Origin of the sequence: Microbacterium helvum, assembly GCF_014779795.1 — a bacterium.
GTDB classification, from domain to species: domain Bacteria; phylum Actinomycetota; class Actinomycetes; order Actinomycetales; family Microbacteriaceae; genus Microbacterium; species Microbacterium helvum.
Genome location: NZ_JACXZS010000017.1, coordinates 1 through 52,150, shown reverse-complemented (window position 1 = coordinate 52,150; position 52,150 = coordinate 1). Strand labels below are relative to the sequence as shown.

General features: G+C 70.5%; 53 protein-coding genes, 1 tRNA gene and 1 rRNA gene. 39 read left to right on the top strand and 16 right to left on the bottom strand.

All coding sequences use genetic code 11. The features are described 5' to 3' along the window. From rrf to der, 17 genes are all read left to right on the top strand, one after another. A 5S ribosomal RNA gene (rrf, locus tag IF188_RS19480) occupies window positions 1-77 on the top strand; the annotation flags it as partial. A gap of 93 nt (window positions 78-170) precedes the next feature. Beyond that, window positions 171-1,925 carry a primosomal protein gene (locus IF188_RS19475; protein ID WP_191173465.1) on the top strand — a complete coding sequence of 585 codons (1,755 nt, stop codon included), beginning with the start codon at window positions 171-173 and terminating at the stop codon, window positions 1,923-1,925. Then, a complete protein-coding gene (locus IF188_RS19470; RefSeq protein WP_191173464.1) occupies window positions 1,925-2,968 on the top strand; it encodes an HAD-IIA family hydrolase in 1,044 nt (347 codons plus the stop codon). The genes IF188_RS19475 and IF188_RS19470 overlap by 1 nt, the downstream gene beginning before the upstream one ends. 25 nt (window positions 2,969-2,993) lie before the next feature. Beyond that, a complete protein-coding gene (locus IF188_RS19465) occupies window positions 2,994-3,164 on the top strand; it encodes a hypothetical protein (RefSeq protein ID WP_191173463.1) in 171 nt (56 codons plus the stop codon). Further along, the gene (locus tag IF188_RS19460; RefSeq protein ID WP_191173462.1) at window positions 3,161-3,952 is read left to right on the top strand and encodes a TlyA family RNA methyltransferase; all 792 of its coding nucleotides are present in this window, start codon (window positions 3,161-3,163) and stop codon (window positions 3,950-3,952) included. Before IF188_RS19465 ends, IF188_RS19460 begins: the two co-directional genes overlap by 4 nt. A 128-nt stretch (window positions 3,953-4,080) precedes the next feature. Continuing rightward, window positions 4,081-5,043 carry an NAD kinase gene (locus tag IF188_RS19455; RefSeq protein WP_191173461.1) on the top strand — a complete coding sequence of 321 codons (963 nt, stop codon included), beginning with the start codon at window positions 4,081-4,083 and terminating at the stop codon, window positions 5,041-5,043. Further along, window positions 5,040-6,731 carry a DNA repair protein RecN gene (gene recN, locus IF188_RS19450; protein ID WP_191173460.1) on the top strand — a complete coding sequence of 564 codons (1,692 nt, stop codon included), beginning with the start codon at window positions 5,040-5,042 and terminating at the stop codon, window positions 6,729-6,731. Before IF188_RS19455 ends, recN begins: the two co-directional genes overlap by 4 nt. 17 nt (window positions 6,732-6,748) lie before the next feature. Beyond that, entirely contained in the window at window positions 6,749-8,449 is a 1,701-nt protein-coding gene (locus IF188_RS19445) for a CTP synthase (RefSeq protein WP_191173473.1), read from the top strand. Continuing rightward, window positions 8,449-9,021, top strand: a complete 573-nt coding sequence (locus IF188_RS19440; protein WP_191173459.1) for an NUDIX domain-containing protein — start codon at window positions 8,449-8,451, stop codon at window positions 9,019-9,021. Before IF188_RS19445 ends, IF188_RS19440 begins: the two co-directional genes overlap by 1 nt. A 12-nt stretch (window positions 9,022-9,033) precedes the next feature. Beyond that, on the top strand, window positions 9,034-9,939 hold the full coding sequence (xerD, locus tag IF188_RS19435) for a site-specific tyrosine recombinase XerD (protein WP_191173458.1): 906 nt from the start codon (window positions 9,034-9,036) through the stop codon (window positions 9,937-9,939). 54 nt (window positions 9,940-9,993) lie between these two features. Next, on the top strand, window positions 9,994-10,884 hold the full coding sequence (locus IF188_RS19430) for a ParA family protein (protein ID WP_191173457.1): 891 nt from the start codon (window positions 9,994-9,996) through the stop codon (window positions 10,882-10,884). Next, window positions 10,868-11,671, top strand: a complete 804-nt coding sequence (locus IF188_RS19425) for a segregation and condensation protein A (protein ID WP_318152959.1) — start codon at window positions 10,868-10,870, stop codon at window positions 11,669-11,671. The genes IF188_RS19430 and IF188_RS19425 overlap by 17 nt, the downstream gene beginning before the upstream one ends. Further along, entirely contained in the window at window positions 11,661-12,299 is a 639-nt protein-coding gene (scpB, locus tag IF188_RS19420; protein WP_224752173.1) for an SMC-Scp complex subunit ScpB, read from the top strand. The genes IF188_RS19425 and scpB overlap by 11 nt, the downstream gene beginning before the upstream one ends. Beyond that, complete coding sequence (locus IF188_RS19415; protein ID WP_318152958.1) at window positions 12,296-13,102, top strand: pseudouridine synthase; 807 nt, start codon at window positions 12,296-12,298, stop codon at window positions 13,100-13,102. The genes scpB and IF188_RS19415 overlap by 4 nt, the downstream gene beginning before the upstream one ends. Continuing rightward, window positions 13,095-14,204: a prephenate dehydrogenase gene (locus IF188_RS19410; protein ID WP_191173456.1), complete on the top strand. Its 1,110-nt coding sequence runs from the start codon at window positions 13,095-13,097 to the stop codon at window positions 14,202-14,204. The genes IF188_RS19415 and IF188_RS19410 overlap by 8 nt, the downstream gene beginning before the upstream one ends. Further along, window positions 14,197-14,937 carry a (d)CMP kinase gene (gene cmk, locus IF188_RS19405; protein ID WP_191173455.1) on the top strand — a complete coding sequence of 247 codons (741 nt, stop codon included), beginning with the start codon at window positions 14,197-14,199 and terminating at the stop codon, window positions 14,935-14,937. Before IF188_RS19410 ends, cmk begins: the two co-directional genes overlap by 8 nt. A 1-nt stretch (window position 14,938) precedes the next feature. Then, window positions 14,939-16,477, top strand: a complete 1,539-nt coding sequence (gene der / locus IF188_RS19400; protein ID WP_191173454.1) for a ribosome biogenesis GTPase Der — start codon at window positions 14,939-14,941, stop codon at window positions 16,475-16,477. A gap of 13 nt (window positions 16,478-16,490) precedes the next feature. Here the strand turns inward: der and IF188_RS19395 are convergent, their stop codons facing one another. Beyond that, window positions 16,491-16,937 (bottom strand): GNAT family N-acetyltransferase, encoded by a 447-nt coding sequence (locus IF188_RS19395; RefSeq protein WP_191173453.1) that lies wholly within the window; start codon window positions 16,935-16,937, stop codon window positions 16,491-16,493. Window positions 16,938-17,020: 83 nt separating this feature from the next. On the opposite strand from IF188_RS19395, the gene IF188_RS19390 reads away from it, so the two are divergent. Then, a complete protein-coding gene (locus tag IF188_RS19390; RefSeq protein WP_191173452.1) occupies window positions 17,021-17,938 on the top strand; it encodes an NUDIX domain-containing protein in 918 nt (305 codons plus the stop codon). On the opposite strand, the gene IF188_RS19385 is transcribed toward IF188_RS19390, so the two are convergent. After that, window positions 17,908-18,303 (bottom strand): RNA-binding S4 domain-containing protein, encoded by a 396-nt coding sequence (locus IF188_RS19385; protein ID WP_191173451.1) that lies wholly within the window; start codon window positions 18,301-18,303, stop codon window positions 17,908-17,910. The two genes, IF188_RS19390 and IF188_RS19385, sit on opposite strands and share 31 nt — an antisense overlap. Continuing rightward, on the bottom strand, window positions 18,300-18,980 hold the full coding sequence (locus tag IF188_RS19380; RefSeq protein ID WP_191173450.1) for a lysoplasmalogenase: 681 nt from the start codon (window positions 18,978-18,980) through the stop codon (window positions 18,300-18,302). Before IF188_RS19380 ends, IF188_RS19385 begins: the two co-directional genes overlap by 4 nt. A 37-nt stretch (window positions 18,981-19,017) precedes the next feature. On the opposite strand from IF188_RS19380, the gene IF188_RS19375 reads away from it, so the two are divergent. Next, window positions 19,018-20,211, top strand: a complete 1,194-nt coding sequence (locus IF188_RS19375) for a low temperature requirement protein A (protein ID WP_191173449.1) — start codon at window positions 19,018-19,020, stop codon at window positions 20,209-20,211. Here the strand turns inward: IF188_RS19375 and IF188_RS19370 are convergent. After that, entirely contained in the window at window positions 20,201-20,785 is a 585-nt protein-coding gene (locus IF188_RS19370) for a GNAT family N-acetyltransferase (RefSeq protein ID WP_191173448.1), read from the bottom strand. The genes IF188_RS19375 and IF188_RS19370 overlap by 11 nt on opposite strands. Window positions 20,786-20,927: 142 nt before the next feature. On the opposite strand from IF188_RS19370, the gene IF188_RS19365 reads away from it, so the two are divergent. The 3 genes from IF188_RS19365 to IF188_RS19355 all read left to right on the top strand — a co-directional run bounded on the left by IF188_RS19365 (window position 20,928) and on the right by IF188_RS19355 (window position 24,595). Beyond that, window positions 20,928-21,001: transfer RNA gene (locus IF188_RS19365), tRNA-Pro, on the top strand. 200 nt (window positions 21,002-21,201) lie between these two features. Next, on the top strand, window positions 21,202-23,406 hold the full coding sequence (locus tag IF188_RS19360) for an alpha/beta hydrolase-fold protein (protein WP_191173447.1): 2,205 nt from the start codon (window positions 21,202-21,204) through the stop codon (window positions 23,404-23,406). A gap of 142 nt (window positions 23,407-23,548) precedes the next feature. Next, window positions 23,549-24,595: a LacI family DNA-binding transcriptional regulator gene (locus tag IF188_RS19355; RefSeq protein ID WP_318152957.1), complete on the top strand. Its 1,047-nt coding sequence runs from the start codon at window positions 23,549-23,551 to the stop codon at window positions 24,593-24,595. A 6-nt stretch (window positions 24,596-24,601) separates the two neighbouring features. Here the strand turns inward: IF188_RS19355 and IF188_RS19350 are convergent, their stop codons facing one another. Together IF188_RS19350 and IF188_RS19345 are read right to left on the bottom strand one after the other, a co-directional pair. Further along, window positions 24,602-25,336, bottom strand: a complete 735-nt coding sequence (locus IF188_RS19350) for a GH25 family lysozyme (protein WP_191173446.1) — start codon at window positions 25,334-25,336, stop codon at window positions 24,602-24,604. A 99-nt stretch (window positions 25,337-25,435) separates the two neighbouring features. Next, a complete protein-coding gene (locus IF188_RS19345) occupies window positions 25,436-26,035 on the bottom strand; it encodes a TetR/AcrR family transcriptional regulator (RefSeq protein ID WP_191173445.1) in 600 nt (199 codons plus the stop codon). 72 nt (window positions 26,036-26,107) lie between these two features. On the opposite strand from IF188_RS19345, the gene IF188_RS19340 reads away from it, so the two are divergent. The 12 genes from IF188_RS19340 (at window position 26,108) to IF188_RS19285 (ending at window position 37,721) form a co-directional block, all read left to right on the top strand. Then, window positions 26,108-26,584, top strand: a complete 477-nt coding sequence (locus tag IF188_RS19340; protein WP_191173444.1) for a hypothetical protein — start codon at window positions 26,108-26,110, stop codon at window positions 26,582-26,584. 61 nt (window positions 26,585-26,645) lie between these two features. Beyond that, window positions 26,646-28,118, top strand: coding sequence for a DUF3375 domain-containing protein (locus tag IF188_RS19335; protein ID WP_191173443.1), 1,473 nt, complete (start codon window positions 26,646-26,648; stop codon window positions 28,116-28,118). After that, window positions 28,111-28,854 carry a DUF4194 domain-containing protein gene (locus IF188_RS19330; protein ID WP_224752172.1) on the top strand — a complete coding sequence of 248 codons (744 nt, stop codon included), beginning with the start codon at window positions 28,111-28,113 and terminating at the stop codon, window positions 28,852-28,854. Before IF188_RS19335 ends, IF188_RS19330 begins: the two co-directional genes overlap by 8 nt. After that, the gene (locus IF188_RS19325) at window positions 28,851-32,210 is read left to right on the top strand and encodes an ATP-binding protein (protein ID WP_191173442.1); all 3,360 of its coding nucleotides are present in this window, start codon (window positions 28,851-28,853) and stop codon (window positions 32,208-32,210) included. The genes IF188_RS19330 and IF188_RS19325 overlap by 4 nt, the downstream gene beginning before the upstream one ends. Next, window positions 32,207-32,929 carry a DUF3322 domain-containing protein gene (locus IF188_RS19320; RefSeq protein ID WP_191173441.1) on the top strand — a complete coding sequence of 241 codons (723 nt, stop codon included), beginning with the start codon at window positions 32,207-32,209 and terminating at the stop codon, window positions 32,927-32,929. The genes IF188_RS19325 and IF188_RS19320 overlap by 4 nt, the downstream gene beginning before the upstream one ends. Continuing rightward, on the top strand, window positions 32,929-33,165 hold the full coding sequence (locus tag IF188_RS19315; protein WP_191173440.1) for a Wadjet anti-phage system protein JetD domain-containing protein: 237 nt from the start codon (window positions 32,929-32,931) through the stop codon (window positions 33,163-33,165). The genes IF188_RS19320 and IF188_RS19315 overlap by 1 nt, the downstream gene beginning before the upstream one ends. A gap of 87 nt (window positions 33,166-33,252) precedes the next feature. Beyond that, a complete protein-coding gene (locus tag IF188_RS19310; RefSeq protein ID WP_191173439.1) occupies window positions 33,253-33,732 on the top strand; it encodes a hypothetical protein in 480 nt (159 codons plus the stop codon). 52 nt (window positions 33,733-33,784) lie between these two features. Then, window positions 33,785-35,248, top strand: a complete 1,464-nt coding sequence (locus tag IF188_RS19305) for a multicopper oxidase family protein (RefSeq protein WP_191173438.1) — start codon at window positions 33,785-33,787, stop codon at window positions 35,246-35,248. Window positions 35,249-35,347: 99 nt separating this feature from the next. Continuing rightward, complete coding sequence (locus tag IF188_RS19300; RefSeq protein ID WP_191173437.1) at window positions 35,348-35,638, top strand: hypothetical protein; 291 nt, start codon at window positions 35,348-35,350, stop codon at window positions 35,636-35,638. Between the two features lie 27 nt (window positions 35,639-35,665). Further along, a complete protein-coding gene (locus tag IF188_RS19295; protein WP_224752171.1) occupies window positions 35,666-36,076 on the top strand; it encodes a DUF2809 domain-containing protein in 411 nt (136 codons plus the stop codon). Between the two features lie 245 nt (window positions 36,077-36,321). Continuing rightward, the gene (locus IF188_RS19290) at window positions 36,322-36,606 is read left to right on the top strand and encodes a GIY-YIG nuclease family protein (protein ID WP_191173436.1); all 285 of its coding nucleotides are present in this window, start codon (window positions 36,322-36,324) and stop codon (window positions 36,604-36,606) included. A 221-nt stretch (window positions 36,607-36,827) separates the two neighbouring features. Then, window positions 36,828-37,721, top strand: a complete 894-nt coding sequence (locus tag IF188_RS19285; protein WP_224752170.1) for a L,D-transpeptidase — start codon at window positions 36,828-36,830, stop codon at window positions 37,719-37,721. On the opposite strand, the gene IF188_RS19280 is transcribed toward IF188_RS19285, so the two are convergent. Together IF188_RS19280 and IF188_RS19275 are read right to left on the bottom strand one after the other, a co-directional pair. After that, on the bottom strand, window positions 37,718-38,443 hold the full coding sequence (locus tag IF188_RS19280; protein ID WP_318152955.1) for an NADPH-dependent F420 reductase: 726 nt from the start codon (window positions 38,441-38,443) through the stop codon (window positions 37,718-37,720). The genes IF188_RS19285 and IF188_RS19280 overlap by 4 nt on opposite strands. 17 nt (window positions 38,444-38,460) lie before the next feature. Next, entirely contained in the window at window positions 38,461-39,510 is a 1,050-nt protein-coding gene (locus IF188_RS19275; RefSeq protein ID WP_191173434.1) for an LLM class flavin-dependent oxidoreductase, read from the bottom strand. Window positions 39,511-39,578: 68 nt separating this feature from the next. Here IF188_RS19275 and IF188_RS19270 point away from each other — a divergent pair, with 68 nt between their 5' ends. Then, window positions 39,579-40,583 (top strand): aldo/keto reductase, encoded by a 1,005-nt coding sequence (locus tag IF188_RS19270; RefSeq protein WP_191173433.1) that lies wholly within the window; start codon window positions 39,579-39,581, stop codon window positions 40,581-40,583. A 125-nt stretch (window positions 40,584-40,708) separates the two neighbouring features. Here IF188_RS19270 and IF188_RS19265 read toward each other — a convergent pair whose 3' ends face one another. Both IF188_RS19265 and IF188_RS19260 read right to left on the bottom strand, forming a co-directional pair. Beyond that, the gene (locus IF188_RS19265) at window positions 40,709-42,595 is read right to left on the bottom strand and encodes a pectate lyase family protein (RefSeq protein WP_191173432.1); all 1,887 of its coding nucleotides are present in this window, start codon (window positions 42,593-42,595) and stop codon (window positions 40,709-40,711) included. A gap of 122 nt (window positions 42,596-42,717) precedes the next feature. Beyond that, a complete protein-coding gene (locus tag IF188_RS19260) occupies window positions 42,718-43,305 on the bottom strand; it encodes a GNAT family N-acetyltransferase (protein WP_191173431.1) in 588 nt (195 codons plus the stop codon). Window positions 43,306-43,354: 49 nt separating this feature from the next. On the opposite strand from IF188_RS19260, the gene IF188_RS19255 reads away from it, so the two are divergent. From IF188_RS19255 to IF188_RS19245, 3 genes are all read left to right on the top strand, one after another. Then, window positions 43,355-44,149, top strand: coding sequence for a glycosyltransferase family 2 protein (locus IF188_RS19255; RefSeq protein WP_318152954.1), 795 nt, complete (start codon window positions 43,355-43,357; stop codon window positions 44,147-44,149). A 366-nt stretch (window positions 44,150-44,515) separates the two neighbouring features. Further along, window positions 44,516-44,947: an SRPBCC family protein gene (locus IF188_RS19250; protein ID WP_191173430.1), complete on the top strand. Its 432-nt coding sequence runs from the start codon at window positions 44,516-44,518 to the stop codon at window positions 44,945-44,947. Further along, entirely contained in the window at window positions 44,944-45,240 is a 297-nt protein-coding gene (locus tag IF188_RS19245) for a DUF1905 domain-containing protein (RefSeq protein WP_191173429.1), read from the top strand. The genes IF188_RS19250 and IF188_RS19245 overlap by 4 nt, the downstream gene beginning before the upstream one ends. Window positions 45,241-45,247: 7 nt before the next feature. Here the strand turns inward: IF188_RS19245 and IF188_RS19240 are convergent, their stop codons facing one another. Continuing rightward, a complete protein-coding gene (locus tag IF188_RS19240; protein ID WP_318152953.1) occupies window positions 45,248-46,348 on the bottom strand; it encodes a Fic family protein in 1,101 nt (366 codons plus the stop codon). A 232-nt stretch (window positions 46,349-46,580) separates the two neighbouring features. Between IF188_RS19240 and IF188_RS19235 the strand changes: the two genes are divergently transcribed. Beyond that, window positions 46,581-47,132 (top strand): hypothetical protein, encoded by a 552-nt coding sequence (locus IF188_RS19235; RefSeq protein WP_224752169.1) that lies wholly within the window; start codon window positions 46,581-46,583, stop codon window positions 47,130-47,132. A gap of 27 nt (window positions 47,133-47,159) precedes the next feature. Here the strand turns inward: IF188_RS19235 and IF188_RS19230 are convergent, their stop codons facing one another. The 5 genes from IF188_RS19230 to IF188_RS19210 form a co-directional block, all read right to left on the bottom strand. Then, window positions 47,160-48,434 (bottom strand): Fic family protein, encoded by a 1,275-nt coding sequence (locus IF188_RS19230; RefSeq protein ID WP_191173426.1) that lies wholly within the window; start codon window positions 48,432-48,434, stop codon window positions 47,160-47,162. A gap of 104 nt (window positions 48,435-48,538) precedes the next feature. Next, window positions 48,539-50,110: an HNH endonuclease signature motif containing protein gene (locus IF188_RS19225; RefSeq protein WP_191173425.1), complete on the bottom strand. Its 1,572-nt coding sequence runs from the start codon at window positions 50,108-50,110 to the stop codon at window positions 48,539-48,541. 179 nt (window positions 50,111-50,289) lie between these two features. Continuing rightward, window positions 50,290-50,691, bottom strand: coding sequence for a DUF2510 domain-containing protein (locus IF188_RS19220; protein ID WP_191173424.1), 402 nt, complete (start codon window positions 50,689-50,691; stop codon window positions 50,290-50,292). A gap of 386 nt (window positions 50,692-51,077) precedes the next feature. Then, window positions 51,078-51,419 carry a hypothetical protein gene (locus tag IF188_RS19215; protein ID WP_318152952.1) on the bottom strand — a complete coding sequence of 114 codons (342 nt, stop codon included), beginning with the start codon at window positions 51,417-51,419 and terminating at the stop codon, window positions 51,078-51,080. A gap of 134 nt (window positions 51,420-51,553) precedes the next feature. Further along, window positions 51,554-51,916, bottom strand: a complete 363-nt coding sequence (locus IF188_RS19210; RefSeq protein WP_191173423.1) for a hypothetical protein — start codon at window positions 51,914-51,916, stop codon at window positions 51,554-51,556. Window positions 51,917-52,150 lie beyond the last annotated feature (234 nt).

Here is a 52,150-nt window from a genome sequence, read left to right as displayed (position 1 = left end):
CGAACCCGGAAGCTAAGCCTCTCAGCGCCGATGGTACTGCAGGGGGGACCCTGTGGGAGAGTAGGACACCGCCGGACACCCATTCACGGAATGGCCACCCAACACTGGGTGGCCATTCCGCGTTAACACGGGTGATTGCCGAGGCCGCCCGCATCCAGGAGGATCGAACAATGGCAGATCAGCAGCCGCGCGATGACGACCGCGCGCCGCGTCAGCGATCCGGGGGCAAGCCGACCTCTGGCAGCAGCAAGCCGTACGCGAAGCGTGATGGCGACAAGAAGCCTTATGGCGACCGCAAGCCTTACGAGCGTCGTGACGGTGACCGCCCGTACGTGAAGCGTGACGGCGACAAGAAGCCGTACGGCGACAAGAAGCCGTACGGCGACAAGAAGCCCTACGGCGACAAGAAGCCCTACGAGCGTCGCGACGGTGACCGCCCGTACGCGAAGCGTGATGGCGACCGTAAGCCGTATGGCGACAAGAAGCCGTACGAGCGTCGCGATGGCGACCGGCCGTACGCGAAGCCGTACGAGCGTCGCGATGGCGACCGGCCGTACGCGAAGCGTGACGGGGACAAGAAGCCGTACGGCGACAAGAAGCCGTACGAGCGTCGCGACGGTGACCGTCCCTACGCGAAGCGTGACGGTGACAAGAAGCCGTACGAGCGCCGCGATGGCGACCGCCCGTACGTGAAGCGTGACGGTGACAAGAAGCCGTACGGGGACAAGAAGCCCTACGGAGACAGGAAGCCGTACGAGCGTCGTGACAGCGATCGCCCCTACGAGAAGCGTGACGGCCACAGCAAGCCGTACGGCGACAAGAAGCCGTACGAGCGTCGCGATGGCGACCGTCCGTACGCGAAGCGTGACGGCGACAAGAAGCCCTACGGCGACCGCAAGCCGTACGAGCGTCGTGACGGCGATCGCCCCTACGAGAAGCGTGACGGCCACAGCAAGCCCTACGGCGACAAGAAGCCCTACGGCGACAGCAAGCCCTACGAGCGCAAGGCGCGCCCGACCCGCGGGGGAGCGGATCGCCCCGATCGCGCAGTGCGCGAAGGCGAGATCCGTCCGGTCCGTGCGCGTCACGACGACCCGGTCATCCCTGACGAGGTCACCGCGCGCGATCTGCCGCCGGGGGCGCGCAACGAGCTGAAGACCCTCAGCAAAGAGAACGCCGACCAGGTGGCACGCCACCTGGCCATGGCATCGCAGCTGATCGATGACGACCCCGAGCTGGCGCACCAGCACGCGCTGTCGGCGTCGCGTCGGGCCGGCCGGATCGCCGTGGTGCGCGAGACGCTCGCGATCACCGCGTACGCGACGGGCGATTACGCGCTGGCGCTGCGTGAGCTGCGCACCTACCGCCGCATCTCGGGCAACGACGACCAGATCGCGCTGATGGTCGACAGCGAGCGCGGTGTCGGGCGTCCTGACCGTGCGCTGGAGGTCGGGCGATCGGTGGACCGCGCGTCGCTCGAGACCTCCGAGCGCGTGCACTTGGCGATCGCGATGTCGGGTGCGCGTCTGGACCTCGGCGAGCCCGAACGGGCGCTGCAGGAGCTCGACATCCCCGAGCTCGACCCGGACCGGGCGTTCGAGTGGAGTCCCGCACTGTTCGCGGCTCGCGGGGCCGTGCTCGAGGAGCTCGGCCGTGCGGACGAGGCCGCCCAATGGCAGCAGCGCGCGGTGGTCGCCGCTGAGGCGCTGTATGCGGCATCCGGTATCGCCGATCTGGAGACGATCGTCGTCGAAGAGATCCTCGAGGAGGATGACGAGGACGACGACGTCGACGATGTCGATGACGGGGCGGAGGACGGCACCACGGCCGGCGCCGAGCCGTCCGTGGCCGACGAGGTCGCCGAGATCCTGGTCGAGGCCGGTGTCGATGAGCCTGAGGCGCCGGGGGACGGGGCCCAGGCCTGATGGCGCTGTTCGGGCGCCGCACGCAGACTGAACGACCCGCGCCGCTGGACGGCGTGGACGTGGTGCTGGCGGACCTCGACGGCGTCGTGTACGCCGGTGCCGGCGCGTTGCCGCATGCGGTCGACAGCCTCAACCGGGCGCGAGCCGATCGGGCGATCGGGTACATCACGAACAACGCCGCGCGCACCGATGCGTCGGTGGCGGCGCATCTCACCGACCTCGGGCTCGAGACCTCTGCCCGAGATGTCGTGACCAGCCCCCAGGCTGCGATGCGCCTGCTCGCGGAGCGGATCGCGCCGGGGTCGGCGGTGCTCGTGGTGGGCGGCGACGGACTGGTGACCGAGGTCGAGAAGGCCGGCTTCGTGGTGACACGCAGTGCCGACGACGCCCCCGCAGCCGTCGTGCAGGGATTCGCCCCCGAGGTCGGCTGGACGCAGCTCGCCGAGGCCGCGTTCGCGCTCAAGACGCCCGAAGAAGAGGGCGGCATCCCGTGGGTTGCGACGAACACGGACTGGACGATCCCGCAGTCGCGCGGCATCGCGCCGGGCAACGGCACCCTGGTATCCGCGGTGCACACCGCCGTCGGCCGTCTCGCAACCGTCGCCGGCAAGCCCGAGGTGCCGATCTTCCAGGAGGCCGTGGCGCGGTTCGGCGCGCGGCGCCCGCTGTTCCTCGGCGACCGACTCGACACCGACATCCTCGGCGCGAACCGAGCGGGCATCGCGTCAGCCCTCGTGCTCACCGGCGTCGACCGCCCGAAGCACGTGCTGGCGGCGCCCGAGGGCTCGCGACCCACGTTCATCCTCGGCGATCTGCGTGAGCTGCACGAGCCGTACCCGGACGTCGTCGTGGCCGACGGCGTCGCGTCGGTGCGGGACGCGCGCGTCGCGATCGAGGGGCCCGACATCCGCATCCTCTCAGCCGGCGCCAGGCCCATCGACCTCGTGCGCGCCGGTGCGGCGGCGATCTGGGACTCCGGGCGCGCGATCTTCGGATTCCGCGTGCCCGAGGAGCTGTACGCCGATCCGTTCCACCGTCCCTGAACCGCCTCGCCGTATCCTTGGGGGCATGGACGAGCCGCACGAGCGCACCGAGCACACGCAGGACGATGCCGGCGATCTGCTGTCGACGCTCGAAGTGATCGAGGCGCAGCCGCTCGCCACGCGTGCCGAGGCGTACGACGCGCTCCACGACACGCTGGCGCGTCGCCTCGAGGCGACGCCGGGCACCTCGGCATGACCCAGCGACTCGATGCCGCGCTGGCCGCGCGGGGGCTCGCGCGATCCCGCTCGCATGCCGCCACGCTCATCGCAGAAGGACTGGTGACGGTCGACGGCCGGCCGGTCGTCAAGGCGTCTGCGCCCGTGGACGACGACACGGCGATCGCCGTCGCCGGCGCCGACCACTACGTCAGCAGGGCGGCGCACAAGCTCATCGCGGGACTCGACGCGTTCGGCGTCGACGTCCGAGGGCGATCCGCCCTCGACATGGGCGCCTCGACCGGCGGATTCACCCAGGTGCTGCGCGAGCGCGGCGCCGAGCCCGTGATCGCCGTGGACGTCGGACATGGGCAGCTGGCGGCATCCGTCTCTCTCGATCGGGGCGTGATCTCGATCGAGGGGTTCAACGTCCGCTACATGACGCCCGAGACGCTGGCGGCGGCCAGCGGAGTCGCCCAGGCGCCCGGGGTGATCACCGGGGACCTCTCGTTCATCTCGCTCTCGCACGTGCTGCCGGCTGCGCGCGCCGTGGCGGCTCCGGACGCGGACCTCGTGCTGCTGATCAAGCCGCAGTTCGAGGTCGGCCGCACGGCCGTCAAGGGCGGTCTCGTGACCAACCCGGTGCTGCGCGCGGACGCGGTCGCCGGCGTGCTGTGGGCGGCGTGGGACGTCGGTCTCGGCACGAACGGGCTCATCGCGTCGCCGATCGCCGGCACCCATGGCAACCGCGAGTACGTGGTCCATCTGTCGGCCGGCGGCACGATCCCCGAGCGGTGGCGCGACGAGGTCGACCGGCTGACGGCCTGACGCCCTCTCCTCCCCAGCGCCCACGGCCGACGACCCCCGACGAGGTCGTCCCCACACCGGGTCGCATCGCCACGGGTGTCGGACGATCCGACAGAATGGGGAGACATGTACCGACTGGCGGGGAGCCGATGAACACTGTCCACGCGGAGCGCAGCATCCTGGTGGTCGCACACGCGCATCGCGACGACACCGTCGTGGCCGCCGAACGGGTCGTCGAGGCGCTGCGCGCCGCGGGTGCACAGCCGGTGTTCGCCCCCGACGACCGTGAAGAGCTCGCCGCGGCGGGCTCGCCGCTGGACGTCGCGATCCTCGGCGTCGACGTGGCGGTGTCCGATATCGAGCTCGCCATCGTGCTGGGCGGCGACGGGACCATCCTGCGCGCCGCCGAGCTGGTGCGCGACGGCACCGCGCCGGTGCTCGGCATCAACATGGGCCATGTCGGCTTCCTCGCCGAGATCGAACGCGACGACATGGACGAGGCCGTCCGTCGCGTCATCGAGCGCGACTACGAGGTCGAGGAGCGCATGGCGCTGCAGGTGCGAGTCAAAGACACCGGCGACTCGGTCATCTATGAGACCTGGGCGCTCAACGAGGCCACGGTCGAGAAGGCGAGCCGGGAGCGCATGCTCGAGGTCGTCATCGAGATCGACGGGCGCCCGCTCTCGACGTTCGGCTGCGACGGCATGGTCGTCTCGACGCCGACCGGCTCGACGGCGTACAACTTCTCGGCGGGCGGTCCGGTGATCTGGCCGACGGTCGAGGCGATCGCGGTCGTGCCGCTGTCGGCGCACGCGCTGTTCGCCAAGCCCCTGGTCGTCGGCCCCGAGCACTCCGTCGCGATCGAGGTGCTGGAGCGCACCAACGGCACCGGCATCCTGTGGTGCGACGGCCGCCGCTCCCACGACCTGCCGCCGGGCGCGCGCGTCGTCGTGCGGCGGTCCGACCGGCCGGTGCGCCTCGCGCGCCTGCATCCCGCGCAGTTCACCGATCGGCTCGTCCGTAAGTTCCGTCTGCCCGTCGAGGGCTGGCGCGGACCGGCCGCGATCACCGGAGTCATGCCGGTGCGGCGAACCGAGGAGGACGCGCTGTGATCGAAGAGATGCGCCTGCGCGACCTCGGCGTCATCGCCGAGGCGACGCTGCCGATGGGCCCGGGCTTCACCGCGATCACGGGCGAGACCGGCGCGGGCAAGACGATGGTGGTCACCGGGCTGGGCCTGCTGCTCGGTCAGCGCGCGGACTCCGGAGCCGTGCGCGCCGGAGCGTCGCAGGCGACCGTCGACGGCGTCTGGATCGTTCCCGAGGACGGCGCCGTAGCCGAACGGGTGCGTGAGGCCGGCGGCGACGTCGAGCCGATCGGCGGCGGCCGCGCCGAGCTGTACGTCGGCCGCTCGATCTCGAGCGAGGGCCGCGGACGCGCGTCGGTCGGCGGTCGCTCTGCGCCCGCCGGTGTGCTGGCCGACCTCGCCGACGACCTCGTGGTGGTGCACGGCCAGTCCGATCAGCTGCGGCTGAAGTCCGCGGCAGCGCAGCGCGACGCGCTCGACCGCTTCGGCGGTGAGCCCGTGCAGACCGCGCGGGACGTCTACCGTCAGGCGTACGAGCATTGGCGCGGCATCGACCGAGAGCTCTCGCGCCTGACCGACGATCGCGACGCCCGTGCCCGCGAGGCGGAAGAGCTGCGGGCGCAGCTGGCCGAGATCGAGCAGGCGGCGCCCGTGGCGGGCGAGGACCTGGATCTCGCCACACGTGCCGAGCGCCTCGCGAACGCCGAAGAGCTGCGCCTGGCCGCTGCGACCGCGCATGACGCGCTGTCGGGCGAGGCGGACGGTCCCGATGCGGGATCGCTGCTGTCCGACGCCCGCCGGGCCCTGGAGCGCGTCAGCGACCCGGTGCTCGAAGAGCTCGCGGGCCAGGTGGCCGAACTCGGCTATCGGGCGGCCGACGTGGCCGCCGCCCTCGCGGGCTACCTCGCCGACCTCGACGAGTCCGGGCCGCACGAGCTCGCCGCCGTGGAGGAGCGCCGCGCGGTGCTCGCGAGCCTCGTCCGCGCCCATGGCACGCTCGACGCCGCGATCGAGCTGCTCGACACCGGTTCGGCGCGCCTGGCGGAGCTCGACGACGACTCCGACCGCATCGACCGGCTGACGGCGGAGCGGGATGCCGCGGCATCCACTCTCGACGAAGCCGCAGCCGCGCTCACCGCCGCCCGAATCGAGGCGGCGGGCCGGCTCGGCGCGGCCGTCACGACCGAGCTGCGCGCCCTCGCGATGCCCGATGCGCGACTGGAGGTCGCCGTCACCGCCGGCACCGAATCCGCATCCGGCCGCGACGATGTCGCGATCCTGCTGGCGCCGCACCCCGGCGCTGAGCCCCGCGCGGTCTCGCGCGGTGCGAGCGGGGGCGAGCTCAGCCGCGTCATGCTCGCGATCGAGGTCGTGATCGCGGGCGTCGATCCGGTGCCGACGTTCGTCTTCGACGAGGTGGATGCCGGAATCGGCGGTGCCGCCGCGATCGAGGTGGGCCGGCGCCTGGCCCGGCTCGCGCAGTCGTCGCAGGTGATCGCGGTGACCCACCTGGCCCAGGTCGCGGCGTTCGCGGCCAACCACCTGACCGTCGTGAAGGCGAACGACGGCTCGGTCACGGCCTCGGACGTGCGCCGCCTCGACGGCGCCGACCGCGAGGCCGAGATGGCGCGCCTGCTGTCGGGCATGCCCGACTCGGAGGCGGCGCTCACCCACGCACGCGAGTTGCTCAGCCTTCGCACCGAGACCGCCTGATAGGATAAAAGCCCGTGATGCAGACTTCTGATTCCTTCCGCGGCGACTCTTCGAACGACACCACCAAGCACATCTTCGTGACCGGTGGTGTCGTTTCCTCGCTGGGCAAGGGCCTGACCGCCGCCAGCCTCGGGAACCTGCTCACCGCTCGCGGCCTGCGCGTCGTGATGCAGAAGCTCGACCCCTACCTGAACGTCGACCCGGGCACGATGAACCCGTTCCAGCACGGCGAGGTCTTCGTGACCGACGACGGCGCCGAGACCGACCTCGACATCGGCCACTACGAGCGCTTCCTCGACATCGAGCTGAGCCAGGCCGCCAACGTCACGACCGGCCAGATCTACTCGCAGGTGATCGCCAAGGAGCGCCGCGGCGAGTACCTCGGCGACACCGTGCAGGTGATCCCGCACATCACCGACGAGATCAAGCGCCGCATGCGCCTGCAGGCCGACGAGACGCCGAAGCCGGACGTCATCATCACCGAGATCGGCGGCACGGTCGGCGACATCGAGTCGCAGCCGTTCATCGAGTCGGCGCGCCAGATCCGCCACGAGCTGGGCCGTCAGAACGTGTTCTTCGTGCATGTCTCGCTGGTGCCGTTCATGGGCGCGTCGGGCGAGCAGAAGACCAAGCCGACCCAGCACTCGGTCGCGGCTCTCCGCTCGATCGGCATCCAGCCCGACGCGCTCGTGCTGCGCAGCGACCGCCCCGTCACCGAGTCGAACAAGCGCAAGATCGCGCTCATGTGCGATGTCGACGAGGACGCGGTCGTCAACGCGGTCGACGTGCCGAGCATCTACGACATCCCCTCCATGCTCAACGAGCAGGGCCTCGACGCCTACATCGTGCGCGCCCTGGGGCTTGCGAACAAGGCCGACGACGTCGACTGGTCCCGCTGGCAGCGGGTTCTCAACGCGGTGCACAACCCGAAGCACGAGGTCACGATCGGCCTGGTCGGCAAGTACATCGACCTGCCCGACGCGTACCTGTCGGTCACCGAGGCGCTCAAGGCGGGCGGCTTCGCGCAGGAGACGCATGTCAACATCCGCTGGATCCCGTCCGACGAGTGCGAGACGCCGGAGGGCGCGGCCAAGGCGCTCAGCCCGCTGGACGGCATCGTGATCCCGGGCGGCTTCGGCATCCGCGGCATCGAGGGCAAGATCGGCGCGCTGAAGTTCGCGCGCGAGCAGGGCATCCCCACGCTCGGCATCTGCCTGGGCCTGCAGTGCATCGTGATCGAGTACGCGCGCCACGTCGCCGGCATCGAGGACGCCTCATCGAGCGAGTTCGACCCCGACACGAAGCACCCCGTCATCGCGACGATGGAGGAGCAGGTCGACATCCTCGACCACGGCGACCTCGGCGGCACGATGCGTCTCGGCCTGTACCCGGCCGACCTCGCGGAAGGGTCGATCGCGGCCGAGGTGTACGGCTCGAGCCGTGCGTCCGAGCGCCACCGCCACCGCTACGAGGTGAACAACCGCTACCGCGAGCAGATCGCCGAGGCGGGCCTGGTGTTCTCGGGCATCAACCCCGACCTCGACCTCGTCGAGTACGTGGAGCTGCCGCGCGACGTGCACCCGTATTACATCGCGACGCAGGCGCACCCCGAGCTGCGCTCGCGGCCGACGAACGCGAACCCGCTGTTCCGCGGGCTCGTGGGCGCCGCGCTGGAGCGCCACCGCTCGAGCGAGCTGTTCGAGGTCGAGAACGACTGATGGCGGGGGAGCAGACGCTCGCCGACGAGCCGATCGAGGTGACCGTCCTCGACAGCGACCTCGTCTACGAGGGGCGCGTGTGGGACGTCCGCAGTGACACCGTCTCGTACGGCGACGGGCAGATCGTGCGGCAGTACGTCGATCACCCGGGGGCCGCGGCCGTCGTGGCGCTCGATGACGACGGCCGGGTGCTGCTGATCCAGCAGTACCGGCATCCGATCCGCTCCCGTGACTGGGAGGTGCCCGCGGGGCTCCTCGACGTCGACGGCGAGACGCCCCTGCAGTCGGCGCAGCGCGAGCTCGCCGAAGAGGCCGACCTCGCCGCCGCCTCGTGGGAGCCGCTCGTGAGCGTGTACACGACGCCCGGCGGCAACGACGAGATCGTCCACCTGTTCCTCGCGCGCGGCCTGTCGCCGGCGAGCGAGACCCATGAGCGCGCGGACGAAGAGGCCGACATCCGGATCGAATGGATGCCGCTCGCCGACGTCGTGGCGGCGGTCTTCGCGGGCCGCATGCGCAACGGGATCCTCGCGACCGGCGTGCTGGCGGCATCCGAACGGCTGCGCGCCTGACAGGAGCCGGACGTGCAGATCTCCCGTGCGGTCGAGTCGTATCTGCGGCACATCTCGATCGAGCGCGGGCTGTCTGAGAACACCGTCGCCGCGTACCGGCGCGACCTCGCCGGTTACGCGGCGTGGCTCGCCGAGCAGGGCGTCGACGACACCGCCCAGGTGACGCCCGTGATGCTCGCGAGCTTCGTCGCCGACCGTGCGGCGGGGCAGCCGCCCATGGCGGCGTCCTCTCTCGCGCGGCTGCAGTCGTCGGTGCGGGGACTGCACCGGTTCCTGGCGCGCGAGGGGATCGAGCCGGCCGATCCGACGTCGAACCTGCGGCCTCCCAAGCAGGCGCGGCGTCTGCCGAAGGCGCTCACCATCGACCAGGTCGAGAGCCTGCTGGACGCCGCCGGTCCTGCCGACGACGTGCTCGGAGTCCGCGACCGGGCGCTGCTGGAGCTGCTGTACGCGACGGGCGCCCGGGTGTCCGAGATCGTGCAGCTGGATGTCGACGATCTGTCGCACGGCGACGTGCTGAGGGTGCGCGGCAAGGGCTCGAAGGAGCGGATCGTGCCCGTCGGGTCGTACGCGCGCGCCGCGGTCGACGCCTACCTCACGCGGGCGCGGCCCGAGCTGTCGCGACGCGGCCACGCGACGCCGAGGCTGTTCCTCGGGGCCAGGGGAGCGCCGCTCTCTCGGCAGAGCGCGTGGCTCATCATCCAGTCGGCGGCCGAGCGCGCCCACCTGACGGCGCACGTCTCGCCGCACACGCTGCGCCATTCCTTCGCGACCCACCTGCTGCAGGGCGGCGCCGACGTCCGCGTCGTGCAGGAGCTGCTCGGGCACGCGTCGGTCGCGACGACGCAGATCTACACGCACGTCTCGGTCGATGCGCTGCGGGACGTGTACGCGACGTCTCATCCGCGTGCCCGATGAACCTTGGCCCTAGAGCCGACTAGGATCGAGCGAGCACGAGGAAGCGGGAGCACGGTGGCTGACAGCACGGCGAAGACGAGAACGGCGAAGGTTCCGGACTCCGACGTCCCCATCGGACCCACCGGCCGCCCGTATCAGGGGTTCCCGACCCCGCCGAAGCTCGACGGCCACGGCCCGGCCCGCATCATCGCGCTGTGCAACCAGAAGGGCGGCGTCGGAAAGACGACGACCACCATCAACCTGGCGGCTGCCCTCGCCGGGTACGGGCGCAAGGTGCTGGCGGTGGACTTCGACCCGCAGGGGGCGCTCTCGGCCGGTCTCGGCATCCAGACCCACGAGATCCCCACGATCTACGACCTGCTGCTGGACGGCAAGGTCGACCCGCACGACGTGATCGTCCACACGCGCGTCGAGAGCCTCGACGTGCTGCCCGCGAACATCGACCTGTCGGCCGCCGAGGTGCACCTGGTCAACGAGGTCGCCCGCGAGCAGACGCTCTCGCGCGTGCTGCGCAAGGTCACCGGCGAGTACGACGTCATCCTGATCGACTGCCAGCCGTCGCTCGGCCTGCTGACGGTCAACGCCCTCACCGCCAGCCACGGCGTCGTCATCCCGCTCGAGTGCGAGTTCTTCGCGCTGCGCGGCGTGGCACTGCTCATCGAGACGATCGACAAGGTGCGCGACCGACTGAACCCGACGATCGCGCTCGACGGCGTTCTGGCGACGATGTACGACCCGCGCACGCTGCACTCGCGCGAGGTGCTCGAGCGCGTCGTCGACGCGTTCGGCGACGACGTCCTGGAGACCGTCATCGGGCGCACCGTGAAGTTCCCGGACGCCTCTGTCTCGGGCATGCCCATCACCGAGTTCGCGCCCGAGCACGCCGCGGCGCAGGCCTACCTGCGACTGGCGCGGGAGCTGGTCGCCCGTGGTGCTGTCGCCTGACGAAGAACCCGGGTTCCGCGTCTCGCTGTCGAACTTCGACGGCCCGTTCGATCTTCTGCTCACCCTGATCTCGAAGCATGAGCTCGACATCACCGAGGTGTCGCTGTCGCTCGTGACCAACGAGTTCATCGCGTACCTGCGCGAGGCGGGGCCCGAGGAGGATCTGGACGAGGCATCCGAGTTCCTCGTCGTGGCGGCGACGCTGCTCGACATGAAGGTGGCGGGTCTGCTGCCGCAGGGCGAGCTCGTCGACGCCGAGTCGGTCGCGCTGCTCGAGGCGCGCGATCTGCTGTTCGCGCGGCTGCTGCAGTACCGCGCGTTCAAAGAGGTGTCGGCGTGGTTCGAGCGCAGCCTGCGCCGCGAGGACCGGCGGCATGCGCGTTCGGTGCGCCTCGACGAGAAATACCGCAACGCCGTGCCCGAGCTGGTGTGGTCGCTGAGTCCCGAGGACTTCGCCGCCCTCGCACTGCTGGCGATGACGCCCCGAGAGCTTCCCAGCGTCCGGCTCGACCACCTGCACGCCCCGCTCGTGAGCATCCGCGAGCAGGCGGCGATCGTGGTGACACTGCTGCGCGATGCCGGGTCGCTGACCTTCCGCGAGCTCATCGCCGGAGTCGGCCAGACCGGCGTGGTCGTGGCGAGGTTCCTGTCGGTGCTGGAGCTGTATCGCCACGCCGCGCTGTCGTTCGAGCAGCTCGAGCCGTTGGGCGAACTGACCCTGCGCTGGAGCGCGAACCGCTGGAGCGACGAGAATCTCGCCACCCTGGGAGCCGACTATGACCAATGACCCGACCACCGCGACCACCGCGGCCCACGTCGAGCCGATCGCGGCGGATGTATCGGACGTGGCGTCCGACGTCGCGCGCCGGCTGGAGGCGATCCTGCTGATCGTCGAGGAGCCGCAGAGCCTCGTGAGCCTCGCCGCCGCCGTGTCGGCGCCGGTGCCCGCCGTGCGCCAGGCGCTGGAGTCCCTCGTCGACGACTACGACGGCCGCTCCGGCGGACCGATGCGAGGCTTCGAGCTGCGCGAGGTCGGCGGCGGATGGCGGCTGTACGTGCGCGAGGAGCTCGACGACCTGGTGAGCGAGTTCGTGGGCGGTCAGGCGCCGTCGCGGCTGTCGCAGGCGGCGCTGGAGACCCTCGCCGTCATCGCGTACAAGCAGCCGGTCACGCGCAGCCAGGTCGCGTCGATCAGGGCGGTGAACGTCGATTCGGTGGTGCGCACGCTCGTGGCGCGCGGGCTCATCACCGAGCTGTTCGCCGACGCCGAGACCGGCGCGATCAACTACGGCACCACGGATGCGCTGCTCACGCACCTGGGCATCAACTCGCTGGACGAGCTGCCGCACATCTCGCCGCTCCTGGACGGTGCGGACGAAGTGGGCGACGGCGCAGAAGAAGGAGGACGACGGTGACGAGCGCGGATTCCGCACAGTCGACGGAGGGTGTGCGGCTGCAGAAGGCGCTCGCGAACGCGGGTGTCGCATCGCGGCGCGTCGCCGAGCAGATGATCGTCGACGGCCGCGTGCGCGTCAACGGCCGCGTCGTCGACGAGCTCGGCTCGCGCATCGACCCCGAGAAGGACCTCGTCGACGTCGACGGCACCGCGGTGCAGTTCGACCAGTCCAAGCGCTACGTCATGCTCAACAAGCCCACCGGCGTCGTCAGCTCGATGAAGGACGACCGGGGTCGTCCCGATCTGCGCCGCTACACCAAGGACTGGGACGAGCGGCTGTACAACGTCGGAAGACTGGATGCCGAGACCAGCGGCCTGCTCGTCCTCACCAACGACGGCGAATTGGCGCACGTCCTCGCGCATCCGTCGTTCGGCGTCACCAAGGTGTACATCGCGAAGGTGGACGGCACCGTCTCGCCGCAGACCATCCAGCGACTGCTGCGCGGGGTCGAGCTGGAGGACGGCCCGATCGCGGCCGACAAGGCGCGGCTGCTGTCGTCGTCCGCCGAGGGCGGGGGTTCGCTCGTCGAGCTGACGCTGCACTCGGGCCGCAACCGCATCGTGCGGCGCATGATGGCCGAGGTGGGGCATCCGGTCGTCGAACTCGTGCGTCGCCAGTTCGGGCCGCTGCACCTGGGAACGCTGCCAGCCGGGCGCGCGCGCGAGTTGACTAAAGTGGAGCAGGGCGCTCTTCTGACTCTCGCGCGCCGCGAACCCGGCACTGCCGAGAAACTGGCGAACGAGGAGACCGCAGATGAGTGAGCCCGCCGTCCTGGCGTCGCGTGTGCACGGCACGGTGCGCATCGTCGGCACCGGCCTGCTCGGCGCGAGCATCGGGCACGCGCTGCGGGTGAACGGCGTGGACGTCGCGCTCGACGACACCTCTCCTTCGCAGCTGCGCCTGGCGATCGACTACGGGGCCGGGCGCCGCGCATCCGACACCGACGACCCGACCCTCGTCGTGGTGGCCGTGCCGCCGGACGTCACGGCCGACGTGATCGAGCGTGAACTCGCCCGCTACCCGCATGCCGTCGTGACCGACGTCGCGAGCGTGAAGCTCGAGCCGCTGCGGACGCTCCGCGAGCGCGGCGTCGACCTGACCCACTACATCGGCTCGCACCCGCTCGCCGGGCGCGAGCGCGGCGGCGCGATCTCGGCGCGAGCCGACATCTTCGTCGGGCGTCCGTGGGTCGTCTGCCGAGACCGCGAGACCTCGGCCACCGACCTCGCGCTGGTGGAGGGCCTTGCGCTCGACCTGGGGGCGACCCCGCTGGAGATGAGCCCGGAGGATCACGACCGCAGTGTCGCCCTCGTGTCGCACGTCCCGCAGCTCGTCGCGAGTCTGCTCGCAGGCCGCTTCGTCGATGCGCCCGACGGCTCGCTGCGGCTCGCCGGCCAGGGGGTGCGCGACACGACGCGGATCGCGGCATCCGCTCCCGAGCTGTGGGTGCAGATCCTCGGCGCCAACGCCGCACCGGTGGTCGATGTGCTCGACCTGCTCGCCGCCGACCTCGCGTCGGTGGCCGACGCGCTGCGCGACCCCGACGCGCCCGGTGCGCGCCGCGCCGTCGCCGACACGATCCGCCGGGGCAACGACGGCGTGGAGCGGCTGCCCGGCAAGCACGGTCAGAACCGCCGATACGAGCAGGTCGTCGTCATGGTCGACGACACCCCGGGCCAGCTCGGCCGGCTCTTCGGCGAGCTCGGCGAGCTCGACGTGAACGTGGAAGACCTGCGCCTGGAGCATTCTCCCGGCGCCCAGTTCGGCCTCGCCGAGATCAGCGTCGTCCCGAGCGCGGTGCGCCGCGCCGTCGACGGTCTCGAAGCGCGCGGCTGGAAGATTGCGAGCACCACCAATGACTGACCCCTCGACGAGCTCAGGTACCGGGAACGAGGCGGCGGAGACCATCATCGTCGCGATCGACGGCCCCGCCGGCAGCGGCAAGTCGAGCGTCTCGAAGCAGGCCGCGCGCCGCCTCGGCTACGGCTACCTCGACACCGGCGCGGCCTACCGCGCGCTGGCGTGGCACGCGCTGCAGCACGGCATCGACACGTCCGACGCGGCATCCGTCCTCGACGTCTCCGGCGACTTCGAGTACGCGATCTCGCTCGACCCCGACGAGTACTGGGTGCGGGTCGGGCAGACCGACGTCACCGACGCGATCCGCGACCCGCAGGTGTCGGACGCGGTGAGCGGAGTGGCCCGGGTGCCGGCCGTGCGCGAGTCGGTGAACGCGCTGTTCCGCGCACTCGTGGCCCAGTCGGGCCGCCCGGGTGTGGTCGTCGAGGGCCGTGACATCACGACTGTCGTCGCGCCCGACGCGCCGGTGCGGATCCTGCTGACCGCCGCACCCGAGGTGCGTGCCGCCCGCCGCAGCGCCGAGCTCACGACGCAGGACGCCGCGGCCGTCGCCGCGGCGCTCCATCAGCGCGACGCCTCCGACTCGGCCGTCGTCGACTTCCTCACCGCCGCGCCCGGCGTCGAGGTCGTCGACTCGACCCACCTTGATTTCGACCAGACCGTGGACGCCGTGCTCGGCGTGATCGAGGCCGCACTGCCGGCTCCCACGCCTGACAACGCCCAGACAGGAGCCTGACGTGGCCACTGACAACCGTTCCGACTTCGACGAGTTCGAGTCCGGCGACGACCACCTCGCCGAGAACCTCGCGGCCCTCGACGACGAGCTCGTCGAGCAGCGTGCGAGCGCGCTGCGCCAGGGGCTCGAGGATTACGACCTCGACGCCGACGACGCCGAGCTGCTCGCCGGCATCGTGCGAGGCGAGGACGGCATCGAGTTCCTGCCCGCACTGCCCGTGGTCGCGATCGTCGGGCGTCCGAACGTCGGCAAGTCCGCGCTCGTGAACCGCATCCTCGGCCGCCGCGAGGCCGTCGTGGAGGACACCCCGGGTGTCACGCGCGACCGGGTGACGTACAAGGCGGAATGGATGGACCGCCGCTTCACTCTCGTCGACACCGGCGGCTGGGAGCCCGACGCGAAGGGCATCGACCGCTCGGTCGCCGCCCAGGCAGAGGTCGCGATCGACCTGTCTGACGTCGTGCTGTTCGTCGTCGACGCGATGGTAGGTGCCACCTCGACCGACGAGCACGTGGTGCGCCTGCTGCGCAAGGCGAACAAGCCCGTGTTCCTGGTCGCGAACAAGATCGACGACGCGCGTCAGGAGCCCGAGGCCGCGGCACTGTGGAACCTCGGCCTCGGCGAGCCCCACCCCGTCTCCGCCATCCACGGCCGCGGCGTGGCGGACCTGCTCGATGAGATCGTCAAGGTGCTGCCCGACGTGTCGGCGGTCGCCAAGGCAGAGATCGGCGGGCCGCGCCGGGTCGCGATCCTGGGTCGTCCGAACGTCGGCAAGTCGTCGCTGCTGAACAAGGCCGCGGGCGAGGAGCGTGTGGTCGTCAACGAGCTCGCGGGCACCACCCGCGACCCGGTCGACGAGATCGTCGAGCTCGGCGGCAAGCTGTGGCGCTTCGTCGACACCGCCGGCATCCGCCGTCGCGTGCACCTGCAGCAGGGCGCCGACTTCTACGCGTCGCTGCGCACCTCGGCCGCCCTCGAGAAGGCCGAGGTGGCGATCGTCGTCATCGACGTCACGCAGCCCATCAGCGTGCAGGACCTCAACATCATCGACCTCGTGCTCGAGTCCGGTCGTGCGCTCGTCATCGCCTACAACAAGTGGGACCGCCTGAACGACGACGACATGGACGGTCAGGACCGTCGCCGCTATCTCGAGCGCGAGATCGAGCAGGATCTCGCGCACGTCGCGTGGGCGCCACGCGTCAACATCTCGGCGCGCACCGGCCGGCACCTCGAGAAGCTCGTCCCGGCGCTGGAGACGGCGCTCGTCTCGTGGGATCAGCGCATCCCGACGGGCAAGTTCAACGCGTTCCTCACCGAGCTGGTCGCCGAGCACCCGCACCCGCTGCGCGGCGGCAAGCAGCCGCGCATCCTGTTCGGCACGCAGGCGTCGACGCGTCCGCCGACGTTCGTGCTGTTCACGACCGGGTTCCTCGACCCGGGCTACCGCCGGTTCATCCAGCGGCGTCTGCGCGAGCTCTACGGCTTCGAGGGCTCGCCCATCGTGATCAACATGCGGGTGCGCGAGCGCCGCCAGCGGTGAGCCGGCGACCCGCTCACGTCCCCTGACGCGCGGGCCGCACCATCGCGGTCTCGTCCGGCTCGGCGAAGCCGAACTGTCGGTAGAGGCCGTGCGCGTCCCCGGTGAACAGCGTCCACCGCATGCTCGCGCCGGGTCCGTCGTCGATCATGAGGCGGATCAGGCGTTTGCCGAGGCCGTGGCCACGGTGCGCGTCGAGCACGAACACGTCGGCGAGATACGCGAAGCCCACGCCGTCCGACACGGCGCGGGCGAACCCCACCTGTTCTCCGGTGTCGCGCCGGTAGGCGCCGACGACTCGCCACGAGTTGGCGATCTGGGTCTCCACATCGGCGCGCGAGCGCCAGCGGCCCCAGTACGCCTCCGTCGAGAGCCACCCCCACACCACATCCCGCTGGACGCGGCTCGGGTCGTCGTCGAGCTCGTAATCGGTGTCGTCATCGCCGGGGAGGTCGTCGTGCATGCGCTCCATTGTGGCGAGTCGCCGCATGACGCGCGCCGTGCCGGTCGCAGACCCGTGGCTCGCCGGTGTGCGAGGCTGGACGGGTGACGATCGAGCCCCTCGCCCCCGGTGAGCCGCGGCGCCCGCACGGCCCCCGGGATCCGGGTGACGCGTGGGTGGTCGCGCCGACGGGGGAGCGCTACTGGGGCCGCTTCGGCGCTGCGGGTCTGCTCGCGGTCGATCCGCAGCGCGGCGTCCTGCTGCAGCACCGCGTGTCGTGGAGCCACTTCGGCGACACCTGGGCGCTCCCGGGCGGGGCGCGCCACGAGGGCGAGTCCGCGTGCGACGGCGCGCTGCGCGAGGCCGCGGAAGAGGCGGGCGTGCCGGACTCCGCCGTTCGTCCGCGCGTGCTGAGCGTGTTCGACCTCGGCTACTGGAGCTACACGACCGTCGTCGGGGATGTCGTGGTCCCGTTCGAGCCGGTGATCAGCGATCCCGAGAGCCGCGAGCTGGCCTGGGTGCCGGTCGACCGCGTGACCGACTATCCGCTGCACCCCGGCTTCGCGGCGTCGTGGGAGCGGCTGCGGGGGCTGCTCGACGTGCGTCCGGCCGTGGTCGTCGACGTGGCCAATGTGATGGGCTCCGTGCCCGACGGCTGGTGGCGCGATCGCCCGGGTGCGGCAACGCGCCTGCTCGGGCGGCTGTCGGCCCTCGTGGAGCAGGGGGTGGCGGCATCCGCTCTCGAACTCGATGAGCAGACCTGGTACCCGCCGTGGACGGCGGTCGTCGAAGGTCAGGCGCGCGCCGTCGCCGACGTCGACCGCATCGCCGTGGTGCGCGCGCACGGCGAGGGCGACGACACGATCGTCGACGAGGCGCGCCGGCTGGCGGCATCCGGTCATTCCGTCATCGTCGTGACCAGCGATCGCGGGCTCTCGGAGCGGATCAAGGATGCCGGCGGTGCCGTGCGGGGAACGCGCTGGCTGCTCGATCAGCTGCCGTCGTCGTCCCAGTCGGCCTGATCCCGTCCGCGCAGGCGGTCGATCTCACGGCGCTCGCGCTTGGTCGGGCGTCCGGCGCCGCGATCGCGCTGCGCCATCACCGGCGTGGGGTCGCGCGGGGGCGTGCGATCCTCCATCGCGGCGGCGGCCAGCGGCGCGCCCACGCGCTTGGAGATCGTCTGGCGCACCACCAGCATGCGGTCGAATCCGTCGATGCGCACCCGCACCTCGTCGCCGGGCTTGAGCAGCTGGGCGGCCTTCGCGCGCTCTCCGCCCACGCGCACGTGACCGGCTCGGCACGCCGTCGTGGCCGCTGAGCGCGTCTTGTAGATGCGGACGGCCCAGAGCCAGGCATCCACCCGCACCGGGACGCCGCCGTCGCTCACGCGGCCACCGCAGCCGTCGCGGCAGCCGTGCGCCGTGCGCGGATCGCGGCGAGCACGCCCGCCGCGATCAGGCCCTGCCCGAGGCAGTAGGTGAGCATGACGAGCGGGCTCGTCCAGCCGGGCATCGCATCGGGCAGGAACAGGCGGAAGGCCAGTACCGAGTCCGAGGTGAGGAAGAACACGCCGCCCCACACCACGAGCGGATGACAGCGGGATGCCGCCACCGCGGTGCCGCCGAGCACCAGGCCGTATACGGCGACGGCGATCGCGAGACCGCCCAGGTGAGGCCACAGGACCGCCAGCAGCACGACCCACCACACCGCGTAGACCGAGGCCCACAGCGGTACGCGCCGCACGGCCAGACGGCGCCAGAACAGCCAGATGTAGCAGACGTGCGCCAGGCCGAAGAAGAGCAGCATCAAGGGCAGCTCCGGTGCGAACGGGAAGAATGTGCCCGCGCCGTCGCCGAGCCACGACAGCCCGATCGCGACGACCAGCAGCGTCAGGGGAGTCGACCACGTCGTGCCGCGCGCCCCCCAGACGACGGCGAACGCGAGCAGCGGCATGAGCGTCAGCTTGGTCGGGGCTGCGATGTCGTCGGCGTCGGCAGCGAGCGCCGAGACGTGCACGATCGACAGCACGATGTAGGGGGCGAACCCGATCCAGAGCCGGCGCATGATCCTCCTCGATGTGCAGGGCCACCATAATCGTCGCATGACCGATGTGCTCGCCCGGATGGGCCTCATCCGGATGTCGGCTCGCGACACCGGCACCCCGCACCGCGTCTCGACGCCGCTCGAGCTGCTGTTCGACCTGGTCTTCGTCGTCGCGGTGTCGCAGGCATCCCAGAATCTGCATCATCTGATCAGCGACGACCACGTCGGCCAGGGCGTGCTGTCGTACCTGATGGTGTTCTTCGCCATCTGGTGGGCGTGGATGAACTTCACCTGGTTCGCGTCGGCGTTCGACACCGACGACTGGCTCTACCGCGTGCTGACGATCGTGCAGATGGGCGGCGTCCTCGTGCTTGCCGCCGGCGTCCATGACGCGATGGTGTCCTTCGACTTCGCGGTGGTCACGTGGGGCTACGTCATCATGCGACTGGCGATGGTCGCCCAGTGGCTGCGGGCCGCGGCATCCGATCCCGAATGCCGTCGCACGGCGCTGCGGATGGCTCTCGGCATCTCGGTGGTGCAGGTGCTGTGGGTCGCGCGCATCTATCTGCTCGACGACGCCGCCCAGTTCTGGACGTTCTTCGTCCTCGTCGCGCTCGAGCTGCTCGTGCCGGTGTGGGGCGAAGCGGCGGGGCGCACGCCCTGGCACCCGCACCACATCGCCGAACGGTACGGCCTGTTCACGCTGCTGCTGCTCGGTGAGAGCCTGCTCGCGTCGGCGAACGCGATCTTCGACGCGCTGGGCGAAGGCGAGCACGTCGCAGAGCTGGTGACGCTCGCGATCTCGGGCATCGTCGTGACCGCCGGGATCTGGTGGGTGTACTTCGCGCGCGAGCAGCACAGCCGCCTCGAGGGGCGCAAATCCGCGTTCCGGTTCGGTTACCTGCACTACGGGATCTTCGCGGCCGTCGGCGCCGTGTCGGCGGGCGTCGAGGTCGAGATCGACGAGATCACCGGGCACACCTCGGTGTCGCCGTTCATCGCGGGTCTCGCCCTGACCTTGCCGATCGCGATCGTCGTGGCGGGCGCGTGGCTCGTGCTGCTGCGGGCCTCACTGTCGCGCTGGGCCTCGGCCGCGGTGCTCGCGGGCGCGGTGCTGATCGCGCTCAGCGGGCTGCTGCCGTCGAACGAGTACGTCGTGGCCGCAGCGCTGATCGCCGGCGTCGTCGTGGTGCTGGAGGTCGACGGGGCGCGGGCGACCGCCCGGCGGCTCGGCCCCGGCGTCACTCGCTGAGGTCGAGCGACACGATCGCGAGGTCGGGGCGCGGACGCGCCACTTCGCGGAACCCGGCGGCCTCGAAAGTCGACAGCGCCCCGCGGTAGAGGTCGTTCACGGGGATCTTCTTGCCGGCGTGCGGATCGCTCGGATACGCCTCGACCACCCGTGCGCCGCTCGCGCGAGCGTAATCGAGTGCGGCGGCCAGCAGCTGCGCATTGAGGCCCTGGCGGCGGTGCTCTCTGCGTACCACGAAGCACGTGACGGCCCAGACGCTTTCGTCGTCCCACGGCTCTTCGGACGCGGCGAATCTGCGCGTGCGAGCGAGCCGTGCCTGGCGCGTGCGCGGACCCACCCGCACCCACCCGGCCGCCTCGCCGTCGACGTAGGCGATGAGCGCCGGCGGGGGACCGGCCACCACCTCGTCCCGCAGGAGTCCGCGTCTCTCGTCCTGGGTCGTCCGGTTGAACTCCGCGTTGGTGATCGTCCACCACTGGCACTGGCAGCCGCGCCCGTCGCCGCCGCCGCTCAGCGCGTGCTGGGCGTCGTCGAAGCGGTCTGCGGTCGCGGGTTCGATCGTGATGCGGGCCATGACGTGACGTTATTGCGGGCCGGCGACATCGGCAAGGGAACGGGATGCCACGCCCGAGGCTCCCCGTGTTCGCGAGGCCTCCGCGGACCGGGTAGGATGGGGGAGTTGTCCGCGCGAAGGCGCGGGAACGACAACTGAACATCGGGATGTGGCGCAGCTTGGTAGCGCACTTGACTGGGGGTCAAGGGGTCGCAGGTTCAAATCCTGTCATCCCGACAGAGAAGCCCTGGCAGATCGCAGGATCTGCCAGGGCTTTGTCGTTGGCGGCAACGAATCTCTTGTCGACTCGTTTACACCGGTGTAAATTGACCTCGTTACACCGGTGTAATCCTTCTCGATCCGCGAATCCAGGGACAGAGAGCGTCGGTGTGCGTACACGGGCGCGGCGCTCCCGCGCATCGACGAAAGGAAGTTCGATGAGGAATGACCTCCGGGCTCGCAAGCCTCGTGCCGCCGGCGCCACGGCCGCCGGTCTCGCGGTGGCCGTGGCGATCTCGATCGTGACCGCGGTTCCTGCGGTCGCTGCAGCTCCCGATCCGTGGGAGTCGCAGCAAGGGATCTACCACTACTTCACCGTGCCGAAGTCGCAGGTGCCGTCGAACGCGTGCGGCAACTCCACGGGGGCCGGTGCCGAGATCGAGGGCAACTTCGGCCCGTCGAAGTCCTGGGCGGCCATGGGGCTCGATGGGAACGGAGCGAACTGCGTCGCGAACATCGGCCCCCTCGAGCCTGGCCTGTACTACTACCAGTACGTGGCCACGATGCCCGACCGCTCCAAGGTGGTGTTCCGCAGCCCGGACAGTCCCGTGGCCGTCACTTCGCATCCCGACTGGAACACGCTGTTCGTCCCCGGTCCCGAGGTGACGTGGATGGACGATGTTGCGACGGGAGGGGGCACAGTCTCCGAGCTCACCTACGACTCGCCCGGCACCGACGGCCGGCGTTCCGCCATGGTGTGGACGCCGCCGGGCTACACGGCCAAGCAGGCGCACGCCTACCCCGTGCTGTACCTGCTCGCCGACGAGGGGCAGTCCGCCCGCGAGTGGCTCGAACTCGGTCGCGCCTCGCAGGTGCTGGACAACCTCGCCGTCGACGGCGACCTCGCCGCGATGGTCGTGGTGATGGCCGACGCAGGTGACGCCGACTTCCGTGCGGAGGTCGTGGACGGCATCGTCCCCGCCGTGCAATCCGCGTACAACGTGTCGGACAAGGTGAAAGAGACCGGGATCGCCGGCATCGGGCGCGGCGCATCGCAGGCGCTCGAGCTCGCGGCGGGCGAGCCCGGCGTCTTCGGGGCGGTCGGGTCGCTGTCGGGCTACCTGTCCGAGGACACCCACGTCACTCCCGCGCTGGCACGCAAGCTGAACGCCAAGACCGACCTCCTGCGGTTCTACGTCGGCAACACGCTCGACCCGCACTACAACGGGACCTACGAGGCCATGCAAGAGCTGAAGGGCGCCGGGGTGCGTCTCGAGTTCGACGGCGTCCACCCCGAGACGGGCGGCGTGTGGGACACGTGGCGCGAGAACCTCCGCGACTTCGCGACCCGGGCGTTCCAGCCCAGCGTGCACGACCGCGGCCCCAGCGCGGGGCATCTCGCTCAGACGGAGCCCTATGCGGCGCCCGCCGTCGGCAGCATCGCCACCCCGCACATCGACGCCGACGGCATGGTCACCTTCGAGACCGGCACGCAGTGGGCTGACGCCAAGGATGTGGTGCTATGGGGCGACTGGGCTCCGAACGGGCAGTGGTTCCGCATCCCGTTGACCAAGGAGGGCGACCGCTGGCGGACCACGATCGGACCGATCGACGGCTACTACTACTGGCGCTACGAGGTGGACGGAGTCGGCTCCCACGATCCGCAGGACACGACGAACGTCGTCAACATGGAGAGCCAGCTGTTCGTGCCCGGCGGCGAGCGCACCCCGTTGCTCGCGGATGTGCCCGCCGATCAGGCGGGGGATGTCTCAACGCTGAGCTACACCGGCGCGTTCGGTGCATCGAAGGTCAAGGTCTGGACCCCGGTGGACTACGACCCGAACCGCGCCGAGGCGTACCCGGTGCTGTACCTTTACCACGGCTACGGGCAGAACTACGCGAGCTGGACCGAGGTCGGACGGGCGTCGCAGATCCTCGACAACCTGTACGCGCGCGGCGACATCAGACCCATGGTCGTCGTGATGCCCGGCTACACGGGCGCGCCGTTCGACATCTGGGGCGATCTGGCGGGCAACGTGATGCCGCTGGTGAGCGCGCAGTACAACGTCTCGGACGACGCGTCCGAGCGTGCACTGGCCGGCCTGTCGTGGGGCGGATTCCTGACGAACGGCGCGATGCTCAACCACCCGGGCAACTTCGCCTACTTCGGCATGTTCTCGCCCCCGTTCACGGCGGCGAGTCTCGACCCCTCGACGCCGGGCGGCCAGACGGTCATCGCGACGACCAAGTCGGTCACGCTGTACGCCGGTGACGTGGACGCGGGCGCGGTGTCGGCGATCAACGGTGTCGAGGCCGGCCTGACGGCGAACGGCATCCCCACATTCAAGACGATCATCCCGGGGCCGCACGGCTTCGACGTCTGGTGGCAGGGGCTGTCGGACTTCCTTCCGCGGTTGTTCTAGCAGCAGCACTCGGGGCGACGAGGTGGGAGCCGGCGGCGTCGGCAGCCCACCTCGTCACCCCGCTGCTCACCCACCTCGCGCCGCGGCGAGCGTGGTGCCGTGTTGTACGCTGACGACTGATTCCAAGGGGGCAGCAGGGACCGTGGCACGCAAGACGAGCGGCTCGGCGACGATCCGCGACGTCGCTCAGGCGGCAGGAGTGTCGATCAAGACCGTCTCGAACGTCCTCAACGGCTACCCGCACGTCCGTCCCGAGACGCGTGAGAACGTCGAGCAGGTCATCCGCGAGCTCGACTATCACGTCAACGTCTCGGCGCGGAACCTCAGTCGAGGACGCACGGGCGTGATCGCTCTCGTCCTTCCTGCCGTGCGCGGCGTGTACTTCGCCGAACTCGCCGATGCGGTGATGCGCGAGGCCGCGAAGGTCGGGCTCACGGTGTTCATCCAGCAGACCAACGACGAACGCGACCGTGAGCTGAAGGTGCTGAACGGCAGCTACCGGTCGCTCGTCGACGGGGTCATCTTCTCGCCGCTGGCCCTGGGGGAGCAGGATGCCGCCCTGTTCGACGTCGACTTCCCCCTGGTGCTGCTCGGAGAGCGCATCTTCGACGCCGGCGTCGACCACGTCACGATGCAGAACGTCGAAGGCGCGCGGGCCGCGGCCGAGCATGTCATCGCGCTCGGGGCGAGGCGCATCGTGCCGCTCGGCGCGAAGGACGATCCGTCCGCGAGCAGCGGCACCCTTCGCCTGCAGGGCTTCCGGCAGGCGCTCGAGGCGCACGGGCTCGAGCTCGATCCGCGGGCGGTGATCGGCGTGCGCGACTACTACCATTCCACCGGCGCCGCGACGATGGCCGAGATCCTGAACCGGGGCGTCGTGCCGGACGCCGTCGTGGCCTTCGCCGACACCCTGGCGCTCGGCGCCCTCGCGGCGCTGACCGACCGGGGTCTGCGCGTCCCGGAGGACGTGCTTCTCGTGGGCTTCGACAACATCGAAGAGACCCAGTACTCGCTTCCGCCGCTGACGACGATCGATCCCGGGCGCGACGAGATCGCGGCCAGAGCGGTGGCCCTGCTGGAGGAGCGGATCCAGCTGCGTCTGGACGGAGCCGATCGTGAGCACCAGCCGCCGCCGCGCAAGGTCGTCGTCGACTTCGAACTCGTTGAGCGGCAGTCGACGCGGCGATGAGACTGTTCACCCGGCGAGGGCGGCGAGTTCCTCTCGCGTGCCGTTGAAGACGTTCATGTCGATGTAGTGCTCGACGCCGTCGTATCCCTCGAGCCGGTCGCGGTTCGAGTACTGCCAGAGGGTCCAATCGCGGCCGTCCTCCAGCTGCGCGGGAAGGACGATGGACCGGATCCAGATCGGGTAGCCGGCGTACCGACCGGACAGATAGCGGTCGTACGCCTCGGGGGTCGCGTAGATGACCGGCGGTGCTCCGTAGTGCTCTTCGAGCATCTCCAGCAGCGGCACCAGGATCGCGTCGACCTTCTCGCGCGCCGGCGGGTGCTGGAAGTAGTCGCCGTAGTACTCGAAGTCCAGGGCGATCGGCAGCGTGGCACCGTCGGGGACCGTTTCGATGACATGGGCGGCCTGCGTCTCGCCGCTGCTGTCGAAGCTGACGAAGTGATAGGCGCCGACCAGCAGATCGGTCTGCACCGCTCCCTCCCAGTTGCTGACGAACTGCGAGTCGACCGATGAGGACCCCTCGGTCGCTTTGATGTAGGCGAAGTCGATGTCCTGAGCGGACAGGACGTCCCAGTCGACCTCGCCCTGGTAGCTCGAGATGTCCACTCCTCGCACGGCGTAGCCGGCGGCGAAGATCCGCCCTGGCCAGATGACGCCCGTGGCGACGAGCGCGGCGAGGATTCCGAGCAGCGCGAACACGCCTGCGAGAGCCGCGATGAGGCGCGCTGTTCCTCTGCGCATCGGCGACATCAGTGTGCGACCCAGCCGCCGTCGACCGACAGCACTGCTCCGGTGAGGAATGGGGGATCCGGGGGAGTGCGCTGCGACATGTGCAGAAGACTAGGCGGTGTCGCGTGTGCCGAGCACCCGGGCGAGCTGGTGATCCAAGGCGTCCACGGCCGTGCGCGAGGCCAGTCCGGCGCTCAGCACCTTCAGGCCGAGGCCCTCGGCGGTGGCCAGCAGCCCTGTCGCGACGAGTGAGGCCTCGGCCGCGCTCACCTCCGCGCAGGCCTCGACCAGCCCGCTCAGGTGCCCATGCAGGAGCGCATCCTCGGCGGCGAGCCGCTCGGCAGGCTCGTCGCGGGTCGCCGCGTACGCCTGGAACGCCAGGCTCACGCGGCCGTCGTCGATCTCGACGGCGTCCCGGGGGATGAAGTTCCGCAGGATCGCGCGCAGCGTCTCGCGCGGCGTCGCGTCGGGGCCGAGCGCCGCGACGGCCGCCGTGAAGCGCTCCTCGTAGCGCTGCCGCGCCACCTCCATCGCGTGGGCGAGCATGTCGTCCTTGGAAGGGAAGTAGTGCTGGACCATTCCCGCGGTCACGCCGGCCTCGGCGGCCACGTGGCGCAGGCTGACGGCATCCAGTCCGGATCTCGCCGTCACGCGATACACGGCATCGGCGATCTGTCGTCGCCGTTCGTCGTGGTCGACGATCTTGGGCATGCCGCCAGCCTTTCGCATTGCACTCGTATTGACAAGCATCCCGGTGCCGTCGCGGTCGGCTACGACAAACCGGTGCGCACGGTGCTGATCGTGTTCGCGGTGCTGTCGCTGATCGAGATCCCGATCATGGATCTGCTGTTCCGGGGCATCCCCGCGGTGCGGTGGCCGCTTCTCGCGCTCGGCGTGTGGGGCGTCCTCACGGTCGTCGGGATGCTGTGCGGATACCTCACCCGTCCGCACGCGGTGGGACCGGGCGGCATCCGCATCCGTCACGGTGCCGAGGTCGACATCGACCTGCCGTGGGAGCTCGTCGCGTCGGTGGAGCGCCGGCGCGTGGGGCTGTCAGGCGCCCCGCCGCTCAGTCTCACCGGTGCCGGCGACGAGCAGGTGCTCAATCAGGTGGTGCAGGACTTCGCCGACATCGAGATCGCGCTGGAGCGCCGTACGACGCTTCGGCTGCCGCAGGGGACGGTGACCGTGTCGGCGCTGCGGGTCTCGGCCGATGACCCTGCCGCGTTCCTCGACGCGGTGCGCGCGCACATCCCGTGACGAGCGCCGATCAGCTGGCGGGGGTTCGGTGCGCCCCCGCCCGCCCGATACGCTGGAGTCGATGACGAACACGCGTGCCGAGGCGGCGTACCTGCGCTCTCTGGCGGCGTTCCGGACCCCGACTCTCGACCTGCTGCACCGCAGGTATGCCCCCTTCGTCGTGGCCGCGTTGTCGGTGGTGTTCACGGTCGACCGGCCTGCCGTCGCCGTCGCCGACGCGCACGCCGAGATCGCCGAGATCCTCGACGAGCTGCGCGCGGCCGGCTACGACGAGGACGAGCGCGTTCTGCCCGCCGGCACGGCGCGCGAGATCTGCCGGCACTGGGTGAGGGTGGGCTGGCTGGTGCCGCAGATCGACGGCGACGTCGAGGTGTACCGCCTCACCGCGCACGCGGTGAGCGCGCTCGAGATCACCGGTCGCACCGGCGGCGGGCGGACGCGGGTGTCGAACTCGCGCGTGCGCACGCTGCTCGAGGCCGTCGAGCGGCTGGCCGCCGACGCCGAGACCGACCCGCAGGCGCGCATCGCCCGGCTCACGGCCGACCGCGATGCGCTGGACGCCGAGATCCTGCGCATCCAGGCAGACGGCGCGGCGCCCGTCGACGACGAGCAGCTGCTCGAAGAGGCCGAGAACGTGCTGCACCTGGCGCGCGAGCTTCCCGCCGATTTCGCGCGCGTGGCCGAGTCGATCAAGGCCATGCAGCGCGACGTCGTCGCGGACCTGCGTCGGGACGTGCGACCGACCGGCGAGGTGCTCCGCGAGTACCTCGAGCGTGGTCAGCACGTGATGCAGTCGACGGCGGAGGGCCGCGCGTTCGCGGGCGCACTGCGGCTGCTGGGCGACCCGGAGCGCATCGACGACCTCGCCGAGCAGCTGCACACCGTGCTCGCGCAGCCGTTCGCGCGCCTCATGGACGCGGATCAGCGCGCCGAGCTCGACGCGATCGGCCGCCGGGTCGAACTCGGCGTGCTCGAGGTGCTCACCGCGCAGCGTCGCGCATCGCACGTGATCACCGGCCAGGTGCGCACCCACGACCCGGTGCGCGACCGTCAGGTCGACGATCTGCTGCGTGACGTGATGTCGGGGCTGCAGGCGTGGACGAGCACGTCGTCGGCCGAGGCGCCCGTCGATCCCGTGCGCAGCCTGCCGATGGCCGCCCTCGGACATCTGCGGCAGTCGGTGAGCGACATCCGTCCCCCCGGGGCCCCGGCGCCGCTGGCGGACGGCGCCGGCGACGCGGAGTTCGTGGATGCCGACACCCGCGCGTGGGGCGGCCCGAGGTACGCCGAGCTCGAGGAGTACGTCGCGGGTCTCGGCGAGGAGTTCGACCTCGGCGCGGCCTTCGAAGGCACGGATGATGAGACCCGCCGCCCCGTCGACCTGCTGGGCCTGCTCGAGATCGCCCACCGCAACGGCATGAGCGAGGGCGACACCGTATCGGTCGTCGAAGCCCTCCGTCCCGACGGGACGACCCGCCGCTTCGCGTTCGGCGCCGTGACCGCCCGCACCTCCAGAGGGAGCGAAGATGACTGAAGAAGCGTTCATCGACCCGGTGTCGATGGAGGACGACCCGGACGAGCTGTTCCCGGGCGACCACGGCGTCCTCGATGCCGAGGTGCGACGGGTGCTCGTGCACGTGCTGCAGCGCCGCTTCGTGCAGGCCGACCGGCACCGCGAGACGTGGAAGGTGCTGCTGGACAACCAGCAGGTCATCGAGGCGCGCCTCAACGACCTGTTCGTGCGGCTCATCATCGATCACGACCGGGGCGTGGCGTACAAGCAGCAGGTGCGTTCGGACGAGTTCGAGGTCCCGATCCTGCTGCGCGATTCGGCGTACAACCGTGCCGAGACACTGGTGCTCGTCCATCTGCGCACCGTGTACCAGCGTGAGACCGCCGCCGGCGAGCCGTCGGCGCGCGTGGACATCGAGGATGTCGAGCAGACCGTGCTGAGCTATTTCGCGGAGTCCGACGGCGACACCGCGCGCCGGCAGCGGGCGATCCGTCGGGCGATGGACCGCCTCGACCGTGACGGCATCGTCGACGAGGAGTCGGCGGGCCGATTCCGCATCAGCCCTCTCGTGGAGATCGTGCTGAGTGCCGAGAAGCTGCGCGAGCTGCGCGACTGGCTGCGCCGGCGGGAGTCGCTGCCCGAACTGGAGGACGCCGACACCGAGGTCGACGCCGAGACCGAGATCGATGCCGATACCGAGACCGAGGTCGAGGAGCCCGAACCGGAGACTCCGGAACTGGAAGGGGCTGCCCTGTGACGATGATCGACACGCTGTTCGGGCTCATCCCGGCGGCATCGCGGGGTCAGCAGTGGCTGGCCGAAGACCTGCAGCTGGTCAACTGGGGCGGCTACGACGGCGCGCATCGGGTGCGTTTCTCGCCGACGGCGACGCTGTTGTGCGGTGGCTCTGGGTCGGGCAAGTCGACACTCATGGACGCCTACATCGCGCTCATGATGCCGCACACGACGCCGTTCAACGGCGCCTCCAACGGAGGGGTGACGGGGCGTCCGCGCGGCGACGAGCAGCGCAACATCCTCTCGTACGGCCGCGGAAAGCTCGACGAGTCGCGCACCGAGGACGGCACCAAGATGCGCGTGCTGCGCGGCGACGGCGTCGACACGTGGACGGCGGTGGCCATGACCTGGCTCGACCACGACGGCTCGCGGTTCACGGCGGTGCGCGCGTGGTACATCCCCGCCGGTGCGCGCGTGCTCGAAGACACGGTGCGCGTGCGGGCGACCGCAGACGCCGGGTTCGATCTGTCCGCATTGGAGCAGGCGACGGCGCAGCGGTTCACCGACACCTCGCTGAAGGCGCTCGGACTCGATCCGGTCGGCACCGACCGCGAGTTCTCGGCGCGGCTGCACGCGGTGCTCGGCATCGGGGCGGCGGGGGCGGGAGCGAAGGCGATGAGCCTCCTCGCCCGCATCCAGGCGGGGCAGCAGATCACGACCGTCGACGACCTGTACAAGCGGCTCGTGCTGGAAGAGCCCGAGACCATGGCGACCGCCGACGCGGTGGTCGCGCACTTCGACGAGCTCGAGGGCACGCGCACCCGCATGCTCACCGCCCGCCAGCAGGTGAGCACGCTCGAGCCGCTGCGCGAGCTGCGCGAGAGGATCGCCGCCGCCGCCGACCGGGTGCGCATCATCGACGAGATCGGCGACTTCTCGCACGCGGACTCGCTGGCGACGCTGTGGCGCGCGCAGCGGCGGCTGGAACTGCTGCGCGAGGTCGAGACCGAGCTGCGCGACCGCAAACGCGACGCCGACCTGGCCCTGCGTGAGAAGCGGGCACTGGCCGACGCCGCCGAGATCGAGCGCGAGGGCCTCGCCGATGTGCTGCGGCAGTCCGGCGGCGACCGGCTCGAGACCGCTCAGCGCGAGCTGCGCGAGGTCGAGCGGCGGCTGACGACCGTGCAGCTGAACCGCGTGCGCTTCGACGAGGACCTGCGGGCGCTGGACGCGACCGTGTCGACGCGTGCCGAGTTCGACGCACTTGTCACGCGGGCGCGGGCGGGTCTCGCGGATGCGGATGCCAAGCGCACCGCGCGCAACGCGTTCTCGGACGCGGCCCTGGAACTCAAGGCGGCAGAGGCCGAGGCGGCTGAGCTCGAGGCCGAGATCCGCCGCGCAGCCGGGCGCCGCGACAACATCCCGCGTGCGCTCCACGAGTCGCGCGAGCTGCTCGCCGAGGCGGCGGGACTGGATCCCGAGGCGCTGCCGTTCGTGGGCGAGCTGGTCGAGGTGCGCACCGAGTTCGAGCCGTGGCGCGAGGCGTTCAACCTCGCTCTCGGCGGGTTCGCGACGACGCTGCTCATCGACGTCGCCCACCTGCCGGCGTTCCGGGCCGCGATCGACAGCGTGCGCACCCCGGTGCGCCTGCGGTACGAGGGTGTTCACACCGGACTCGACGCGAACGGCGGCCGCGACGTCGACACGCTGCCTGGCCGTCTCGACTACCAGTCCGGCCCCTTCACCGGCTGGCTGCAGGGCCGCCTCGACGACCGATTCGGCTTCGTGTGCGTGGATGCGGCGCGCGAGCTCTCGAAGCACAAGCGAGCGCTCACGATCACCGGCCAGATGTCGGACGGCAACCGCGGCGCGCACGGCGGTCACGGCCGCGACAACGTGCTGGGCTTCTCGAACGAGCGCCGTCTGCATGTCCTCTCCGACCGCCTCGGGACCGCTCGCACCCGCGTTGAGCGCGCGACAGTCGCTGCGAAGCAGGCAGAGACCGCGCTGGATGCCGTCGACGCGCGGCTGGCGGTGTACGCGAAGGTCGGCGACCTGACCTGGGAGCAGCTCGACCTCGACTCCGTCGCGGCGGAGCGCGATCGCTGGACCGCCGTGCAGGACGAGGTGACGGCATCCAATCCCGAGATCGCCCGGCTGCAGGGGCAGATCGCGGCGGCGAAGGGCACAGCGGCGCGCTTGCGCGAAGAGATCGGCCGCACCGAGGCCGAGCGTGAGCGGGTCGAGGCGCGCTGGGGCGAGGTCACCGACGACGTCGATGTGACGCAGTCGATCATCGACGCGGCCGAGGACGCCGAGCGCGCCCTCGACGACGACCAGCGCGAGTTCCTCGACACGCGGTTCACCTTGCGCGAGTCGGCCGCGGCTGCCAGCCCGTCGGTCGTGCTGACCCGGTTCGACGCCGCGCTCGCGTCGGCCGCGCAGCGGCTGGAAGAGGATCATGCGGCCGCGGAGGCGTCGCACGCAGAGCAGCGCGACGCCGTGCGCCGCATCATGACGGGGTTCCTGGAGCGCTGGCCCAACCCCAATCTGCTGCCGGACCCCGATGCGTCGATCGACGACTTCGAGGGCATCCTCGAGGCGCTGCAGACGAGCGGCCTGCACGAGCTCGAGGCGGATTGGCGCGACAGCCTGCTGAAGCTCTCGGGCAACGATCTGACCAACCTCGACGCGACGCTGAGCCGGTCCCTGCGCGAGATCCGGGATCGCATCGAGCCGATCAACGAGATCATGCAGGACCTGCCGTTCTACGACGACGACCACCGGCTGCAGATCACGACGCGCGAGAACCAGTCCGAGCCGCGCAAGCGGTTCCGCCGCGAGCTGCGTGAGGTGCGCGGGCTCATCGACGCGGCGTCGACGGACGACGAGCGCGAGAACGCGTATCGCCGCATGACGCGCCTCATCGGACGCATGCGACGGTCGGCGCCGGACTTCGGCGACCTCGTCGACGTGCGCAACCACGTGCGCGTGAGTGCCGAGCGCGTGCTCGCCGACACCAAGCAGCACATCGCGCTGTACGACCACATCGGCGAGAAGTCCGGCGGCGAGTCGCAGGAGCTGATCGCGTTCATCGTGGGCGCGGCGCTGCGTTATCAGCTGGGCGATGCCGGCGCGGAGCGTCCGCGCTACGCCCCGGTGTTCATGGACGAGGCCCTCATCAAGGCCGATGCGCACTTCACCAAGCGCGCGATCGGCGCCTGGCGGGGGCTCGGCTTCCAGCTCGTGATCGGTGCGCCGAACGACAAGTACAGCGCCATCGAGCCGCACGTCGACGTCGAGTACGACATCCTCAAAGACACCCGCGGCCGTTCGTGGGCCAAGCCGAAGGTGGGCCTGCGCGAGCAGACTCGATGAGCGCGAGACTCGTGTACCCGGCCGAGGCGGTCGCGTGGCTGGCCGCGCAGATCGACCGTGAGCTGGCGACGCTCGTGTGGGCGGAGAGCCAGGGAGTGCCGCAGCCGATCACCTGCCCGCTGCGACCGGGGACGTCGAAGTCGCCCCGCACGATCAGTGCCGAGGCCTGGACGGACTGGCAGCTCGCCTGGGACCGCGTGGATCTCGAGGGGCTCGCAGGTGTGTACCTCGATCACATGCCCGTTGCCGGTCGGTCGCGGGACGTGCCGACGAAGCTGACGGTGGGCTCGCTCGACGCGGGTGTGCGTTTGCTCGCACGGTGGGGTCATGCGTCTCGCGACGAGCTGGTGGCCCGGATGAGGGGCATCGCGGCCCGTCTTCGTGATGCCGGGGTGGCGGTGACAGCACCCGTGCTCAAGCGTGTGTGCGATATGAGCGATCGGGACGTCGATGCGGCCGTCAGCGCGGTGCAGTGGCTTCGTGACCACCGCGACCTGAGCACGATGACGATTCGGCAGCTGCCGATCCCCGACGTCGACACCAAATGGCTCGAAGGACATGCCGCGCTGGTAGAGCTGCTTACCTCTCGCGACGTGCGTGCCGAGACCCGTCCGAGACTGTCCGCCGTTCACCTCACCTACCTCGACCCGGCATATCGTGCGACGGGAGCTCGTCGTCATGACGCCTGGACAGCCGGCGACAGCCACCCGCTCGCGTGATGGATGCTGTCACGCTCGACACATACACGGACCTCGGCGTGAATCACGACAGGACGGGCAAGCCGCTGGGCCCGTCGAAGAAGCGGCTGCCGTCGCTGACCGAGGCAGAGCGTGACGCGTACGCACGGGTGGTGACGGCCGGCGAGGTCCGGTTCCGTCGGATCGAGCAGGAGCGCATTCCCGAGGCCGTTGCGTGGCATGCGCTCCGGTCGCTCTGTGCGGCCCCGCGCTCCTGACCTCGAAGGGATGTATCAGCGCGCCGGGTGAGCGCTCTGGAATGTGTGCCGGTCGTACGACCGGCAGACATCTCTGGGGAGAATCACATGCGCATCACCTATCGCATCTTCGCGTTCGCCATCTGTGCGCTCGTCGCGCTGCAGGCGGCGTCGCACGCCTGGGCGTCGGCCGGGCTGGGCCTCTACATCGCCGAGGGCGGCGTCGTCGACGCGTCGGCTCAGGAGGGGCCGCCGCCGTTCCCCGAGGTCATGGGCTTCATGATCCACGGGATGAACGGGATGTTCGTGATCCCGACGCTGGCGATCCTGCTGTTCATCTTCTCGTTCTTCGTCAAGGCGCCCCGCGCGGTCGCGTTCGCGGGCGGCGTGCTCGCCCTCGTCGCGCTGCAGGTGACGCTGGGCCTGTTCGGCCACGGCATCCCGTTCCTCGGCTTCCTGCACGGCATCAACGCGCTGCTGCTGTTCACGACGGCGCTGCTGGCCGGCCTGAACGTCTCGAAGCGCCGCGTCGAGGCCGCGGCCGCGGAGTCGGTGTCGGCGCCGACTGCTGCCGGTGTTTCCGCCTAGAACGGCGCCTGCGTCGAGCCGGTGGGCGTGGTTCGCCCGCCGGCTCGCGGTCGTGGTGGCCGCCGTCGCGGTGGCGTTCGTGGGCTGGGCGTGGTGGGCGAGCGTGCTGCCGGGCTCGTATTCCGTCATGGACATGGGAACGCCCGACTTCGGGGGCGGTCCGGGCGCTGCGAGCCACACGCATGGCGGGCACGGCACGCAGCCGGTGGCTGCGGCGCCGATCGCGCCGAGCACCAGCCTCACCGCACTCACCGCCGACGCGGATCGCCCCGCCGATGTCCACGTGGAGCTCGTCGCCCGTGCCGAGCGCGTCACCCCTGAGGGCGGCGAGCCGTTCGACGCCTTCACGCTGAACGGGCAGACGCCGGGGCCGGCCGTCCGGGCGCGTCAGGGTCAGCTGGTCGAAGTGGTGCTGCGCAATGACGATGTTCCGGCCGGCGTCACCCTCCACTGGCACGGTGTCGACGTCCCGAATGCGATGGACGGCGTCGCCGGCGTCACGCAGGACGCGGTGCGTCCAGGCGAGAGCTTCACGTACCGCTTCGTCGCCGAGCAGGTGGGCACCTTCTGGTACCACTCGCACCAGGCGTCGCATCCGCAGGTGGTCGGCGGGCTGTTCGGCGCGCTGATCCTGGAACCCGCGGAGGGGATGGATGCCGCCGACGCTGTGGCCGCCGTGCACACCTATCCGGGCGGGCAGCGCACGATCAATGGGACCGTCGGCGACGTGCACCAGGCCGCCGCCCCCGGCGACATCGTGCGTGTGCGCCTCATCAACACCGACAGCACGCCGACCTCGGCGTGGGTGACGGGGTCGTCGTTCCGCGTGCGCGCGGTGGACGGCACAGAGCTCAACGCTCCGATGCCCGTCGACGGCAAGACCGTGCCGCTCACGGCCGGCGGCCGCGCCGACGTCGAGGTGAAGATCCCCGCCACCGGAGCCGTGCGCATCCAGGTGCCCGGCGCATCGCTCGTGCTCGGACCCGACAGGGCTGAGGCATCCGCTTCTCCCGCCCCGCGCGAGGCCGTCGACCTGCTGACCTACGGCGAGCCCGCCGATCCCGGGTTCGACCCGACGCATCCCGACCGGCGCTTCCGGTACGACATCGGGCGCCTGCCCGGCTTCCTCGACGGCGCGCCGGGGTACTGGTGGACGATCAACGGCGGCATCATGCCCGCCGTCCCGATGTACATGGTGAAGGAGGGGGACGTCGGGGTCATGACGATCACGAACAGCAGCGGCGAGGTGCATCCCATGCATCTGCACGGGCACCATCTGCTCGTGCTGTCGCGCGACGGCGCCGCGGCGTCGGGCAGTCCGTGGTGGGTGGACTCGCTGAACGTCGAGCACGGCGAGTCGTACGAGGTCGCGTTCGTGGCCGACAATCCGGGCATCTGGATGGATCACTGCCACAACCTGCCCCATGCGTCGGAGGGGCTCATGACGCATCTGGCATACGTCGGCGTGACGACGCCGTTCCGGCTGGGCAGGGACTCGGGCAACGACCCGGAATGAGCGGTCATGGCGCTGATCAGAAGACCTCTGACGTCGAGGACCGCCTCGTTCTATGGTTCGTTCTGACACGTCCTTACTGGGGGAAGTCGAGGTGTCCAAGTGACTGATGCAGCAAAACCGGGCTCGAACACGCTGGCACGAACGATCGGGGCAGAGGCGGTCTGGGTCGCGATCATCGCTGTCGCGGTGCTCGGCATCGTGTTCGTCGTCATGATGATGACGATCAAGAGTGCCGATATCCCCGGTGCGTACGGCGTGTTCGCGTGGGACGACTGGTTCGCTGCGTTCGACGAGCGCGGCCTCGAGTTCGTGTTCTCGCAGATGCCGCGGCCCGACGGCTCGGCGTCGAACGAGTTCCATCTCGAACCCGCGCACAGCACCGGCCGCTGACGCGGCGTGAGCATCTCCTCGGTCTCGATGGGCGAGACTGAGGGGATGCTCGCCCCCGCGATACGACGAAGGATGCCGGCGGCCGCGCTGCTGGCCGCGGTCGTGGTCGTCGGGCTCGTGGTTCACGCCGCGCTGCCCGACACCGCGGTGACGGACATCACGGGAGACGTGCTCTATGCAGCGGCGGCGTATCTCGCCGTCGTGCTGATCGCGCCAGGTCTGCCGCCGCTCGCCGTGGGCGGAATCGCCGCGGCGTGGTGTGTGGCCGTCGAGCTGTTTCAGCTGACCAGTCTGCCGTTGGCGTGGGGCGCGCGCTTCGCGCCCGTGATGCTGCTGCTCGGCACGGTCTTCGATCCGCGCGACATCGTGGTGTACGTCGTGACGATCGTCGTCCTCACCGGCGTGCATCTGGTGCGAGCCCGCTCGCGCCGCGCCTGACCCCCTCTGGTCGTTGAGCGAGCGGAGCGAGTCGAAACGCGGTGAGCCGCACTGCGGTCTCGGCCGTCCGCGTCGGTGCGCGCTCTCGAGGCAGGGTTGCGGCGTTTCGTCTTCGCTCGTTCCTCGCTCCGCTCAACGACCAGAGGGGTCGCCCGCTTCCTCCCCAACCGCGGCGCAGGGCTGAGGTGTCCACAAGCGAGACCGCCTCCGTCGGGAGGACGACTGACTGGGGCGAGCATGGCGGGATGGGCTTCGTCTACATCCTCCGCTGCGCAGACGGCACGTACTACGTCGGCAGCACGACAGACCTGAACCGGCGGCTCGCGCAGCACGAAGCGGGCATGGCATCGGCGTACACGCGGCGTCGACTGCCTGTCGAACTCGTCTGGTCGAATCAGTACGGCCGCATCGACGAGGCGTTCGCCTGGGAGAAGCAGATCCAAGGGTGGAGCCACGCCAAGCGCGAAGCGTTCATCGCCGGCGGAATCGACGCCGTCCGCGGCTGGCACAAACGTCGGAGGCAGGCATAGCTCGTCCGCCGGGTCGGGGCCTTTCGTCTGCGCTCCTTCGTCGCTTCGCGGGGCGACCAGGAGCTTGCTGGTCAGCTCCTTCGTCGCTTCGCGGGACGTCCAGTTCCTGGTCGTTGAGCGAGCGGAGCGAGTCGAAACGCGGTGAGCCGCGCTCAGGACTAAGCCACGTCGTAACTCCGCTCAACGACCTGGGGAAACCCGGTCGTGCGACCATGGAACGCATGGGGGAGCGACGCGTGTGGCTGTGGGTCGTCGGCGCGCTCGCCGCGGTGCTCGTCGTCGCCGGGGTTGGGGTCGCTCTGACGGCGGGGCGGCAGGGGCCGGCGGCATCCACTCACACTCCGACACAGACGACGGCGCCCACTCCCACACCCACCCCGACCCCCACCGCGGAAGGGTTCCCGGCGAACACGGCTGCCTACGACATCACCACGCTGCCGCAGGTGAACGTGTTCGCGGTGATCCCGGCGCTGCCGGTCGACGACGACCCGTTCACCATGCCGCTCGCCGAGAGCGCTGTCGCGCGGGGTGTCGGGGCACCGGTGTGGGCGTATCCGACGGGCGAGCCGGTGGCGTACGTGCCGCACGAGTACCCGTACGGCGGCACGGTGCTGCCGGTGATCGAGAAGCAGGAGCACTGGGTGAGGGTGCTGCTGACGGGGCGGCAGGCGGTGCCGTCGCAGGGTGATCCGGCCCAGATCACCGGCTGGCTGCGCGTCGCCGACGTCGACCTCGCCCCGCAGTCCACGGCCGTGGTCGTCAGCATCGCCGACCGCACGATCGACCTCGTCCATGCCGACGGCACTCGCGAGCGGGTCGCGACGGACTTCGCGTGGGGCACTGACCGCACGCCGACGCCGATGGGCCGCACGTTCGTGATGACGACGCGCACCGTGCCCGAGTACGCGTACACGCGCGGATACCCGATCGTGTACTGGGCGGTGCAGTCGCCGACGCTCGACGGGTTCGACGGCGCCGATGTCGCGCCTGCCGCCTTCCACTACCACGACAACCGCTCGGGCCCGATGTCGAACGGGTGCATCCGCGTCGATCCCGACGCGATCACGCAGCTGGCGACGCTCCCACCGGGAACCCCGGTGATGATCAACCCTTAGGGCTGCTGCCCCCGCGCCCGCGCGACCACGATGCCGCGCTGCGACGTCGCGAACCGGTCGAGCATGGCCCGCAGCTCATCGGCGTCGACGTCGGCGCCGAAGGCTTCGGCGCCGGGTTCGAGCATGATTCCCGCCGCGAGATCCCCGGCGATCACGGGATCGAAGCCGAGGTCGTCGACCAGACGGGCCACGACCGCGAGATCCCTCGGGTCGTCACCGGCGATGGCGATCGCCTTGCGAGCCGATGCCCCTGCCGGCCGGGCCTCTTCGTCGATGTCGTGGTAGCCCATGTGGTTGAAGGCTTTCACGACGCGCGAGTCGGGAAGGTGGCGCTGCACGATCTCGCTCGTCGAGGTGCGCGGGTCGTTGAGGTCGTCGCGCAGGCCGTCGACCTCCCACCAGTAGTTCATGGCGTCGATGACGAGCTTGCCGCGCAGTTCGCCGACGGGCAGCGTCTGGTGCTTGCCGAGGGGGAGTGCGAGCAGGACGGCATCCGCTTCGCGGGCGACGGTGGATGCTGCAGCCGCCGTCGCTCCGGGCGCGAGCACTTCGACGGTCAGAGCGATGCGCCCGGGATCGCCGGATCCGGCGACGAGCACGCGGTACCCGGCCGCCGCGGCGAGACGCGCGAGGATGGTGCCGACCTTGCCGGCGCCGAGGATGCCCAGCGTCCCGATGCGCTGACCGCCGGCATCCATCTCCTCCGCCGGCCGTGACTCCACGCCGGTCAGCGTACCGGTCACGCCGGGACCGCCGCTTTCTCGGCGAGCAGTTCGCGCACCATCGGCACGACCTTCGACCCGTACAGCTCGACGGAGCGCAGGCGTGCGCTCGCCGGGGTCGAGCCGGAGGTGTAGATCATGTCGAAGCGGCCGACGCCCAGCGCCTGCACCGCGGCCGCGATCTTGCGGGCGACGGTCTCGGGCGAGCCGACGTACATCGAGCCGGTGCGGACCTCCTGTTCGAAGTGGCCCCGGCTGAGGGGCGGCCAGCCGCGCTGCGCGCCGATGCGGTCGTGCATGACCTTGTAGCGCGGCCACACGATCTCGCGGGCCTCGTCGTCGGTGTCGGCGATGAAGCCCGGGGAGTGCATGCCGACGGGGTGCGGGGTGTTGCCGAACTGCTCGGACGCGCGACGGTACAGATCCACGTACGGGGCGAAGCGGCGCGGGTCGCCGCCGATGATCGCGAGCATGAGGGGGAGTCCGTACTTCGCGGTGCGCACGACGGACTGCGGTGAGCCGCCGACGCCGACCCAGGTGTTCAGGTGGCCGGACTCGGTCTTGGGGAAGACGTCGGCGTCCACCAGCGGCGCGCGGGTCGTGCCCTGCCAGGTCACCGGCTGCTCCTTCAGCAGTTCGGCGAACAGCTCGATCTTCTCTTCGAACAGCACGTCGTAGTCGGCGAGGTCGTAGCCGAAGAGCGGGAACGACTCGGTGAACGAACCACGGCCGAGGATCACTTCGGCACGTCCGTTCGACAGCGCGTCGACGGTCGCGAAGCGCTGGAACACGCGCACCGGGTCGTCCGAGCTCAGCACGGTGACCCCCGAGCCCAGGCGGATGCGGGAGGTCTTCGTGGCGATGCCGGCGAGCACGGTCTCGGGCGCCGAGATGGCGTACTCGGGGCGGTGGTGCTCGCCGACGAGGAACACGTCCACGCCCAGCTGGTCGGCCAGCACGGCCTCGTCGACGACCTGGCGGATCGCCGCGCCGTAGCTCAGCAGGGTGCCGTCGTCGCCTTCGGGGACGTCGCCGAAGGTGTCCAGTCCGAACTCGATGTCGCTCATGTCGTGGTCAACCCCGGCGTGACGGCATCCATTCCCTTGAATACAGCCGCGCGTGGGATGCTGGGATCATGCAGCAGCGCGCACTGGGCCGTACCGGCCGCACCGTCTCGGCGATCGGACTCGGAACCTGGCAGCTCGGCGCCGACTGGGGTGCGGTGACCGAGCAGGACGCGCAGGCGGTGCTGGCGGCATCCGTCGACCGCGGCGTGACGCTGTTCGACACTGCCGACGTGTACGGCGACGGGCGCAGCGAGTCGCTGATCGGCCGGTTCCTGGCCGGCCGGCCGGGTCATGGCGTCACGGTGGCGACCAAGATGGGCCGCCGCATGGCGCAGGAGCCCGAGAACTACACGCCCGAGAACTTCCGCGCGTGGACCGACCGGTCGCGGCGCAACCTCGGCGTCGACACGCTCGACCTCGTGCAGCTGCACTGCCCGCCGACCGCCGTGATCGAGTCCGACGCGACCTACGACGCGCTGGACGCGCTCGTCGCCGACGGGGCCATCGCCGCGTACGGCGTCTCGGTCGAGACGTGCGCGCAGGCGCTCGCCGCCATCGCGCGCCCGAACGTGACGAACGTGCAGATCATCTTCAACCCGTTCCGCCTGAAGCCGCTCGACGCCGTGCTGCCGGCCGCGGCCGAGGCGGGCGTCGCGATCTTCGCGCGCGTGCCGCTCGCGTCGGGGCTGCTGTCGGGCCGCTATACCGCGCAGACGACGTTCGCCGAGAACGACCACCGCACGTACAACCGGCACGGCGAGGCGTTCGACCGGGGCGAGACGTTCTCGGGCGTCGACTTCTCCGCCGGTCTGGCGGCGGCCGGCGAGCTGGCGGCCGCGCTGCCGGAGGGTGTCTCGCTGCCCGCGGCGACGCTGGCGTGGATCGCGTCGCAGACGGGGGTCACGAGCGTCATCCCCGGGGCGCGCAACGTCGGCCAGGCCGAGTCGAACGCGGCGGCGGCCGCCCTGCTCGCGGGCGAGGGCGGGTCGGACTTCGACACGGACGCGTTCGACAGCGTCGTGCGCGAGGTCTACGACCGCGACCTGCGGGCGGCGATCCACCCGCTCTGGTGAGGTGCTTCCTGGTCGTTGAGCGGAGCGAGGAACGAGCGAAGACGAAACGCGCCTGACCTCGCGAGAAGTCAGGCGCGTTTCGTCTGCGGGCGCCAGAGCGCCCTTCGCTCAACGACCGGGGGTCGTTACGGCGCCGGGTAGCCCACCACGAACTGCGGCGTGCCGGTGTTGGAGTTGTCGGCCTGGCCGCCGACCCCGTTGACGACGTGCTGCACAGTGCCGGCCGAGAGGTTGACCGTCATGATGTGGTGCAGCTGCACGCCCGGCGTCTGGGGCGCCTCGAACCCGTTGGCGGTGAGGATCGACGGGTTGTTCTGGTTGAACACGTACACGCCCGCGCCGTCGAGGCGGTGCGTCGTGACGCCGTCGGCGACCTTGTAGCCGGGGTAGCCGAGCGTGCCGTTCGGCTGGGTCCAGTCGGCCTGCGTGGGCGGGTCGTAGGGCAGCTCGTTCTGGTACAGGATCACGCGGCCGTTGTCGCCGTTCCACAGCGTGTTGTACTGCTGGAAGTGCTCGACGAACAGGCCGGTCGCCGTCACGCCGTCGCCGTTGACGATGACGCCGTTGGTGCCGGTGTTGGTCGCCCAGCGCTGGTTGTCGCCGTTCACGCCGTCGTTCGGGTCGAAGCCCTCGACGCCGTGGTCGCCGCGCCACACCCAGATGTGGTCGATCAGCACGTCGTCGGCGTTGACCTCGAGCGCGGTCGTGGCCTTGCCGATGTGGGGGCCTCCGACGCGGAAGTACACGTCGCTGAGGGTGATCGGGTTGTCGGCGTCGAGCACCTTGTCGCTGTCGGCCGCGCCGACGCGCAGCAGCGCGGGCGACAGCTTGGTGCCGGCGTCGATCGTGATGCCGGCGACGACGATGCCGTCGTTGTCCTTGACTTCCAGCGGAACCGCGCCGCCCACGGCCGTGAGCGTCGCGTGGCCGAGGCCGAGCACGACGGTGCCTGGGCGCTTGACCTGGATGGTCTTGGCGATGTCGTACACGCCGGGCGTGAGGATCAGGTTCTGCCCGCGAGAGAGCGCGTTGTTGATCTCCTGCACCGAGTCGCCGGGCTTGGCGATGAAGAAGTCGGTGATCGGGATGCTGCGGCCCGCGGTCTCGCCGTCGGCCCAGCTGACTCCGCTGGTGTCGCGCTGCGCGTCGGGTACGCGGACGTTGTAGCGGCCGTCGGCGTCGACGTACAGGTACGGCTTCTCACGGCTGATCGGGGTCTGGTCGATCGTCGTATAGGGCGGGTTCGGGAATCCCGCGTCGTCCGGTGCGCCGACGACGCCCGAGAACACCTGGTTCCACACGCCGTTCGACCAGCCGCCGACCTCGGTGTTGCGCGTGAGCCACTGCTGCTGCGAGCCGCTCACGACGTACGGCAGCTTCGAGTCGGCGATGAACCCGCCGCTGGCGTACTGGGGTCCGGCGGTGCAGTAGTCCATGAGCGACACGTTGGCGCCGGTGATGTCGAGTCGGCGCATCGACACCGCCTGCGACACCGCCCAGAAGTTGGCGCTCTGGCGGCAGCCGTCCTGCCCGGCCTTGGCGACGGCGACGTGCAGGTTCGAGATCGTGCGCCAGAAGTTGACGAGCGCGAGGCAGTTGCCCGTGCCGCCGTCGGCGAGGCACCGGTTGTAGACCTCGAGCCCGCCGTTGACGGTGACGTCGTCGGGCGAGGCTCCGAGGCCGGCGATCTCGGTGTAGTAGCCGACCTTGACCTGCAGGGGGTCGGCGGCGGTGCCGTACTGCCCGGGCAGGAAGTAGACCGCCTTGCGGGTCGTGCTCATCTCGGCGTCGACCTGCTGCGCGTGCAGCGCGTCGAGCTCGGCCCGGATCTGCGCGACGGGGGTGTCGGGGCTGTAGATCGTGACGTTCGGCCCGAAGTCCGGGTGGAACGGGTCGACCGTGCGCGGGGGCGCCGCGACGGCCGGAGTGGCGAGCAGGGCGCTCGCGATGAGCGCGGCTCCTGTCGCGACGGCGCCGAATCGTACGACGCGGCGGTGAACGGGGGTGGGCATGGGAAGTCCTCTCCGTCGAGGTCGGGGCGGCTGCAGTGCCGCTTACTTACCGGACTGTAACCAAACGCGGGAGCGGTCTCAAGCATTGTTTCCGAGAGAGCGTTTGCCGCCCGGTGCGGCGTTCAGAATTCGCGGCGCATGACGACGCGACGCGTGGTCGGATGCGTCACCTCGTGGAATCCGGCCGCGAGGAACGGCCCGACCGGGCCGACGCTGAGCTCGTCCCAGATCACCTTGCGGCCGCCGGTGAGCATCGGATACCCCTCGACCGCCGAGGCGCCGCGGTCGCGCGCGTACTCCGTCGCTGCGGCGACGAGCGGGTAGGTCAGCCCCTGGCCGCGGTGTCCCTTGCGCACGACGACGCAGGCGATCGCCCACACCGACGCGTCGTCGGGGTCTTCATCGCGCCCCTGCCACGGCACGGGTGAGCCGCGCAGCCGGCCGTAGACGCCGCGGCGATCGACGGCGCACCAGGCGACGGGCTCGTCCCCGTCGTAGCCGACGATGCCGATGGTCTCGGTCGCGCGGCGGTCGCCGCAGTGGGTCTCGGCCCGCAGGATCGCGGCGCGTTCCGACTCGGGCATATGCCACCAGTCGTGGTCGCCGAGCCGTTGGCGCTGGCATTGGCAGCGCTTCGCGGCGCCCGTGAGGATCGCCTGCAGGTCGTCCCACGGCGCTTCGTTGGCGGCGACGAAGCGAAGCCCGTCCATGTCGGCAGGGTATCGCCGACCCCCGACGACGCGGGAGTAGGGTGTGCCTGTGCCCCTCGCTCCCCGCGTCGCCGTGGTCATTCCGTGCCGGAACGATGCGGTGTACCTGGAGGCATGCCTGGCTGCTCTCGCCGCGCAGACGCATCCTGCGGACGAGGTGATCGTCGTCGACAACGCCAGCAGCGATGACTCGGCAGCTGTTGCCCGGCGCTTCGGGGCGACAGTCCTGCGCGAAGACGAAGTGGGGATCTGGCCTGCTGCGGCGCGCGGCTATGACGCGGCGCTTGAAGGGGCCGACATCATCGCGCGGCTGGATGCCGACTCGCGCCCGCACCCGGACTGGGTCGCGCGGCTCGTGCGTGCGTTCGTGGCGGATCCGACGCTGGGCGTGCTGACAGGCGGTGCGGAGTTCTACGGCGGTTCGCCGCTGCAGAACTACCTCGGCGAGCGGTGGTACATCGGCGGCGGGCACTACTGGATCCGCAAGTGGCTCGGCATCCCGCTCGTGTTCGGGTCGAACTTCGCGATGCGCACGCGCGTGTGGGAGCGGGTGCGCGATCAGGTCGACCGGGGCAATGCCCGCATCCATGACGACCTCGACCTCACGATCCGGCTGCGCTCGTCGGACGGCGTGCGGTACGACCCGCAGCTGCGCATGCCGGTCTCGGCGCGGCCGGTGCAGACGCTCGGCGGGTTGTCGCGGCGCGTGTTCAAGGTGGCCTCGACGTTCGCCGCCAGCTGGCCCGAGGGTGCCGCGTGGCGCCGCGCCGAGCTCGAGGGCCGCCTGCGCGACGAGCCCGATGCCGACGGCGAGTGGGCGCCGGAGCTGTCTCCCGGGAGCTGACGACCGCTCGGTCGTTGAGCGAGCGGAGCGAGTCGAAACGCGGTGAGCCGCCCGTCGGACCCGGCCACGTCCGCGACGGCGCGGAGTCTCGAGGGCGGCTTGCGACGTTTCGTCTTCGCTCCTTCGTCGCTCCGCTCAACGAGCGGGAGCCACCCCCTGGTCGTTGAGCGAGCGGAGCGAGTCGAAACGCGGTGAGCCGCCCGTCGGACCCGGCCACGTCGGCGACTGCGCGGAGTCTCGAGGGCGGCTTGCGACGTGTCGTCTTCGCTCGTTCCTCGCTCCGCGGGGCGACCGGGGGTGTCGTTCCTCGCTCCGCTCAACGACCGGGGTGGAGTACGTGTCGGCGGGCGGGCGTACGGTGGCGGTATGCATGAGCTGACCGAAGAGGCGCTGGTGGCGGCATCCATCGACGAGGTCTGGCGCGACCTCACCCGGGCCGCTCCGCTCGCGGAGTGGTTCTGGCCGCCGCGCATGCAGACGACGGCGCTCGTCGAGCTGCGTGAGCTGGGGCGCTGGCAGGTGCGGTCCGAGCCCGCCGACCTGGCGGTCGAGGCGACCGTGCTCGCCGTGGACGCCCCGGGTTCGCTGCGGCTCGAGTGGCGCTGGGCGGGGGAGGATGCCGCGACCGACGTGGGCATCGCGCTCGAACCCGCGGCCGACGGGGCGACCCGCGTCATCGTGCGGCATGCGGGCTTCACGACGGCGGAAGAGCGTGAACGGCATGTCGAGGGCTGGTCGGACTGCCTGCAGCGGCTGGTCGACCGGCATGACGGTGCGCCCGGGGAGCGGCTGCGGTGATCGTCGAGTTCGACGGCGACGTGTTCCAGTGGGCGGCCCGTGATGACGCGGCGTGGTTCTTCACCGCCGTGCCGCAAGAGCTGAGCGCTGGGATCCGCGAGATTCCGCGGCCGTACCGCGGGTTCGGGTCGGTGCGCGTGCGGGCGCGGGTCGGCGGCAGCGAGTGGCGCACGTCGATCTTCCCGAGCTCCTCGGGCGAGTACGTGCTGCCACTCAAGAAGGCGGTGCGCACGGCCGAGCGGCTGGTCGACGGCGGTCCGGTCTCGGTGCGGCTCGAGGTGCTCGACGGCTGATCGAGGCTCAGCCGTCGCGCAGCATCCGACCTTGGATGCGGCGATCGAGTTCGTCGAGTTCGCCGAGCACGTCGCCGGCCGCCCAGACGCGGTCGCGTTTGCGGCCTGTCACCTCGGCCAGGATGCCGGCATCCACGAGGCGGTCGAGGGCGGCGTACGTGGCAGCGGGGGTCGCGTCGACTCGTGCGGACGCCTGCTCTCCTGACAGGACCGGTTCGTCGAGCAGCGCCTCGAGCAGTCGGTCTGTGACGGACCCCCGAGGAGTGTCGATGATGGCGCGCCATTCGCCGGGCAGTTCGGTCAGCACCCGCATCGAAGCGCGGGACTCGACGGCCGCGGCGCCGGCGGCGCGTGCGATCAGCGCAACGATCAGCGAGGGGTCGCCGGAACGGTACGTCATGAGAGCGGCGAAGTATTCGTCGCGGACGGCGAGCAAGCCGCTTGCCAGGGGCATCACGCCGGTCTGGGCTACCCCACGCCTGCGCAGCAGAGCGCTCACGAGCGCGCGTCCGAGGCGGCCGTTGCCGTCGGTGAAGGGATGTATCGACTCGAACTGGGCGTGGGCGATCGCCAGCTGAACGAACACGGGAACGTCGTCACGGTTCGCCCAGGCGAGAAGGTCGCGCATCAGGGCCTCGACCATCTCGGGTGGCGGCGGGACGTACAGGGCATCCCGTGGGCTGTGATCGCTGCCGCCGATCCAGTTCTGCATGTCACGCCATCGACCCGCATACGCTGCCTCGTAGGCGTCGTCGCGCATGAGTGTGCGGTGCGCTGAGAGCAGGTCTTCGAGTGTGATCGCGTGCGAGTCTCCGACTGTCTCGACGAGGCCATGAAGCGCGGTGGATGCGGCGACCATGCTGGTCGCGCTGGTGTTGGCTCTGCTTCCGGCGATGGCCCGCGCGAAGTCGGTCGCGGAGGCGCTCACCCGTTCGATCTTCGAGGATGCGACCGACTCGGTGCGCAGCATGAACCGCGGGAGTGCGCGTGACTGGACTCGCAGCTCGCCGTCTGTCGCGGCGGACTCGATGAGCGCTCGTTCAGCGAGTCCTGCGATGGCGGTGGGCGGAGAGAAGCTGAGCTCGGCGATGCGAGGGGGAATCGACACGGCGACGGCGCGCAGCGTCCGATCCGCCCGGCTGCCGCTGCGGATCGACTGGCGCCAATCCCGTATCTCAGTCCGGTGCGCCGGCCAGGTGTGATCGTGTGAAATAGCACGGATCATTAATTCAGTTTAACTCTGATTTGTGAAATAAGAATCTTAATCCTCGCGTGCGCTCAGCCCGCACGGATTCCGGTAGGTTTGCGCTCGATCGACAGTCATTCTGCTGGGGAGCATGATGTCAGATTCGAGCGATCTCTCTGGGGAGAGGGATGCCGCAGCCCGGCCTTCGTCCGACGGCCCGGACGCGGCTCCGAAGAGCCGTGCCGAGCTGCGTGCGGCGCGGGAGCGTCAGCGTGCGGCTGAACTGCCCGACCGGCGGCCGGCGCCCGACCAGCCCCCGGCGCCCGACCAGCCCCCGGCGCCGATCGCGTACCGGCCGGTGTCGAGTTCGTACGTGGGCGAACTGGGGCGGCCGCTGCCCGAGCCGACGGCGCGCAACGTGCCGGCGCGGATCGCGCTGGTGCTGATCCCGCTGGCGGCGCTCGGCGGGGCGTCGGTGGTGCTGTGGTGGGCGCAGGCTGCGCCGACCGTCGCGGGTGTCGTCGCGCTGGTGAGTCTGACGCTGGCGGTCGCGGCGTTCTTCCTCGCGATCGGCGGGCTGGTCGTCGCGGTGCAGCGTCCGACGAAGAAGACGGCGTCGGCGGTGGCGCTCGTCCTGGCGCTCGCGCTCGTGGTGTGGCTCGGCGTGCTGACGGTCACGCAGGCGCTGGACGTGATCGCCGGCTGACCGCGCTCGCCCGCGTCAGCAGGCGCGCTATCGCAGCCGTCCGACGTGGGCCGGGTCGGGCACTGCCGGTCCGCCGGTGGGGCGGCGGTGGTCGGTGTCTCCGCCGCCGACGCGGTTGCTGCGCTCGGTGAGGGTGACGAGAGCGAGGTGGCGGTCGGCGGTCCAGCAGATGAGGCGACCGCGCTGGTCTTTCGTGCGGCTGAGGACGCCGGCATCCACCAACTCGGTCAGGGCGCGGTGCGCGGCGACGGTCGAGACGCCGTGCTTGTGTGCGACCGACTCGATGGTGGGCACCGGGTCGGATGCGAGGGTGGCGAGGATGCGCAGCACGACCGCGTCGCGGCGGGGTGTGGCCGGCGAGAGTCCGCGGCTGCGGCGGTAGGCGATCAGCTCGTCGAGCGTCTGCTCGTCGAGACGGGCGACGTCGGCGGCGAGCTGCACGGCGTTCGCGGCGGCGCGTTCGGTTGCCTGTGCGAAGCCGATGATCCAGTCGTCGAGGTGTGGCGGGTCGGCGCGGAACGCGGTGAGGCCGGCGAGGTAGGCGTCGGTGTCGCCCGCGAAGACGGTGCTGATGGGGATGAGGATGCCGCGCAGGGCGTCCGCGCGGTGCAGCACGGTGTGGATGAGCGCGCGGCCGGTGCGGCCGTTGCCGTCGATGAACGGGTGGATCGTCTCGAACTGGGCGTGGGCGATGGCGGCGCGGACGACCGGGTTGCCGCTCGTCTCGGTGACGAACGCGGCGAGGTCGTCGACGAGCCGGGGCACCTCGGATTCGGGCGGCGGGATGAAGTCGGCGCGCAGGGGGCTCCAGCCGGGTCCGCCGACCCAGTTCTGTTCGGTGCGCAGGCCCGGTGGAAGGTTCGGCTCGATGACGTGTTGCAGGGTGACGATGTCGGCCGTGGTGACGGGCCGGTCGCGGTCGGCGAGGGCGGCGATCGCGGCCTCGGTGGCGCGGACGTTGCCCACGACGTCGAGGGCGACGCGACTGCCGGTGTCGAGCGTCTCGGCGATGGCGAGGCGCTTCGGGGTGATGCGGTTGCCTTCGATCCAGGACGACGAGATGCTCTCGGAACGGATCAGCAGGTGGTTGAGGTACGCGCCGTGCGCGCCGATGCGTTCGTCGGCGCGGGCGAGCACCGCGAGGGCGTCTTCGGCGGCACCCTGCGCTTCCGGTCCGATCGCGGGCAGCGTGCGGCCGAGCTCGTCGGGCACGAAGGCGCGGTACCGCCCTGCCGCGCGGTCGCGCCGGCCGAGGTGGGTGCTGTCGTGGGCATCCCACAGGCGTTCGACGAAGGTGGGCACGATGCACCTCCTAGCGTTGGCGCGGACGGAGCTTGATTAACTTTAACGATAGTAGCGTTAATATGCCCCGGGATCGGCCGACGGCTGGATCCGTCCGATGTTCGTCAGAACGGTGCGGGTTCGACCGGGACGGTGAGGTGCGTGGGCGTGACCCACCATCGAGCCCCGGTGGTCTCGTCGCGGTAGAGCATCATCTTGCTCTTCGTCTTGACGACGTGATGCCCACGACAGAGCGGTGCCAGGTTGGTGTCCGAGGTGGTGCCGCCGTACTGCCAGTCGAGGCGGTGGTCGATGTCGCAATCCTGCGCGAGGCGCGTGCAGCCGGGACTGATGCACATCGGATCTCGCACGCCGAGCCAGCGTCTGAGCGCTTTCGGCACGCGATAGGTGGTGCGATCGACATCGAGCACGGTGCCGGTCACGGGGTGGGTCAGTATTCGAACCCAGCTGGATGCCTCGCCCGCGAGCCGTCGCGCAGTGTCGGTGTCGATCGGCCCGTAGCCGTCCAGAGTGGCCGGCTCATCGCTGTGGCCGAGCAGCGTCATCACGGGAACCGTGATCGCGACCGATGCGCGATCACGGCGGCGCCGGGTCGGTTCGGAGCGGGGCGCGTCTGTGGTGGAGTGTCCGCACGTCGGGCAGGAGTGGATGCCGGCATCCGAGGCGATGGGGGAGTCCGACGCGGAGTCGGCTTCCGGAATCGCGACCTCGTCTGACTCGGCCTCGGCCGTGCCCGAATCGGCGACGGCAGCATCCACTCGTCCGGCACGAACGCCCGCGGCCTCGTCGTCGCCGTCGAGCAGCAGGTCCATCGCGACGTCGGCGCGCAGCTGGGCGAGCGTGCGCTGTTCGCCGGGCTGCGCCTGCAGGTGCCGGGCCTGTGCGTCGATGCGACGGTACGACTGGTGGAGCTCGACGGCGGTGTTGAACACGCTGAGCGTCGCCATGCCGTCGGGGTCGCCCGAGAGCCAGATGGTGCGGTCGGCCTTGGCGCGTTCGTGGCGCACGTCGATGTGCTCGGGGTGCACGCGTTCGCGCGCGATGCGGGCGCGCAGCCGGAACCGTCCCGGCGACTGGGTGCGCGCGGCTCGTTCGATGGCGTCGTCGAAGGCCGCCCAGCTCTCGCGGGAGCGGGCGGGCAGGCTCGCGGCATGCTGTGCGGCCGTGGTGACGTTCTGCTCGGGCACGGCACCCGAGCAGAACGCGGCCCACGTGCGCGGGCAGCGTTCGCGCAGCGTGTCGGCGTCGTGGGCGCGGCGGCGGATCATCGCCTCCGACAACCCGAGCCGCACCGACAGATCCAGGATCGCGGCGCGCTCGGCGACATCGCGACGTTCGGCGCGCACCTGCGCGGGGGAGCGGTCCTGCGGATCGCGCCACAGCGGATCGAGCGTGGGGTCGGGTCCGGTCCACGGATCGGGGCAGGCTGCGGCATCCCTCACGACAGTCGCGATCGCGGCGTACTGCTCGGCGACCAGCATGCGCGCCCGGATGGTGATGCCCTCGAGCGCGACGGCCGCGACCGTGTGCGCCTCGCCGCTCGACTGCAGGGCGAACAGCGCGTCATCGGGATGCGTGGGGTCGGAATCGTCCCACGGGTCGGGCTCGTACATCCAGTCCAGTGAGTGCTCGGCGCGCGCCTCGAGGTCGCCCTCGGGGTGCGTCGATTCGCTCATGACTCGACCCTACCAGAACGCGCCCGAACTTAGAAGAGAAATACGAGCCTTATCCCGCGAGAAGCCGCGAAAAATCAGCCTGACACGATGTCGGACCTACTCGCTAGACTTGCCTCCGGCATCCAATTCCGTTCCAAGATTAGAACATAAAGACGATCGATCACTCTCGCCCCGACGGCCTAGAAGAGCAGCAAGATCAGCAGCACGCTGCTCGCGACGAGGGCGAACACCGCCGGCCCCTTGGCGGTCGGTCGGCGCACCGCGATGACGGTGGCGATGACGCCGAGCACGACCGCCGAGATGCACAGCAGCCACGACAGCACGCCGCCGAGCATGATCAGCCACTGATACGACGTCAGTCCCGCCGACGCCGCGTAGAACCCGAGCACGAACCAGGCCGACCCCAGCAGCAGCTGCACCGCGATCAGGGTCAGCGAGGCGATCGCCGGCCCGTTGCGCGCCGGCCGCACGTGCTCGGTCCACTGCGCGCCGTCCCACCAACGCGTCTGCCCGGCGGGATCCCGCAGCCACCCCGCTGGTGGCAGCGACCGCGCAGGGTCCGCGTCGTCGTCCGTCGCCATCAGAACCTCCCACCGCTCTGTGAAGAGCCGAATGGATGCTGCCGCCCGACGCCTCAGCGCGGTCGCGGTGCTCGCACGAAAGAGTAGCCCCCACGGTTCCGACCCGGCATGTGACCAAGATATGCGGTCATTCGACCAAGGAATATGGTCATTTGACCTAATACGCGTCCAGGCTCGTCAGGAGCGCGCGCAGCTGGGCTGCGTGAACAGGCACCTGCCGGCGGCAGCGCCCGCGCCGGGCCCGCGCCGTCATCTGTCGTCACCAGAACCCCCACAGTCCTCGAACGGCCGAATGGATGCCGGCGGCCGCTGCCTCGGTGCGGCCCACAGCAGCGGGGTCGAGGCCGCGCATCCTCCGTTGCGCGGCGGGTGCGTTCAGCGCGGGATCAGCCGCGATCGATGCCGAAAGTGTGCTTCACCAGCGCCTGCACGTCGCGGTCGAGGTTGTCGATGCGGGTGTTCACCGCCTCGAATCGAGCATCGACCGCCTCGAAGCGGGCGCTCATCTCGCCTCGCAGGCCGTTGACTTCGCCTTGCAGCTTGTCGATCTTGCCGCCCAGGTCCCCGCGCAGGCTGTCGATCTGACCGCCCACCTCGCCACGGAGCCCGTGGATGGCCGAGGTGGTGGAGCGGTTGGTGAGGGTGACGATGATCGTGGTCCCGCCGAGCATGACGGTTGTCAGCGCGGCGATGTAGAGCCAGTTGTCGGCGTTCATCAGGTCGCTCACCCTCTCATTGTGCGGCGGATGCCCCGATCCTGCCAGTGATCTGGACGGGCGGACTCGTCACGCGTAGGACCTGTGGAAGACCTGGCAGCCCACGGGCCCTGTGGAGGAGGGATGCTGGCGGTCAATGAATGCCGTCAGTACCGGGCGCCGTACTCCCACACCGAGACCGCGAGCCAATAGCCCATCCACAGCACGCCCAGTGATGACAGCACGAGCGCGGTCACGGCCTCGGCCTTGCGGGCGCGGCGACGCACCGCGATGACCATGCCCCAGATCGCGAACCCGAGCGCGACGACCGCCACGATCCGGCTGATGACATCGAGTGCGATGAAGATGGTCGACGCACTGTCGTCGCCGTCCAGAAGGACGTAGGCCGCGACGACACCGGCGATGACGAGCCCGATCCCCACGAGTACGTTGATCCCGAACAGTACGAGGGATGCCCGCGCCGGCACGTTCCGCGGGGCGACGGCGTCCGTCGTCGATCCCGCCTGCATGTCGTCGTGTGGATTCAAGGGTGTTGACGTCCGAAGGTGTGCCTGACCAGCGCTTGGACGTCGCGGTCGAGCACCGATCGGGCTCTGATACGGACGTGTGGATAAGCGGCTCTTCGGACATCCGGTGGGGTCATGGAGTGAGGCCACCGGCGGCGAGGAGCATGCGGAGTCGGTAGTTGTGCCGGTTGCGGTAGCCGCGGGCGAGGCGACGGTGGAGCTCGATGATCCCGTTGA

What these genes read in the sequence shown, in the direction of transcription:
- IF188_RS19475 (WP_191173465.1), top strand. Translation starts at nt 171, where the DNA reads ATGGCAGATCAGCAGCCGCGCGATGACGACCGCGCGCCGCGTCAGCGA.
- IF188_RS19470 (WP_191173464.1), top strand. Translation starts at nt 1,925, where the DNA reads ATGGCGCTGTTCGGGCGCCGCACGCAGACTGAACGACCCGCGCCGCTG.
- IF188_RS19465 (WP_191173463.1), top strand. Translation starts at nt 2,994, where the DNA reads ATGGACGAGCCGCACGAGCGCACCGAGCACACGCAGGACGATGCCGGC.
- IF188_RS19460 (WP_191173462.1), top strand. Translation starts at nt 3,161, where the DNA reads ATGACCCAGCGACTCGATGCCGCGCTGGCCGCGCGGGGGCTCGCGCGA.
- IF188_RS19455 (WP_191173461.1), top strand. Translation starts at nt 4,081, where the DNA reads ATGAACACTGTCCACGCGGAGCGCAGCATCCTGGTGGTCGCACACGCG.
- IF188_RS19445 (WP_191173473.1), top strand. Translation starts at nt 6,749, where the DNA reads ATGCAGACTTCTGATTCCTTCCGCGGCGACTCTTCGAACGACACCACC.
- IF188_RS19440 (WP_191173459.1), top strand. Translation starts at nt 8,449, where the DNA reads ATGGCGGGGGAGCAGACGCTCGCCGACGAGCCGATCGAGGTGACCGTC.
- scpB (WP_224752173.1), top strand. Translation starts at nt 11,661, where the DNA reads ATGACCAATGACCCGACCACCGCGACCACCGCGGCCCACGTCGAGCCG.
- IF188_RS19410 (WP_191173456.1), top strand. Translation starts at nt 13,095, where the DNA reads ATGAGTGAGCCCGCCGTCCTGGCGTCGCGTGTGCACGGCACGGTGCGC.
- cmk (WP_191173455.1), top strand. Translation starts at nt 14,197, where the DNA reads ATGACTGACCCCTCGACGAGCTCAGGTACCGGGAACGAGGCGGCGGAG.
- IF188_RS19395 (WP_191173453.1), bottom strand. Translation starts at nt 16,937, where the DNA reads ATGCACGACGACCTCCCCGGCGATGACGACACCGATTACGAGCTCGAC.
- IF188_RS19380 (WP_191173450.1), bottom strand. Translation starts at nt 18,980, where the DNA reads ATGCGCCGGCTCTGGATCGGGTTCGCCCCCTACATCGTGCTGTCGATC.
- IF188_RS19375 (WP_191173449.1), top strand. Translation starts at nt 19,018, where the DNA reads ATGACCGATGTGCTCGCCCGGATGGGCCTCATCCGGATGTCGGCTCGC.
- IF188_RS19370 (WP_191173448.1), bottom strand. Translation starts at nt 20,785, where the DNA reads ATGGCCCGCATCACGATCGAACCCGCGACCGCAGACCGCTTCGACGAC.
- IF188_RS19360 (WP_191173447.1), top strand. Translation starts at nt 21,202, where the DNA reads ATGAGGAATGACCTCCGGGCTCGCAAGCCTCGTGCCGCCGGCGCCACG.
- IF188_RS19350 (WP_191173446.1), bottom strand. Translation starts at nt 25,336, where the DNA reads ATGCGCAGAGGAACAGCGCGCCTCATCGCGGCTCTCGCAGGCGTGTTC.
- IF188_RS19345 (WP_191173445.1), bottom strand. Translation starts at nt 26,035, where the DNA reads ATGCCCAAGATCGTCGACCACGACGAACGGCGACGACAGATCGCCGAT.
- IF188_RS19335 (WP_191173443.1), top strand. Translation starts at nt 26,646, where the DNA reads ATGACGAACACGCGTGCCGAGGCGGCGTACCTGCGCTCTCTGGCGGCG.
- IF188_RS19330 (WP_224752172.1), top strand. Translation starts at nt 28,111, where the DNA reads ATGACTGAAGAAGCGTTCATCGACCCGGTGTCGATGGAGGACGACCCG.
- IF188_RS19320 (WP_191173441.1), top strand. Translation starts at nt 32,207, where the DNA reads ATGAGCGCGAGACTCGTGTACCCGGCCGAGGCGGTCGCGTGGCTGGCC.
- IF188_RS19315 (WP_191173440.1), top strand. Translation starts at nt 32,929, where the DNA reads ATGGATGCTGTCACGCTCGACACATACACGGACCTCGGCGTGAATCAC.
- IF188_RS19310 (WP_191173439.1), top strand. Translation starts at nt 33,253, where the DNA reads ATGCGCATCACCTATCGCATCTTCGCGTTCGCCATCTGTGCGCTCGTC.
- IF188_RS19295 (WP_224752171.1), top strand. Translation starts at nt 35,666, where the DNA reads ATGGGCGAGACTGAGGGGATGCTCGCCCCCGCGATACGACGAAGGATG.
- IF188_RS19290 (WP_191173436.1), top strand. Translation starts at nt 36,322, where the DNA reads ATGGGCTTCGTCTACATCCTCCGCTGCGCAGACGGCACGTACTACGTC.
- IF188_RS19285 (WP_224752170.1), top strand. Translation starts at nt 36,828, where the DNA reads ATGGGGGAGCGACGCGTGTGGCTGTGGGTCGTCGGCGCGCTCGCCGCG.
- IF188_RS19275 (WP_191173434.1), bottom strand. Translation starts at nt 39,510, where the DNA reads ATGAGCGACATCGAGTTCGGACTGGACACCTTCGGCGACGTCCCCGAA.
- IF188_RS19270 (WP_191173433.1), top strand. Translation starts at nt 39,579, where the DNA reads ATGCAGCAGCGCGCACTGGGCCGTACCGGCCGCACCGTCTCGGCGATC.
- IF188_RS19265 (WP_191173432.1), bottom strand. Translation starts at nt 42,595, where the DNA reads ATGCCCACCCCCGTTCACCGCCGCGTCGTACGATTCGGCGCCGTCGCG.
- IF188_RS19260 (WP_191173431.1), bottom strand. Translation starts at nt 43,305, where the DNA reads ATGGACGGGCTTCGCTTCGTCGCCGCCAACGAAGCGCCGTGGGACGAC.
- IF188_RS19250 (WP_191173430.1), top strand. Translation starts at nt 44,516, where the DNA reads ATGCATGAGCTGACCGAAGAGGCGCTGGTGGCGGCATCCATCGACGAG.
- IF188_RS19235 (WP_224752169.1), top strand. Translation starts at nt 46,581, where the DNA reads ATGTCAGATTCGAGCGATCTCTCTGGGGAGAGGGATGCCGCAGCCCGG.
- IF188_RS19225 (WP_191173425.1), bottom strand. Translation starts at nt 50,110, where the DNA reads ATGAGCGAATCGACGCACCCCGAGGGCGACCTCGAGGCGCGCGCCGAG.
- IF188_RS19220 (WP_191173424.1), bottom strand. Translation starts at nt 50,691, where the DNA reads ATGGCGACGGACGACGACGCGGACCCTGCGCGGTCGCTGCCACCAGCG.
- IF188_RS19210 (WP_191173423.1), bottom strand. Translation starts at nt 51,916, where the DNA reads ATGCAGGCGGGATCGACGACGGACGCCGTCGCCCCGCGGAACGTGCCG.